The sequence below is a fragment of the Streptomyces sp. NPDC058674 genome, assembly GCF_042716505.1.
GTDB lineage: Bacteria > Actinomycetota > Actinomycetes > Streptomycetales > Streptomycetaceae > Streptomyces.
Window position 1 is genome coordinate 1 of record NZ_JBHXSC010000015.1, and the last position, 55,524, is coordinate 55,524.

51 protein-coding genes and 3 pseudogenes (1 of these 54 only partly in view) are annotated in these 55,524 nt (G+C 73.2%); 24 read left to right on the plus strand and 30 right to left on the minus strand.

Annotated elements, in window-relative coordinates:
- The 4 genes and pseudogenes from ACFWU6_RS10585 to ACFWU6_RS10600 all read left to right on the plus strand — a co-directional run.
- A pseudogene (locus tag ACFWU6_RS10585) lies at positions 1 to 205 on the plus strand (urease accessory protein UreF); the annotation flags it as partial.
- A gap of 43 nt (positions 206 to 248) precedes the next feature.
- Entirely contained in the window at positions 249 to 935 is a 687-nt protein-coding gene (ureG, locus tag ACFWU6_RS10590; RefSeq protein ID WP_383799329.1) for an urease accessory protein UreG, read from the plus strand.
- Positions 932 to 1,717 (plus strand): urease accessory protein UreD, encoded by a 786-nt coding sequence (locus tag ACFWU6_RS10595; protein ID WP_383980355.1) that lies wholly within the window; start codon positions 932 to 934, stop codon positions 1,715 to 1,717. Before ureG ends, ACFWU6_RS10595 begins: the two co-directional genes overlap by 4 nt.
- Before the next feature lie 183 nt (positions 1,718 to 1,900).
- Complete coding sequence (locus ACFWU6_RS10600) at positions 1,901 to 3,571, plus strand: alpha/beta hydrolase (RefSeq protein WP_383799335.1); 1,671 nt, start codon at positions 1,901 to 1,903, stop codon at positions 3,569 to 3,571.
- Positions 3,572 to 3,632: 61 nt separating this feature from the next.
- Here the strand turns inward: ACFWU6_RS10600 and ACFWU6_RS10605 are convergent, their stop codons facing one another.
- From ACFWU6_RS10605 to ACFWU6_RS10630, 6 genes are all read right to left on the minus strand, one after another.
- A complete protein-coding gene (locus ACFWU6_RS10605; RefSeq protein ID WP_383980358.1) occupies positions 3,633 to 4,343 on the minus strand; it encodes a lysophospholipid acyltransferase family protein in 711 nt (236 codons plus the stop codon).
- A gap of 387 nt (positions 4,344 to 4,730) precedes the next feature.
- Entirely contained in the window at positions 4,731 to 4,889 is a 159-nt protein-coding gene (locus ACFWU6_RS10610; RefSeq protein WP_383799340.1) for a hypothetical protein, read from the minus strand.
- A 32-nt stretch (positions 4,890 to 4,921) separates the two neighbouring features.
- A complete protein-coding gene (locus ACFWU6_RS10615; protein WP_383980362.1) occupies positions 4,922 to 5,878 on the minus strand; it encodes a cytochrome c oxidase assembly protein in 957 nt (318 codons plus the stop codon).
- An 89-nt stretch (positions 5,879 to 5,967) separates the two neighbouring features.
- On the minus strand, positions 5,968 to 6,993 hold the full coding sequence (locus ACFWU6_RS10620) for a 6-phosphofructokinase (protein ID WP_383799346.1): 1,026 nt from the start codon (positions 6,991 to 6,993) through the stop codon (positions 5,968 to 5,970).
- A gap of 203 nt (positions 6,994 to 7,196) precedes the next feature.
- A complete protein-coding gene (locus ACFWU6_RS10625; RefSeq protein WP_383799349.1) occupies positions 7,197 to 7,925 on the minus strand; it encodes a type 1 glutamine amidotransferase in 729 nt (242 codons plus the stop codon).
- 20 nt (positions 7,926 to 7,945) lie between these two features.
- A complete protein-coding gene (locus ACFWU6_RS10630; RefSeq protein WP_356405733.1) occupies positions 7,946 to 9,184 on the minus strand; it encodes a MurT ligase domain-containing protein in 1,239 nt (412 codons plus the stop codon).
- Between the two features lie 123 nt (positions 9,185 to 9,307).
- On the opposite strand from ACFWU6_RS10630, the gene def reads away from it, so the two are divergent.
- A complete protein-coding gene (def, locus tag ACFWU6_RS10635; RefSeq protein WP_383799352.1) occupies positions 9,308 to 9,862 on the plus strand; it encodes a peptide deformylase in 555 nt (184 codons plus the stop codon).
- Between the two features lie 217 nt (positions 9,863 to 10,079).
- Here the strand turns inward: def and ACFWU6_RS10640 are convergent, their stop codons facing one another.
- Positions 10,080 to 10,724, minus strand: a complete 645-nt coding sequence (locus tag ACFWU6_RS10640) for a TetR family transcriptional regulator (RefSeq protein ID WP_383799355.1) — start codon at positions 10,722 to 10,724, stop codon at positions 10,080 to 10,082.
- A 217-nt stretch (positions 10,725 to 10,941) separates the two neighbouring features.
- On the opposite strand from ACFWU6_RS10640, the gene ACFWU6_RS10645 reads away from it, so the two are divergent.
- On the plus strand, positions 10,942 to 12,174 hold the full coding sequence (locus ACFWU6_RS10645) for an acyl-CoA dehydrogenase family protein (RefSeq protein ID WP_383799358.1): 1,233 nt from the start codon (positions 10,942 to 10,944) through the stop codon (positions 12,172 to 12,174).
- A gap of 173 nt (positions 12,175 to 12,347) precedes the next feature.
- Here ACFWU6_RS10645 and ACFWU6_RS10650 read toward each other — a convergent pair whose 3' ends face one another.
- Both ACFWU6_RS10650 and ACFWU6_RS10655 read right to left on the minus strand, forming a co-directional pair.
- Positions 12,348 to 13,163 carry a hypothetical protein gene (locus ACFWU6_RS10650; RefSeq protein WP_383799360.1) on the minus strand — a complete coding sequence of 272 codons (816 nt, stop codon included), beginning with the start codon at positions 13,161 to 13,163 and terminating at the stop codon, positions 12,348 to 12,350.
- Between the two features lie 87 nt (positions 13,164 to 13,250).
- Positions 13,251 to 13,688, minus strand: coding sequence for an SRPBCC family protein (locus tag ACFWU6_RS10655; RefSeq protein WP_383799363.1), 438 nt, complete (start codon positions 13,686 to 13,688; stop codon positions 13,251 to 13,253).
- A gap of 155 nt (positions 13,689 to 13,843) precedes the next feature.
- On the opposite strand from ACFWU6_RS10655, the gene ACFWU6_RS10660 reads away from it, so the two are divergent.
- Positions 13,844 to 14,029 carry a DUF5999 family protein gene (locus tag ACFWU6_RS10660; RefSeq protein WP_383799366.1) on the plus strand — a complete coding sequence of 62 codons (186 nt, stop codon included), beginning with the start codon at positions 13,844 to 13,846 and terminating at the stop codon, positions 14,027 to 14,029.
- Between the two features lie 143 nt (positions 14,030 to 14,172).
- Here the strand turns inward: ACFWU6_RS10660 and ACFWU6_RS10665 are convergent, their stop codons facing one another.
- Both ACFWU6_RS10665 and ACFWU6_RS10670 read right to left on the minus strand, forming a co-directional pair.
- Positions 14,173 to 16,197 (minus strand): ATP-binding protein, encoded by a 2,025-nt coding sequence (locus ACFWU6_RS10665; RefSeq protein ID WP_383799369.1) that lies wholly within the window; start codon positions 16,195 to 16,197, stop codon positions 14,173 to 14,175.
- Positions 16,198 to 16,334: 137 nt separating this feature from the next.
- Positions 16,335 to 17,282 (minus strand): fibronectin type III domain-containing protein, encoded by a 948-nt coding sequence (locus ACFWU6_RS10670; protein ID WP_383980366.1) that lies wholly within the window; start codon positions 17,280 to 17,282, stop codon positions 16,335 to 16,337.
- 200 nt (positions 17,283 to 17,482) lie between these two features.
- On the opposite strand from ACFWU6_RS10670, the gene ACFWU6_RS10675 reads away from it, so the two are divergent.
- From ACFWU6_RS10675 to ACFWU6_RS10705, 7 genes and pseudogenes are all read left to right on the plus strand, one after another.
- Positions 17,483 to 19,099 carry an ABC transporter substrate-binding protein gene (locus ACFWU6_RS10675; protein ID WP_383980368.1) on the plus strand — a complete coding sequence of 539 codons (1,617 nt, stop codon included), beginning with the start codon at positions 17,483 to 17,485 and terminating at the stop codon, positions 19,097 to 19,099.
- 46 nt (positions 19,100 to 19,145) lie between these two features.
- Positions 19,146 to 20,111, plus strand: a complete 966-nt coding sequence (locus ACFWU6_RS10680) for an ABC transporter permease (protein WP_383799478.1) — start codon at positions 19,146 to 19,148, stop codon at positions 20,109 to 20,111.
- On the plus strand, positions 20,104 to 21,090 hold the full coding sequence (locus tag ACFWU6_RS10685) for an ABC transporter permease (protein ID WP_383980371.1): 987 nt from the start codon (positions 20,104 to 20,106) through the stop codon (positions 21,088 to 21,090). The genes ACFWU6_RS10680 and ACFWU6_RS10685 overlap by 8 nt, the downstream gene beginning before the upstream one ends.
- Before the next feature lie 221 nt (positions 21,091 to 21,311).
- Positions 21,312 to 22,364: an oligopeptide/dipeptide ABC transporter ATP-binding protein gene (locus ACFWU6_RS10690; protein ID WP_383980493.1), complete on the plus strand. Its 1,053-nt coding sequence runs from the start codon at positions 21,312 to 21,314 to the stop codon at positions 22,362 to 22,364.
- Positions 22,357 to 23,016: an ABC transporter ATP-binding protein gene (locus ACFWU6_RS10695; protein ID WP_383799381.1), complete on the plus strand. Its 660-nt coding sequence runs from the start codon at positions 22,357 to 22,359 to the stop codon at positions 23,014 to 23,016. Before ACFWU6_RS10690 ends, ACFWU6_RS10695 begins: the two co-directional genes overlap by 8 nt.
- Positions 23,017 to 23,120: 104 nt before the next feature.
- Positions 23,121 to 23,315 carry a hypothetical protein gene (locus ACFWU6_RS10700; RefSeq protein WP_383799384.1) on the plus strand — a complete coding sequence of 65 codons (195 nt, stop codon included), beginning with the start codon at positions 23,121 to 23,123 and terminating at the stop codon, positions 23,313 to 23,315.
- Between the two features lie 135 nt (positions 23,316 to 23,450).
- Positions 23,451 to 23,810: pseudogene (locus ACFWU6_RS10705) on the plus strand (hypothetical protein); the annotation flags it as partial.
- A gap of 300 nt (positions 23,811 to 24,110) precedes the next feature.
- On the opposite strand, the gene ACFWU6_RS10710 reads toward ACFWU6_RS10705, so the two are convergent.
- Positions 24,111 to 24,305 (minus strand): hypothetical protein, encoded by a 195-nt coding sequence (locus ACFWU6_RS10710; RefSeq protein WP_383799387.1) that lies wholly within the window; start codon positions 24,303 to 24,305, stop codon positions 24,111 to 24,113.
- 894 nt (positions 24,306 to 25,199) lie between these two features.
- On the opposite strand from ACFWU6_RS10710, the gene ACFWU6_RS10715 reads away from it, so the two are divergent.
- Complete coding sequence (locus ACFWU6_RS10715; protein ID WP_383980374.1) at positions 25,200 to 25,850, plus strand: hypothetical protein; 651 nt, start codon at positions 25,200 to 25,202, stop codon at positions 25,848 to 25,850.
- A 148-nt stretch (positions 25,851 to 25,998) separates the two neighbouring features.
- On the opposite strand, the pseudogene ACFWU6_RS10720 reads toward ACFWU6_RS10715, so the two are convergent.
- The 3 genes and pseudogenes from ACFWU6_RS10720 to ACFWU6_RS10730 form a co-directional block, all read right to left on the minus strand.
- A pseudogene (locus ACFWU6_RS10720) lies at positions 25,999 to 26,685 on the minus strand (SDR family NAD(P)-dependent oxidoreductase).
- A gap of 73 nt (positions 26,686 to 26,758) precedes the next feature.
- On the minus strand, positions 26,759 to 27,268 hold the full coding sequence (locus ACFWU6_RS10725; protein WP_383980377.1) for a cyclophilin-like fold protein: 510 nt from the start codon (positions 27,266 to 27,268) through the stop codon (positions 26,759 to 26,761).
- Positions 27,269 to 27,390: 122 nt separating this feature from the next.
- Positions 27,391 to 28,407, minus strand: coding sequence for a zinc-dependent alcohol dehydrogenase family protein (locus tag ACFWU6_RS10730; RefSeq protein WP_383980381.1), 1,017 nt, complete (start codon positions 28,405 to 28,407; stop codon positions 27,391 to 27,393).
- Between the two features lie 263 nt (positions 28,408 to 28,670).
- Here ACFWU6_RS10730 and ACFWU6_RS10735 point away from each other — a divergent pair, with 263 nt between their 5' ends.
- Positions 28,671 to 29,561 (plus strand): helix-turn-helix transcriptional regulator, encoded by an 891-nt coding sequence (locus ACFWU6_RS10735; protein WP_383980384.1) that lies wholly within the window; start codon positions 28,671 to 28,673, stop codon positions 29,559 to 29,561.
- A 61-nt stretch (positions 29,562 to 29,622) separates the two neighbouring features.
- Here the strand turns inward: ACFWU6_RS10735 and ACFWU6_RS10740 are convergent, their stop codons facing one another.
- Positions 29,623 to 32,499, minus strand: coding sequence for a BTAD domain-containing putative transcriptional regulator (locus ACFWU6_RS10740; RefSeq protein WP_383980389.1), 2,877 nt, complete (start codon positions 32,497 to 32,499; stop codon positions 29,623 to 29,625).
- A 249-nt stretch (positions 32,500 to 32,748) separates the two neighbouring features.
- Between ACFWU6_RS10740 and ACFWU6_RS10745 the strand changes: the two genes are divergently transcribed.
- A complete protein-coding gene (locus ACFWU6_RS10745; RefSeq protein ID WP_383980393.1) occupies positions 32,749 to 33,222 on the plus strand; it encodes a ricin-type beta-trefoil lectin domain protein in 474 nt (157 codons plus the stop codon).
- A gap of 85 nt (positions 33,223 to 33,307) precedes the next feature.
- On the opposite strand, the gene ACFWU6_RS10750 is transcribed toward ACFWU6_RS10745, so the two are convergent.
- From ACFWU6_RS10750 to ACFWU6_RS10800, 11 genes are all read right to left on the minus strand, one after another.
- Complete coding sequence (locus ACFWU6_RS10750; protein WP_383980398.1) at positions 33,308 to 33,931, minus strand: cytochrome b/b6 domain-containing protein; 624 nt, start codon at positions 33,929 to 33,931, stop codon at positions 33,308 to 33,310.
- Positions 33,915 to 34,568 (minus strand): molybdopterin-dependent oxidoreductase, encoded by a 654-nt coding sequence (locus ACFWU6_RS10755; protein WP_383980495.1) that lies wholly within the window; start codon positions 34,566 to 34,568, stop codon positions 33,915 to 33,917. Before ACFWU6_RS10755 ends, ACFWU6_RS10750 begins: the two co-directional genes overlap by 17 nt.
- Positions 34,569 to 34,826: 258 nt before the next feature.
- Complete coding sequence (locus ACFWU6_RS10760) at positions 34,827 to 35,954, minus strand: LLM class flavin-dependent oxidoreductase (RefSeq protein WP_383980402.1); 1,128 nt, start codon at positions 35,952 to 35,954, stop codon at positions 34,827 to 34,829.
- Positions 35,955 to 35,965: 11 nt separating this feature from the next.
- Positions 35,966 to 37,039: an LLM class flavin-dependent oxidoreductase gene (locus ACFWU6_RS10765; protein WP_383980407.1), complete on the minus strand. Its 1,074-nt coding sequence runs from the start codon at positions 37,037 to 37,039 to the stop codon at positions 35,966 to 35,968.
- A complete protein-coding gene (locus ACFWU6_RS10770) occupies positions 37,036 to 38,433 on the minus strand; it encodes an NtaA/DmoA family FMN-dependent monooxygenase (protein WP_383980411.1) in 1,398 nt (465 codons plus the stop codon). The genes ACFWU6_RS10765 and ACFWU6_RS10770 overlap by 4 nt, the downstream gene beginning before the upstream one ends.
- Positions 38,434 to 38,458: 25 nt before the next feature.
- On the minus strand, positions 38,459 to 39,682 hold the full coding sequence (locus tag ACFWU6_RS10775; protein ID WP_383980414.1) for an LLM class flavin-dependent oxidoreductase: 1,224 nt from the start codon (positions 39,680 to 39,682) through the stop codon (positions 38,459 to 38,461).
- Positions 39,683 to 39,792: 110 nt separating this feature from the next.
- Entirely contained in the window at positions 39,793 to 40,605 is an 813-nt protein-coding gene (locus ACFWU6_RS10780; protein WP_383980418.1) for a GNAT family N-acetyltransferase, read from the minus strand.
- 55 nt (positions 40,606 to 40,660) lie between these two features.
- Positions 40,661 to 41,677 carry a transporter substrate-binding domain-containing protein gene (locus ACFWU6_RS10785; RefSeq protein ID WP_383799411.1) on the minus strand — a complete coding sequence of 339 codons (1,017 nt, stop codon included), beginning with the start codon at positions 41,675 to 41,677 and terminating at the stop codon, positions 40,661 to 40,663.
- A gap of 83 nt (positions 41,678 to 41,760) precedes the next feature.
- Positions 41,761 to 42,594: an amino acid ABC transporter ATP-binding protein gene (locus ACFWU6_RS10790; protein WP_383980421.1), complete on the minus strand. Its 834-nt coding sequence runs from the start codon at positions 42,592 to 42,594 to the stop codon at positions 41,761 to 41,763.
- Positions 42,591 to 43,571 carry an amino acid ABC transporter permease gene (locus tag ACFWU6_RS10795; protein ID WP_383980423.1) on the minus strand — a complete coding sequence of 327 codons (981 nt, stop codon included), beginning with the start codon at positions 43,569 to 43,571 and terminating at the stop codon, positions 42,591 to 42,593. The genes ACFWU6_RS10790 and ACFWU6_RS10795 overlap by 4 nt, the downstream gene beginning before the upstream one ends.
- A gap of 209 nt (positions 43,572 to 43,780) precedes the next feature.
- Entirely contained in the window at positions 43,781 to 44,266 is a 486-nt protein-coding gene (locus ACFWU6_RS10800) for an aryl-sulfate sulfotransferase (protein WP_383980426.1), read from the minus strand.
- A gap of 56 nt (positions 44,267 to 44,322) precedes the next feature.
- Here ACFWU6_RS10800 and ACFWU6_RS10805 point away from each other — a divergent pair, with 56 nt between their 5' ends.
- Entirely contained in the window at positions 44,323 to 44,478 is a 156-nt protein-coding gene (locus tag ACFWU6_RS10805) for a cupin domain-containing protein (protein WP_383799425.1), read from the plus strand.
- A gap of 126 nt (positions 44,479 to 44,604) precedes the next feature.
- On the opposite strand, the gene ACFWU6_RS10810 is transcribed toward ACFWU6_RS10805, so the two are convergent.
- Positions 44,605 to 48,483 (minus strand): helix-turn-helix domain-containing protein, encoded by a 3,879-nt coding sequence (locus ACFWU6_RS10810; RefSeq protein WP_383980428.1) that lies wholly within the window; start codon positions 48,481 to 48,483, stop codon positions 44,605 to 44,607.
- A gap of 248 nt (positions 48,484 to 48,731) precedes the next feature.
- Here ACFWU6_RS10810 and ACFWU6_RS10815 point away from each other — a divergent pair, with 248 nt between their 5' ends.
- Positions 48,732 to 49,796, plus strand: a complete 1,065-nt coding sequence (locus ACFWU6_RS10815) for a nitrous oxide reductase family maturation protein NosD (RefSeq protein WP_383980430.1) — start codon at positions 48,732 to 48,734, stop codon at positions 49,794 to 49,796.
- A 34-nt stretch (positions 49,797 to 49,830) separates the two neighbouring features.
- Positions 49,831 to 50,940, plus strand: a complete 1,110-nt coding sequence (locus ACFWU6_RS10820) for a methyltransferase (RefSeq protein WP_383799433.1) — start codon at positions 49,831 to 49,833, stop codon at positions 50,938 to 50,940.
- 115 nt (positions 50,941 to 51,055) lie between these two features.
- Here ACFWU6_RS10820 and ACFWU6_RS10825 read toward each other — a convergent pair whose 3' ends face one another.
- Together ACFWU6_RS10825 and ACFWU6_RS10830 are read right to left on the minus strand one after the other, a co-directional pair.
- The gene (locus tag ACFWU6_RS10825) at positions 51,056 to 51,313 is read right to left on the minus strand and encodes an acyl carrier protein (protein WP_383799436.1); all 258 of its coding nucleotides are present in this window, start codon (positions 51,311 to 51,313) and stop codon (positions 51,056 to 51,058) included.
- Positions 51,314 to 51,323: 10 nt separating this feature from the next.
- Positions 51,324 to 52,502 carry a SchA/CurD-like domain-containing protein gene (locus tag ACFWU6_RS10830; protein ID WP_383980432.1) on the minus strand — a complete coding sequence of 393 codons (1,179 nt, stop codon included), beginning with the start codon at positions 52,500 to 52,502 and terminating at the stop codon, positions 51,324 to 51,326.
- 230 nt (positions 52,503 to 52,732) lie between these two features.
- On the opposite strand from ACFWU6_RS10830, the gene ACFWU6_RS10835 reads away from it, so the two are divergent.
- The 4 genes from ACFWU6_RS10835 to ACFWU6_RS10850 form a co-directional block, all read left to right on the plus strand.
- A complete protein-coding gene (locus tag ACFWU6_RS10835) occupies positions 52,733 to 54,364 on the plus strand; it encodes an FAD-dependent oxidoreductase (RefSeq protein WP_383980434.1) in 1,632 nt (543 codons plus the stop codon).
- Between the two features lie 144 nt (positions 54,365 to 54,508).
- The gene (locus ACFWU6_RS10840) at positions 54,509 to 54,937 is read left to right on the plus strand and encodes a hypothetical protein (RefSeq protein WP_383799444.1); all 429 of its coding nucleotides are present in this window, start codon (positions 54,509 to 54,511) and stop codon (positions 54,935 to 54,937) included.
- Positions 54,931 to 55,164 (plus strand): helix-turn-helix transcriptional regulator, encoded by a 234-nt coding sequence (locus ACFWU6_RS10845; protein WP_383799447.1) that lies wholly within the window; start codon positions 54,931 to 54,933, stop codon positions 55,162 to 55,164. Before ACFWU6_RS10840 ends, ACFWU6_RS10845 begins: the two co-directional genes overlap by 7 nt.
- On the plus strand, positions 55,161 to 55,524 hold the 5' portion of the coding sequence (locus tag ACFWU6_RS10850; protein ID WP_383980436.1) for an NAD(P)-dependent alcohol dehydrogenase. It continues 608 nt past the right edge of the window; 364 of the gene's 972 nt are visible here — the first part of the coding sequence; its start codon is at positions 55,161 to 55,163; the stop codon falls past the right edge of the window. The genes ACFWU6_RS10845 and ACFWU6_RS10850 overlap by 4 nt, the downstream gene beginning before the upstream one ends.

Below are 55,524 nucleotides of genomic sequence, written 5' to 3' on the forward strand. Positions count from 1 at the left end.
GCTGCTGGGCCTGGACCCCTTCCAGGCCAGCGGGGTCCTGGCCCGCCTCGCCCCCGAGCTCGACGCCGTCGCGGCCCGGGCCGCCGAAGCCGCCCGCAGGGCGCGCACGGAGGGCGCGGACGCCCTTCCCGCGGCCTCCTCGCCCCTGCTGGACATCTCGGCCGAGGTCCATGCCGCCTGGCCGGTACGCCTCTTCGCCTCCTGAGCACCCGAGCGGCCCTCCGACCCCCGTTCCCCAAGGAGAAACCATGCACCTCGACCACGGCGTGGCCTACCCCCGCCGGCACACCCACGGCGCCGACCCGGTCCGCGCCGACGGCACCCGCCGGGCCCTGCGCATCGGACTCGGCGGCCCCGTCGGCTCCGGCAAGACCGCCACCGTCGCGGCGCTGTGCCGGGCGCTGCGCGCCGAGCTGTCCATGGCGGTGGTCACCAACGACATCTACACCCGCGAGGACGCCGAGTTCCTGCTCCGCGAGGCCGTCCTGCCGCCCGAGCGGATCGCCGCCGTCGAGACCGGAGCCTGCCCGCACACCGCCATCCGCGACGACATCTCCGCCAACCTGGAGGCCGTCGAGGAGCTGGAGGAGAACGTCGGCCCGCTCGACCTGATCCTCGTCGAATCCGGCGGGGACAACCTCACCGCCACCTTCTCCCGAGGGCTCGTCGACGCCCAGATCTTCGTCATCGACGTGGCCGGCGGCGACGACATCCCGCGCAAGGGCGGACCCGGGGTGACCACCGCGGACCTGCTCGTCGTCAACAAGACCGACCTCGCCCCCCATGTCGGCTCCGACCTGGCCCGGATGGCCCGCGACGCCGCCGAACAGCGCGGTGAACTGCCCGTCGCCTTCCAGTCGCTGCGCGGCCCCGAGGGCGTCGCCCCGGTCGCCGCGTGGGTGCGCGAGCGGATCGCCGCCTGGATCGTACGGTGACCAGCGCGCCCCCCGCTCCCGCCCCGGCGGCGGGCCTGCGGGCCACCGCCCGGATCCGGGCGGCCGCCGACGGGCGGGGCGGCACCGCCCTGCCCCTGCTGACCGGAGAGGGGCCGCTCGCACTGCGCCGCACCCGGGGGGCGGGCGCCGGGGCCGGGGTGATGCTCGTCGGCGCGATGAGCGCACCGCTGGGCGGGGACCACCTCACCATCGAGGCCGTGGCCGGCCCCGGGGCGCGGCTCACCCTCGGATCGGCGGCGGCCACCCTCGCCCTGCCCGGCCGCGGCGGCGAACCGGCCCGGTACGACGTGCACCTCACCGTGGAGGACGGGGCGTCCGTGCGGTGGCTTCCGGAGCCGCTGGTCTCCGTGCGCGGCAGCGACCTGCGCGTGCGCACACGGGTCCGACTGGCGCCCACGGCCCGGCTGGTGTTCCGCGAGGAGCAGGTGCTGGGCCGCAGCGGCGAGGAACCAGGACTGCTGCGCAGCCGGCTCGGCGTCACCCGGGACGGCCGTCCGCTGCTCGACCAGGAGCTGGCCTGCGGACCGGGGGCGCCCGGCGGGTGGGACGGTCCGGCCGGCCTGGCGGGCCACCGGGCGCTCGGCCAACTCCTCGTCGTGGAGCCGGCCTTCGCGAAGGCCCCGCCGGCGGCCCGGGTGCTGGGGGAGTTCGCCGCGGCGACCCCGCTGGCCGGTCCGGCGGTGCTCGTCACGGCCCTGGCGCCGGACGCCCTGAGGCTGCGGGAGCTGCTGGACGCGGCCTGCGACACGTACGGCCGGTGACGCGGCGACGCACCGGACACCGCTCAGCGGTACACGCCTTTCCGGTTATCGGGTTGGCAAAGATCCGGCCCCCGGTCTGTCGCCGGGTCCCGGTCAGAGGACAGGATCGCCCTGCACGCCGATGACCGAACCCGACCGAAACCGGCCGCCCACGGCGGCACTTGACGCAGGGGGAACAACCACGTGATACGCAACGCGGCGCTGGGCAGCGCCGCCACTCTGATCACCGGCACGCTGGCGGCGGGCCTGCTGCTGGCACCGCCCGCCGCGGCGGCGTCCGCAGGCCGCGACAACGGGACCGCCGAGGCGGTCGGCGTACAGATAGCCGCGGCCCGCGCCGCCCGCGCCGGGATCGAGTGGAAGGACTGCCCCGCGGACTGGGGCTTCGAGAAGCCCATCCAGTGCGGCTGGGTCAAGGTCCCGCTCGACTACACCAAGCCGTTCGGCAAGACCATCGAGCTCGCCGTCGACCGGATCGGCAGCACCGGCACCAAGGAGGAGCGCCAGGGCGCGCTCGTCTACAACCCGGGCGGCCCCGGCGGCTCCGGCATGCGCTTCCCGCGCCGGGTCACCACCAAGAGCCCGCTGTGGGTCAACGCCTCCAAGGCGTACGACTTCGTGGGCTTCGACCCCCGCGGAGTCGGCCACTCGGCGCCGATCTCCTGCATCGACCCGCAGGAGTTCGTCAAGGCCCCCAAGGCCGACCCGGTCCCGTCCAACGAGGCCGACAAGCGCGCCCAGCGCAAGCTCGCCGCCGAGTACGCGGACGGCTGCAAGGAGCGCAGCGGCGAGATGCTGCCGCACATGACCACGCCGAACACCGCGCGGGACCTGGACGTCATCCGGGCCGCCCTCGGCGAGAAGAAGCTGAACTACCTCGGCGTCTCCTACGGCACCTACCTCGGCGGGGTCTACGCGACCCTCTTCCCGAGCCACGTGCGCCGCATGATCGTCGACAGCGTGGTCGACCCGGACCAGGACAACATCTGGTACGAGGCCAACCTCGGCCAGGACGTCGCCTTCCAGACGCGCTGGAACGACTGGCAGGACTGGGTCGCGAAGAACGACGCGTCCTTCCACCTCGGCGACACCCGCGCCGAGGTCGAGGCCCGCTACCAGGAGCTGCGCGCCAAGGCCAAGGCCGACCCCATCGGCGGTGTCGTCGGACCGGCCGAGCTCATCGGCTTCTTCCAGGGCGCCCCGTACTACGACTCCTCGTGGGTGCCCGTCGCGCAGACGTTCGCCGCCTACGCGGCCGGCGACGAGCAGGCGCTGGTCGACGCGATCGCCCCGGACATGTCCGACACGGCCGGCAACGCCGCCGCCGAGAACGGCAACGCCGTCTACACCGCGGTCGAGTGCGCCGACGCCAAGTGGCCCACCAGCTGGGCCGAGTGGGACCGCGACAACACCCGGCTGCACCAGAAGTACCCGTTCCTGACCTGGTCCAACGCGTGGATGAACCTGCCCTGCGCGACCTGGAGGTCGAAGCAGAGCACCCCGATCGAGGTCGGCGCCAGCGCCCGGCGCGGCCTGCCCCCGGTCCTGATCGTCCAGTCCGAGCGTGACGCGGCCACCCCGTACGAGGGCGCGGTCTCGCTGCACCGCCGTCTCGGCGGCTCGCGCCTGATCACCGAGAAGAACGCCGGCTCGCACGGGGTCACCAGCCTGGTGAACCCCTGCATCAACACCCGCGTCGACGCCTACCTGCTGACCGGCAGGGTCGACGCGAAGGACGTGACGTGCGCCCCGCACGCCACGCCCGTCGCCCCGGCCCCCGCCGCCGCGAAGTCCCTCGGCCAGGCGCCGGGCTCGGACCTTCCGGCCCGTGAGGAGCTCCCGGCCGTCCGCTAGTGCGGTGACCGGCACGTCCACCGGGCACTGCACCGGCGGCCCGCCGGCAGGGGGAGGAGGCTCAGCGCGACCTGCGCCGGGCCTTCTTCCGTTCCTCCTCCTGCTCGGCCTTGACCTCGGCCGCGTACCGGTCGACGTACTCCTGGCCCGAGAGGGCGAGGATCTCGTACATGATCTCGTCGGTGACGGCGCGCAGGACGGTCCGCTCGCCCTCCAGTCCGTCGTACCGGGAGAAGTCCATCGGCGTGCCGAAGCGGATCGTGACCCGCCGGATCTTCGGGATCTTCCGACCGGGCGGCTGGATCTCGAAGGTGCCGATCATCGCGCAGGGGATGACCGGCACTCCGGCGCCGAGTGCCATCGCGGCGACCCCCACCTTGCCCTTGTACAGCCGGCCGTCGTGCGAGCGGGTGCCCTCCGGGTAGATGCCCAGCAGCTCGTCCTTGGCCAGGACCCCCAGCCCCTCGCGCAGGGCCGCCTGCCCGGCGTTCTTCCCGGAGCGGTCCACGGGGATCTGCCCGGCGCTGCGGAAGAACGCGGCGGTCAGGCGCCCCTTGACCCCGGGGCCCGTGAAGTACTCGGCCTTCGCGAGGAAGGTGATCCGCCGCGCGAGGATCGCCGGCATCAGGAAGTGGTCGGAGAACGAGAGGTGGTTGCCCGCGATGATGGCGGCCCCCTCCGCCGGGATGTTCTCCAGGCCCTCGATCCTCGGCCGGAACAGCAGCCGCAGCAGAGGACCGAGGAGTACGTGCTTGAGCAAGTGGTAGAACACCAGGTCGCTCCTGTCGCCGGCCGGAGCCGGACATGCGGGAAACACGGGAAAGATCCAGTCTAGGGGCCACCCGACACGCCGTCACGAGGTGGTACGGACCGGTCGCGGAGGGAGTTCGCCCGGCGGGGGCGCGCCGCTCGGGACCACGGGTCTCCGTGACCGCGGCGGGCGGGAAGCCCGCCGGACGCGGGGCCGGGCGCAGCGGTCCGCGGAAGGGCCGGGCGGGAGGGTCGGGCGGCCGGCGCGAGGGTGTGCTGCGGGTGCGCCGCCGCGGAGCGGGTGACGCCCCGGCGTGCGGGAGCGTCGGGCGGGGGCGGGTCCGCGGGAGGTGCGCGCGCGGGAGCCGGCGGGCGGGGCGCGCAGGCGGGGCCGGCAGGGCCCCGGGTCTCAGGCGCCGCCGGACGCGGCCATCCCGGCGGTCAGGAGCCCCAGCACCACCCAGCCGAACCACAGCCAGCCGTTGCTGCCGAGGACCACGGAGTACGCGGCGACGGCCACCAGTGCGGCGAAGGTCGTCACGGCCATCGCCTTAACGGATCCGGTCATGCCCCATGGTGGCGCGCGGAGGGGGTCCGGCGCTACTGGCCACGCGCTTGGAGCGAAGCCAGATACGAGTTGTAGGCCGCCAGCTCCTGGTCGCCGTCGCGGTCCGCGGCACGGTCGGAGCGCTTCGCCGCCCGCTGCTCGGAGTGGTACCACTGGTAGACCAGCGCGATCAGCACCAGCACCGAGGGGATCTCGCTGAAGGCCCAGGCGATGCCGCCGCCCCACTGCTGGTCGAGGAGCGCGTCGATGCCGAGGGAGCCCGGCGGGTCCGCGTACGTCTTGATCATCGGCTCGCTCGCCATCATCAGGGCGATGCCGAAGAAGGCGTGGAAGGGCATGCCGGCGAAGAGCTCCAGCATCCGCATCACATAGCCGGGGCGGTGCGGACCGGGGTCCACCCCCATGATCGGCCAGAAGAAGATCACGCCGACGGCGAGGAAGTGGACCATCATCGCGATGTGCCCGGTCCGGCTCTCCATCAGGAAGTCGAAGATCGGGGTGAAGTACAGCCCGTAGAGGCTGGCGATGAACATCGGGATGGTGAAGGCGGGGTGGGTGATGACCTTCATGTACCGGCTGTGCAGGAGCATCAGCAGCAGCTCGCGGGGCCCCTTGCGGCCGCGCGCGGCGGGCGGCAGGGCGCGCAGCGCCAGTGTCATCGGTGCGCCGAGCAGGAGCAGGATCGGGGTGATCATGCTGATCACCATGTGCTGGACCATGTGCACGCTGAACATGACCATGCCGTAGTCGTTCAGCTTGGTGCACATCATCAGGACCACGCTCAGCACGCCGATGGTGAAGGCGGTGGTCCGGCCGGGCGACCAGGAGTCCCCGCGGCGGCGCAGCCGCAGCACGCCCCACCCGTACAGGGCCAGGGCCAGCAGCGAGCCGAACAGGAAGAAGCCGTCGAAGGAGAACTCCAGCCCCCTGCCGAGAGTGAACGGCGGCAGGTCCATGTCCATGTCCATGCCGTGCCCGCTGTGGTCCATCTGTTCACTCCCTTGACTGTGGCGCCCCACCACAGTAGTGCCGCCCCCGTACGCTCCTGCGCGCGGGGGCGGCGGTAACGGGCATACGGTCACAGAACCGTCTGGGCCTCGTCGTACCGGTCGGCCGGGACCGTCTTGAGCGTGGAGGTGGCCTCGGCGAGCGGCACCATCACGATGTCCGTGCCGCGCAGCGCGGTCAGCATGCCGAACTCGCCCCGGTGCGCCGCCTCCACCGCATGCCAGCCGAAGCGGGTGGCGAGCACCCGGTCGTACGCGGTAGGCGTGCCGCCGCGCTGGACGTGGCCCAGGATCACCGGCCGGGCCTCCTTGCCCAGGCGGTGCTCCAGCTCCACGGCGAGCCGGTTGCCGATGCCGGCGAACCGCTCGTGCCCGTACATGTCGGTGCCGCCCTGCTCGAACTCCATCGAACCGGCCCGCGGCTTGGCGCCCTCGGCGACCACGACGATCGCGAACCGCTTGCCCGCGGAGAAGCGCTCGCCGACGATCGCGGTGAGCTCGTCTATGTCGAAGGGGCGCTCCGGCACCACGATCGCGTGCGCGCCGGCCGCCATGCCCGAGTGCAGGGCGATCCACCCGGTGTGGCGGCCCATGACCTCCACGACCATCACCCGCTGGTGGGACTCGGCGGTGGTCTTCAGCCGGTCCAGCGCCTCGGTGGCCACGCCGACGGCGGTGTCGAAGCCGAAGGTGACGTCCGTGGAGGCGATGTCGTTGTCGATGGTCTTGGGGACTCCGACGATCGGCAGCCCGGCCTGCGCGAGCAGGTGCGCGGCCTTCAGGGTGCCCTCCCCGCCGATGGGGATGACGGCGTCGAGGCCGAGGTCGGCGACGTGGCCGCGGGCCCGCTCCACGCCGTCGCGCAGGTGGGCGGGCTGGACCCGGGAGGAGCCGAGGATGGTGCCCCCGCGGGCGAGGATGCCGCCCACCGCGTCGAGGTCGAGCTTGCAGTAGTCGGCCTCCAGCAGGCCCTTCCAGCCGTCGAGGAAACCGATCACCTCGTCGCCGTGGTCGACGACGGCGCGGTGCACGACGGAGCGGATGACGGCATTGAGGCCGGGGCAGTCGCCACCGGAAGTGAGCACACCTATGCGCATGGCAGGAAGAGACCTTTGCAACGTGGGCCGACGACCGGACCACGTCGTCCGGTGGGAACTACGGCCACCCTACAAGCGGAAGCCGGGTCGGCTGAACCATCCTCCACATGGCGGACCGGACGGTCGTGCGAACGCACGTCGGCCCGGCTCCCACCAGGGGGAGCCGGGCCGGCGAAGGGGGCGCCCAGCGGCGCCGCGGAGCCTCAGGCGGGCTGCGTGGCGGCCGCGATGCGCTCGCTGCGCAGGGCCTCGTACCAGCGGTCGTCGAGACCCGGCAGCGCGTTCACGTCGAGGGCCAGTTTCAGCAGCAGGTCCGCGATGTGCGGGTTGCGGGCCATCACGGGACCGTGCATGTAGGTGCCGAACACCGTGTCGTTGTACGCGCCCTCGGTGCCGTCGCCGGTGCCGTTCCCGCGGCCCATGGTCACCCGGGCGAACGGGCGTGCCGTGGGGCCGAGGTGCGTGACGCCCTGGTGGTTCTCGAAGCCCGTCAGCTGGGGCAGGCCCAGGCGAGGGTCGATGTCCCCGAGGACGTCGCCGACGCACCGCTCGCCCTCGCCGCGCACGGTCACCACGTCCAGCAGGCCGAGGCCCTCCTGGCGCCGGCCCTGGTCGTTGACGAACTCCTTGCCGAGGATCTGGTAACCGGCGCAGACGGAGAAGACGATCGCCCCGTTCGAGACGGCCCGCTCCAGCCCGCCGTCGCGCACCAGGCGCTCCGCGGCGAGCCGCTGCGGCCGGTCCTCGCCGCCGCCGATCAGGTAGATGTCGCCCGAGGTGGGGATCGGCTGGTCGCTGCGGACGTCCACCCGGTGGACGTCCAGGCCGCGCTGGCGCGCCCGGCGCTCCACCACGAGGGCATTGCCCTGGTCTCCGTACGTGCTGAGCAGGTCGGGGTAGACCCACACCAGACGCAGGCTGTTGTCGCTCATGCTCTTGTCCTTTATGGGTGCTAGTTGCCGACGCGGCGGCGCACGTCCTGGAAGGCGGTGTAGTTGGCGATCAGCTCGATCTGTCCGGGCGGGGCCAGCTGTACGGCCTCGTCGAGGGTCTCGCACACGCGGAAGTCCAGCCCCGCGACCTCAAGGCGGACCGCGAGGTCGAGCTTCCGGTCGCCGATCACGAAGATCGGGTGGCCGGCGAGCCGCGGGTAGTCGACGTCCCACAGCCAGGAGGTGTCGGTGCCGTCCGCGCCGCGGGCGTTCACCGACAGGACCACCGGGGTCGGCGGCGGATCGATCAGCGAGAACGTCTCCAGCCAGCCGGCCGGGTTCTTCGCGAGCAGCAGCCGCAGCTCGCGCCCCTGGAAGCTGACCACGTCGTAGCGGCCGGCGACGGCCTGCACCTGGTACATCCGCTCCAGCGCGACCTGCGGCGGGACGCCGAAGACCGCGGCCACGGCGGCCGAGGTGGCGGCGTTGGCCTTGTTGGCGCGGCCGGGGAGCTGGAGGTGGATCGGCCAGGCCGAGCCGTGCGGGTCCAGTACGTGGTCGCCGGAGAGCACCCAGGTCGGCGTCGGGCGCCGGAAACCGCACTCGCCGCAGAACCAGTCGTCGCCCGGGCGCTGCATGACACCGCCGCAGGAGGGGCACGACCAGGCGTCGTCCTTCCACTCCTGGCCGGCCGCGACCCACACCACGTTCTGCGAGGAGGAGGCGGACCAGACGATCAGCGGGTCGTCGCAGTTCGCGACGATGACCGCCTTGGAGCCGGAAAGGCCCTCGCGCCACTTCTCCGCGAGCATGCGGGTCTCGGCGGCGCGGTCCAGCTGGTCGCGGGAGAGGTTCAGCAGGGCGATCACCTTGGGGGTGACGTCCCGGGCCACACCCGCCAGGTATTTCTCGTCCACCTCGATGACGCCGTACTTGGCGTCCGAGCCGCCCGCCAGGGCCGAGGTGATGCCGGCGGGCATGTTGGCGCCGAGGGCGTTGGAGACGACCGGTCCGCTGGCCCGCAGGGCCTCCGCGATCAGTCGGGTCGTCGTGGTCTTGCCGTTCGTCGCGGAGACGAGGACGACGTCGAGATGTTGCGCGAGCGCTCCGAGGAGATCGGGGTCGAGCCGTAGCGCGACCTTGCCCCCGATCACCGATCCGCTTCCGCGTCCCGCGGCCCGCGACACCGCCGCCGCGGCCTTGCCCGCCGTCACGGCCAGCTTGGCCCGCGGCGAAAGCGGCTCTGTGTTGCCTGCCATCGTCCCTTGTCCTCCTTGCGTCGGTCGGCCCCAGCCTATCCAGTACCTGCCGGAGCCTTGACCGCGGCGCCCCCGAGCCGCTGCGGATCTCCTCATATAGTCGCCCGTCGTAGGCTTGTGGCCATGCGACAGCGCCCCATCCCCGGTACCACCGGACTCGTCCGCACCATGAGCCTGCTGGGCGACCCGGTGCTCCACTCGGCCTGCGCGGAGGTCACCGATTTCGGCCCCGGCCTCGACCGCCTCGTCGAGGACATGTTCGCCACCATGTACGCGGCCGAGGGCGTCGGCCTCGCGGCGAACCAGATCGGCGTCGGGCAGCGGGTGTTCGTGTACGACTGCCCCGACGACGAGGACGTCCGCCATGTCGGGCACGTCGTCAACCCGCGTCTGGTGGCGGCGGACGGGGACGAGTTCACCGGCCCCGAGGGGTGCCTGTCCCTGCCGGGACTGGAGGCGGGTACGGCCCGCTTCGACCGGGCGGTCGTCGAGGGCGTCACCTCGGACGGGGCGCCGGTGCGGATCGAGGGGACCGGCTTCTTCGCGCGCTGCCTGCAGCACGAGTGCGACCACCTGGAGGGCACGGTGTACGCGGACCGGGTGACGGGGCTGCGGGCCAGGCGGCTGCGCCGGGCGATCCGGAAGGCCCCTTGGGGCGCAGGCGCGGTGCGGGGCTGAGCGGGGCGGTGCGGGGGCCGGCTTGACCGGGTCCGCGGGACGGGGTGAGCGGCGGCTGAGCGGCGCCGGTCGATCGGGCCGAACGGGCTGGTTGAGTGGCGCCGGTCGAGCGGGCCGCGCCGTCGGGCCCTGCCGCGCCGGGACCCGGGGCTCCGCCCGGCCCCCGCGCCCCGGGCGCCGGCCGCTCAGGCCGGTACGCCGGCGGACGCGGCCCGTGTCAGAAGCCGGGGCCGTCCGCGCGGTTGCCCGCCGTCGCCAGGCGTCCCCACAGGAGGTCGGTGAGGCCCGCGACCAGCTCGGCGCGCTCGCACGGGCGCTCGCCGAGCCACCAGTCCCCGGCGGCGTGCATCATGCCGACGATGCCGTGGCCCCAGATCCGGGCGAGGCGTTCGCCGTCGGGGCCGAGGTCCACGCGCTCGCCGACGACCTGGGCCAGTTCCTCGCCGAGGCGGCGCAGCAGCGGGGCAGAGTGCAGGCCCACGTCGAAGCCGCGCTCGGGGGCCTGCGGGTCCTCGGCCGGGTGCATCAGGAAGCGGTACACCTGGGGGCGGGCCTCGATGGCCGCGAGATAGGTGTCCAGGGTGGCCTCGACCCGGCGGCGCCGCTCGGCCGGGGCGTCGAGCGCCGCCCGCAGCGAGTCGAGCAGGGCGTCGGTGTGCCGGACGGCCAGGGCCTGGTAGAGGCCCGCCTTGTCGCCGAAGTGGCGGTAGAGGATCGGCTTGGTGATGCCCGCCTCCGCCGCGATCGCGTTCATGGAGGCCTTGGGGCCGTCCCTGAGCACGACCCGGTCGGCGGCTTCGAGCAGTTCGCGCCGCCGGCGCTCGGCCGCCCCGGGCTCGCCTGCCTGCTGCGTGGTCTCCATGGTGTGTTTCTCTCCCCGCCCTTGCGATGTGCGTGACGCCCACGCAACGTAACACCCCGCACACCCTGGCGATCGAATCGGCGGACGTCCCGACGGGGGCGGCGTCCTCGGAGGGCCGCTGCTTGACAGTGCTTACCGGCCGGTAACAGACTGTCGTCACCGTGCTGGTTACCGTTAGTAACCATCACTTGGGCGAGAACAGACAGCTGGAGGGGACATGGCGGAGTTCACCATGGAGCTCAACGACGACCAGATCCAGGTGCGGGACTGGATCCACGGCTTCGCGGCCGACGTGATCCGGCCCGCGGCCGCGGAATGGGACGAGCGCGAGGAGACTCCCTGGCCCGTCATCCAGGAAGCCGCCAAGGTCGGCATCTACTCCCTGGACTTCTATGCCCAGCAGTTCTTCGACCCCACCGGCCTCGGCATCCCGATGGCCATGGAGGAGCTCTTCTGGGGCGACGCGGGCATCGCGCTGTCCATCGTCGGCACCGGACTCGCGGCCATCGGCGTCGTCGCCAACGGCACCGAGGAGCAGATCGGCACCTGGATCCCGCAGATGTACGGCGACGCCAACGACGTGAAGGTCGCCGCCTTCTGCTCCTCCGAGCCGGACGCCGGCTCCGACGTGGGCTCGATGCGCACCCGCGCCGTGTACGACCAGGCCAAGGACGAATGGGTGCTCAACGGCACCAAGACCTGGGCGACCAACGGGGGCATCGCCAACGTCCACATCGTCGTGGCCGTCGTCGACCCCGAGCTGGGCACCAAGGGCCACGCCTCCTTCATCGTGCCGCCCGGCACGCCGGGCCTGTCCCAGGGCCAGAAGTTCAAGAAGCACGGCATCCGCGCCTCGCACACCGCCGAGGTGGTGCTGGAGGACGTGCGCGTGCCCGGCTCCTGCCTGCTCGGCGGCAAGGAGAAGCTGGACGAGCGGCTGGCCCGCGCCCGGGAGCGGGCCCGCAGCGGCGGCGCCGGCGAGCGCGTGAAGAACGCGGCCATGGCCACCTTCGAGGCCTCGCGGCCCGCGGTCGGCGCCATGGCGGTCGGCACCGCCCGCGCGGCGTACGAGGTCGCCCTCGACTACGCCAAGACGCGTACGCAGTTCGGCCGCCCGATCATCGACAACCAGGGCGTGGCCTTCCAACTCGCCGACATGCGGACGCAGATCGACGCGGCCCGGCTGCTGGTGTGGCGGGCGTCGTGGATGGCGGTCGCGGGGCGGCCCTTCACTTCGGCGGAGGGCTCGATGTCGAAGCTCTTCGCGAGCGAGGTCGCGAAGAAGGTCACCGCCCAGGCGGTCCAGATCCTCGGCGGCAACGGCTTCACCCGCGAGTACCCGGTGGAGCGGATGCACCGGGACAGTGCGATCTACACCATCTTCGAGGGGACCAGCGAGATCCAGCGCCTGGTCATCGCGCGGACCATCTCCGACATGCCGATCCGCTAGGACGCGTCCGGCCGCCGGGACCCCTCCCGGAGGGGAGCGGGCCCGGCGGCGGCTCCCCGGCGCGACCGGGGGGTCCGGCCGGCCGGCCGGGCCGGGCTGGTGAGGACCACCACGTGCCGGACCTTCGTGCTGTCCCCCTCCCGGACTCCCCCCGAACTCCCCTGCGCCGCGCGCTAGCGCAGCGGCCTGAGGCAGCTCGCTGTGCGCCGGTCCGGGCCGTATGCGAGGTCCCCGATGTACTCTCCGGCGGCGCAGGCCGCCCCGGGCGCGTCCAGCATCCTCGTCACCTCGAACTCGGCGCTGACCGAGCCGCATTCCGTGACCTGGAGGTCCTGGTCGCTCCAGTCGCCCTTGTTGCGCACGCACTGCCCGACGCTCAGGGGGTCCGGGTCGCCGCCCCCCACCACGGCGGTCAGCACGAGCACCGGGACCGCGAGGGCTGCCAACAGCAGCGGGACCAGCACGGCGACCGCGGCCGGACGCCGCCACAGCGGCCTGCCCGGGTCCAGCGGGGCCAGGACCCCGCCCGTCGGCGGCCCCAGCCTGCGCAGCCGCCCCCACGGGGCGAGGTTCGTCAGCAGGGTGACCGGCGTGACGAACAGGGACAGCGGGCCCCACCAGCCCTGCCACAGGGTCCTCGCGGACATCTCGCGGACGGTGGCGAGCCCGCAGTCGCGGCAGAACGGCCCCTTGCGGCTGAGGAACCGCATCACCACGACGACGCCCTGGTGTCCGTACACGGTGGTGTCCGCGACGGGCAGCGATCCGCACACCCGGCAGCCGTACGCCCCCTGCTCCGCTCCGCCGGCCGCCGGCGCGCGGTGGTCCTGCCGGGGCGCGTACGGTCCGTACGGGGCGTAGGGGCCGGTGTCGCGCGCGTACGGGGCGGTGTGACGGACGTACGGGCCCTGCGGCGACGGCGGGGTCCGGTCCGGACGGAGCCCTGGACGCGGGCCGGTGCCCTGCTGCGGCGGTGGCGGGGTGGCCACGGAGATCCCCCTCGGTTCTCGCGGTGATCACCGGACCCGGTGACCGCTGGAACCCTAACCCCGGCGGCCGAGGCTGCGGGACGGCCCTCAGGCGCGCAGCATGCGGTGCAGCGCCCGGGAGAAGACGAGCCGGCCGGCCGCGTCGACCAACGGACCGAGCGCGCGGGGGAGGCCGCGCAGGCGGAGTTCCTCGCGCCAGTGGACCTCGGCGCCGCCCCCCGGGAGCGGGCGCACCTCGATCTCGGCCACGCCGGTCACCGCCCGACCGCGCTTCTCCAGCCGGACCAGCCCTGGCGCCGCCCCCGCCGGGGGGCGCCAGAGGGTCACCTCCATCCGGTCGTCGAAGGTGACGCGGCCCACGCCCGTGCGCGCCGTGAAGACCGTCCCGACGCGGGTCGGCGGGGGCGTTTCGACGGTCGTCCGGGTGAAGGGGACCTGAGCCCCGTGGCGCTCCCAGTCCGTCAGCCGCCGCCACGTCTCGGAGGGGGGAAGGACTGTGTGGTGAATGATCCGGATACCGGGCATGAGCGCATGGTAATCGGGCATACACACCCTGAACTGAACGGCCGAAATGGGTTCCGTCCGAGGGTGGCGATCAGCAATACTCACCGCCACCGTGGATCGCGGATTCGACCGGGTGACCACCGGCCCTCCCGCCCCACTCTGCGAGGAGGTGCGCCATGTGCTCCCACCAGCCCCCCTGCCCTGCCGTAGACAGCGCCGACCACGACGCGGCCCGCACCGTGGCCTTCCGCCCCGAACAGGGCTGGAGTCTGCTCTGCAACGGCGCCGTGGTCTTCGACGACACCGGTGAACTGCTCCCCGACGGCCGCACGGTGGAACCACGCCGCCCGGCCCTGGTCTGAGCGAGGAGGCAGCATGCGCCAGCAGCTGATCCGCAAGCCCGTCCCCAAGCCCGCCCCCCGAGACCTGGATCTGCGCACCCCGTCGGGCAGACCCCTCCCGTACTGACGGGAGCCCCCGGGCCGCGCCGCCCACCGCCTGGTCGTCAGCCGGTGGGCGCCGTCGCGCCGCCCAGGAACGCCGTCTCGTACGCGGCGTCGCCGATCGCCGCGCGGGCCCGCCGCTCGCCCCGGTCCCGCAGGGCCGTCAGCGAGGGCGAGCCGCCCATCTGCGGCCTGCCCACCGTCCTCCACCAGGCGTGCCCGGTGCCCAGCAGGCGCGCCGCCAGCTCGCCGTCGCCCAGCTCGGCCACCGCCGCGGCCAGCACGTCCAGGCCGAGGGCGATGCCGAACCGGTCGCCCAGCAGCCGCTTCCCGGACAGCATGGCCCGCACGTGCCGGGCCGCCTCCCCGTGGTCTCCCAGGCCCAGCGCGGCCACCGCCAGGATGTAGTCCGCGTACGCCCGCAGCCAGCGCTCGCCCAGTTCCGCGCACGTCTCCCGCAGGGCCCGTGCCTCCTGTGCCGCCTCCTCGAACCGGCGCAGGTCGCACAGGGCGTAGCCGGTGGCCAGTCTGCACAGCAGCCAGCCCGTGGCGCTGGAGGCCCCGCCGCGGGCCGCCCTGGCCCGTGGCCCGGCCAGCGCCAGGGCGCGTACGGGGTCGCCGGGCATCAGCACCGACACCGCCTCCAGGTACGCGGCGCGCAACTCCCGCTCGGGGTCCGCGAGGCGGGCCGCTCCCCGGGTGCACTCGGCGGCGATCTGCCGGGCCCGCGCCATGTCGCCCTGGAGCATCATGGTGAGTCCGAGCGCCCACAGGGCCTGGTTGTGCGCGGCCCCCGTATGCGGGGCCGCCCGCAGGGACCGTTCGAGGAAGCCCCGGCCCTCGTGGGCGTGGCCGCACGCGAACCAGTGGAACCACAGGGCCCCGGCCATCTCCAGCGCGGCCGTCGGGTCGGAGCCCAGCAGGTGCTCCAGGGCCGTGCGCAGCTGAGCGTGCTCGGCGGTCATCCTGCGGTACCAGTCGACCTGTCCGGGGCCCAGCCAGCCGCGGTCGGCGGCCTGCGCGAGCGCCGCGTACCAGTGGGCGTGCCGGTCGGCGACGACCTGGGACTCGCCGAGCTCGTCCAGCCAGCCGGCCCCGTACTCGCGGATCGTGTCCAGCAGCCGGTACCGGGCCCCCGCGCCGCGCTCCTCGGTGCGCCGGACCACCGACTTGGCGACCAGGCCCGCCAGGGCCCGCTCGACCCGGGAGGCGGGCAGCGGGCCGCCCGCGCACACGGCGCGGGCGGCCGCGGCGTCGAAGTCGCCGGTGAAGACCGACAGCCTCGCCCACAGCAGCCGTTCGACCGGCTCGCACAGTTCGTGGCTCCAGCCGATCGCGGTCCGCATGGTCCGGTGCCGGGGGAGCCGGGCGGCGCGGACGTCGGTGAGGACGTCGAAGCGGGCGTCGAGCCGCTCGGCCGTCTGCTCCAGCGTCCACAACCGCATCCGGGCCCCCGCCAGTTCGAGGGCGAGCGGGATGCCGTCCAGCCGGCGGCACACCTCGGCCGCGATCGCGCGCCGCCCCGGGTCGGCGAAGGCGGCGGCCGCCTGCGGGGCGGCGGCGAGGGCGCGGGCGCGGAAGAGGGCGAGGGCGTCGCTGTCGGGGCCCCCGCAGGGCAGCGGGCGGACGTCGACGACCCGCTCGCCGGGCGAGCCGAGCGGCTGCCTGGAGGTGACCAGGACCGTCAGCCCCGGTGCGGACTGCAGGAGTTCGCCCACGAGGTGCCGGCAGTCGGCGACCAGGTGCTCGCAGGTGTCCAGGACGAGCAGCAGGGTCTTGTCCGCCATCCAGGCGCACAGTTCCTCGTCGAGGGGGGCCGAGGAGTGGCCGGCGAGGCCGACGGCGCGGGCGACCGTCGCCGTGAGCAGGCTGGGGTCGCGCAGGGGTGACAGCTCCACCCACCAGACGCCGTCGGGGCGCGCCGCACGGGCGCCGGCTGCGGCGCGCAGGGCGAGCCGGGACTTGCCGACCCCGCCCACCCCCGTCAGGGTGATCAGCCGTCGCTGGCGCAAAAGGCTGTCCAACAGGCCGAGTTCTGTCTCCCGGCCGACGAAGCTCGCCGATTCCGGCGGCAGGTTTCCCGGCACGGCGCCAGATTCTGGCCCAGTGGCGTCGGTTGCCGAGTCTGCCTGATTGTTGTTGACCGAGTACTCACCGAACACGGAAGCATTGTGCGCGATCTTCGCGTCCGAAAGCGCCGTTCAGGCCGAATCGTCGCCGTATCTCATGCGGTGAGCGTGACCTCGCGCTCCGCGGAGAAGGCCCCCCAATTGCCGTCGGGGAGCCGGGCCCGCAGCTTGATCCGCCACACCGTGCCGGTCGGCTCGGCCACCGTCAGCCGGTGCTCCACCCGGCCGCTGGGCACGGCGCCCGCGCCGAACTGCACGGTGGTGGTGAGCCGTCCGTTGACGTGGAGCTCGTATTCGGTGGTGGCGCGGCCCGTGTCCGGAGCGGTCCAGGAGAGGGTGACGGCGCCGGGCGAGGCGGTGGCGGTGAGGTCGGCGGGCGCCGTACCCGCGCCCCGGCCGGAGGCGGGCGGGGTGGCCACCTCCGCCGCGGGACCGTCGGGGGAGGAGTTGTCCGCTCCGTCGCGGGCCCGGACGGTGAAGGAGTACGCGGTGTCCGGCTGGAGGCCGGCGAGGACGGTCGAGGTCTCGCCGGGGCCGGCGGTGTGGATGCGGGCGTCTCCCTGGTAGACGTCGTAGGCGGTCACGCCGGTGTCGTCCGTCGCCGGGCTCCAGGACAGCCGCGCCGCGCGGGGGCCGGCGGCCGAGCCCGTGGTGGTGGCCGGGGCGGTGGGGGCGGCGCGGTCCTCGGCCGTCGCCGCCGGGGTGGTCGCGGTGACGGCCGGCCCCGCGCCGGAGCGGTTCCCGGCGGCGTCCTTGGCCCGGACCGTGAAGGAGTAGGCGGTCTGCGGGGCGAGGCCGGCCACGTCCACCATGGTCTTCTCCGCGGGGAGTTCCCGGACGAGCCTGCCGGCCTGGAAGACCTGGTAGCCGGTCACCCCGTCCCGGTCCGCAGCGGCGTCCCACATGACGTGCACGCTGGTGGCGCTGCCCGCCTGGGCGGTCAGCCCGGCCGGGGCGGGCGGGGGGTCGGTGTCGGCGGCGGTGCAGGCGGCGAGGCCGCCCAGGGCAAGGCAGAGGACGAGCGTGGGGGCGCTGGGTCGCACGGGAGCCTTCCTCGGCTTGCTCGGTTCTCTCGGCGCTGTTCTAAAGGTCTAGACATATATGGCACGAGCAGCTCGGGCCGGGCAAGCCCCCTGCCGTGCCCGGCCGCCGGTGTGGACCGGTTCGTGTTCCTCTGGCCTCATCTGGCACTATTGCCATCTCTTTGCAATAACAGATGATCACAAACAGGGATGTGCGCAGCATGACGGCCCGGACAGCACGGGGAGCGGCCGCTACGACGCTGGCCGCCGCACTCATCACGGGTGTGGCGGCCTGTTCGAACCCCACGGGGGGCACCACCGCGCGGTCCGCGGGAGGGGACTCCGCGGTGGTGGGCATCGCCACCGAGCCGGAGAGCCTCAGCCCGCTCCTCGGGTACGGCAAGGACGGCAACTCGAAGATCTTCGACGGACTGCTCACGCACGACGCCGACATGAAGCTGAAGCCCGCACTGGCCACGGCCCTCCCCGAGGTCTCAGCGGACGGGCTCACCTACACGTACGCGCTGCGCCGGGGCGTGAAGTTCAGCGACGGGGCGCCCTTCTCCGCCAAGGACGTCGTCTTCACCTACAAAGCGATCCTCGACCCGCGGACGAACAACGCCTCCAAGACCGAGCTGGACGCCATCGCGGGCGTCGAGGCGCGCGGAGACGACACGGTCGTCTTCACCCTGAAGTACCCCTACGCGCCGTTCGCCGAACGGACCGTGCTGCCGATCGCCCCCGAGCACATCGCCGGCCGCCAGGACGTCAACAGCGGCGACTTCGCCAGCCGGCCCGTCGGCACCGGCCCGTACCTGCTCACCGGCTGGTTCAAGGGCGAGAAGCTCAGCTTCAGGTCCAACCCCGGCTACTGGGGCGGCGAGCCCGCGGTGAAGAAGTTCACCATGGCCGTGATCAAGGATGACGACGTACGCGCGACCCGGCTGCGCTCCGGCGAGCTGGACGCGGCGGTCCTGCCGCCGAACCTGGCCGCGGCCCTCGGCGCGAAGGGCGGCGCCGCGCCGCGCACCGTCCTCGCCGCCAAGACCTTCGACTACCGCACCGTGACGCTCCCCACCCACCACGAGGTCACCGGCGACGTGGCGGTGCGGCGGGCGCTGGACATCGCGGTGGACCGCAGGGCCATGGTCGACCGGCTCCTGGAGGGCGCGGGCAAGCCCGCCTACGGCCCGGTCCCCACCGACAGCCCCTGGTTCACCGCCGGCACGGAGCGCGCCCACGACCTCGACGGGGCGAAGAACATCCTCGACGACGCGGGGTGGAAGCCCGGAGCGGACGGGGTCCGGGTCAAGGACGGGGTCCGCGCCGCCTTCCCGCTCTGGTACACCTCCGGAGACAAGATCCGCCAGGACCACGCGCTGGCCTTCGCCTCCGACGCCAAGAAGGCCGGTATCGAGGTCACGACCGAGGCCGGGACCTGGGAGGTCATCGAACCCCGGATGAAGACCGACGCCGTCCTCGCCGGCGGCGGCTCCCCGGCCGACCCCGACTTCGACCAGTACCAGCTGCTGACCTCCTCGCTCGGCGGCGACGGCTTCAACAACATGGGCCGGTACGACAATCCGGTCGTCGACCGGGCGCTGACCGAGGCCCGCGAGAGCGGCGACCGGGCCGTGCGCAAGGCCGCGTACGACACCGTGCAGCGGGAGCTCGTCAAGAACCCGGGCTACGTCTTCCTCACCCACATCGACCACCTGTACGTCGTGAACGACACGTGGGAGGGCCTGACCACGCAGGTCGAGCCGCACGACCACGGACTCGGCTCCGGCCCCTGGTGGAACGTCGAGACCTGGAAGCCGAAGCAGAAGCAGAAGTGAGCCGAGCCCAGTGACCGCCCGCACCGCCCGCCTCCCCTGGGGGCCGATGGCGCGCATGGCCGGGCGGCGGACCCTCTTCGCCGCCCCCGTCCTGCTCGCCGTCACCTTCGGGGCCTTCGCCATCGCCGCGCTGTCCCCCTTCGACCCCGTCAAGGCCTATGCCGGGACGGCGGGGCTGACCGCCTCCCAGACCGAACTCGACCAGCTGCGCGTCAACCTCGGCGTCGACCGGCCCCTCGTCGGGCGGTGGTGGGACTGGCTCACCTCGGCGCTCACCGGCGACCTCGGCACCTCCGCCGTCATGCGGCAGCCGGTGGCCGACGTCATCGGGGAGCGGGTCGGCTGGTCCGCGCTCCTCGCCGGGTGCGCCTTCGCGGTGGCCGTCCTGCTCGGGACCGGGCTGGGCGTGCCGGCCGCGCGCCGCCAAGGCGGCCTCCTGGACCGGTGCGCCGGCTCCCTCGCATACACGCTGGAGGCCGCACCGGCCTTCTGGCTGGCGCTGCTGGCCGTCTGGTTCTTCTCGGTGCACCTCGGCGTGCTGCCGTCGGGAGGCCTGACGGACGCGGGCAGCGACGAGGTCACCTTCGGCCAGGTCGCCTCCCACCTGGTCCTGCCCGCCCTGGTGCTGGGCGTCTCCCAAGTCCCCTGGTTCTTCCTGTACGTCCGCCAGGGCGTGGCCGACGCGCTGGAGGAGGACCCCGTACGGGGAGCCCGCGCGCGCGGCCTGGCCGAGCGGCGCGTGCTGCTCGGGCACGCGCTGCGCTCCGGCACGCTGCCCGTGCTGACGCTGGTCGGCTCCCGGGTACCGGAGCTGATCACCGGTGCGCTGCTGGTGGAGACCGTCTTCAGCTGGCCGGGCATCGCGGCGGCGACCGTACAGGCGGCCACCTCGGTGGACTTCCCGCTGCTGGCCGCGCTGACGGTGCTGGCCACGGCCGCGGTGCTCGCCGGAAACCTGCTGTCCGACCTGCTGTACGGGCTGGCCGATCCGAGGGTGGGCTTCGATGGCTGAGCCGATGACCGGGGGCGCGGCCGGCTCCCCCGGCGGGCCCTCCGGCGGGCCCTCCGGCGGGCCTTCCGCCGGGCCCTCTGCCCGGCCCTTCGCCGGGGCCGTGGACCGCACGGGGGAGCGGACGGTGTGGAAGTCCGCCGGGACGGCGCGCAGTTCTTCGCGGACCCTGCGGGTGCGGACCGCCGCGGTCGTCATGGTGGTGATCGCACTGGCGGTCCTGCTGGTCCCGCCGCTGGCGCAGTTGGACCAGCAGGCAGTCGACCTGTCGGCCCGGCTCCGTCCGCCCTCGTGGGACCACCCCTTCGGGACGGACGACGTCGGACGCGACCTGCTGCTCCGCTGCGTCTACGGACTGCGGGTCTCGCTGCTGGTGGGCCTGGTGGCGGCGCTCGTCGCCACGGTCGTCGGCACGGCGGTGGGCGCGGCGGCGGGAGCGCTGGGCGGGTGGACGGACCGCCTGGTGATGCGGGCCGTCGACGCGCTCTCCTCGATCCCGCACCTGCTGCTGGGCATCTTCATCGTCGCGATGTTCCGCCCCGGCGTCTGGCCGGTGATCGTCTCCGTCGCCGTCACCCACTGGCTGTCGACCGCACGCATCGTCCGCGCCGAGGTGCTCTCGCTGCGCGGCCGCCCGTACGTGGACGCGGCGGTCTCGGGCGGTGCCTCGCGGTGGCGCGTCACCGTACGGCACCTGGTGCCGGGCGTGCTGCCGCAGGCGGGGCTGGCCGCCGTACTGATGGTCCCGCACGCCATGTGGCACGAGTCGGCCCTGTCCTTCCTGGGACTCGGACTGCCCGCCCACCAGGCGAGCCTGGGCGGCCTGGTGCAGAGCGCCCGCGGTTCGCTGCTCGCCGGGCACTGGTGGCCCACCCTCTTCCCCGGCCTCCTCATGATCGTCCCGACGCTGGCCGTCGCCGGCCTCGCCGGCGCCTGGCGCGACCGCCTCAACCCCCGCCGCCGCTCGGAGCTGACGCTGTGACCCGCCAAGACCCCGCAGACCGCTCCCCGACGAACCCCGGGGAACGCCGGGAGAGCCGCGTAGGCCCCGGCTCGGTCCGCCCTGCGCCCGCCCGCCCCGCGGCGCCCGACGGCCCTGCCGCGCCCGGCCCGGGGTCCGGCCCCGGGTCCGGCCCGGGGTCCGGTCCGGGTGTGCCCGGCAGGGACGTGCTCGGCGTCGACGGGCTCTGCGTGCGGTTCCGGATGCGGGGCGGCCGGTACGTCGAAGCGGTCACGGGGGTCTCCTTCCGGCTCGCCCCGGGGGAGTGCCTCGCCCTCGTCGGCGAGAGCGGCTGCGGCAAGTCCGTGCTCGCCTCGGCGCTGCTCGGACTGCTCCCCGGCAACGCCGAGACCGCCGGATCGGCCCGCCTCGCCGACGGCCTGGACGTGCTCGCCGCCGACGAGGAGACCCTCGCCCGGTCCGTACGGGGCCGCCGCATCGGCCTGGTCCCGCAGAGCCCGGCCGCACACCTCACCCCGGTCCGCACCATCCGGGCCCACCTGGAGGAAACCCTCCGCGAACTGGGCCGCCCCGCCTGCCCGGTGGCCCGCGCGGGAGCCCCCGCGCCCGGCCCGCGCCTCCTCGCGGCCCTGCGACGCGGCCCGTACGCGGTCCCGTCGCCCCGGCCCCGGCCCGCGGGCGGTCCGGGCGCCGTACCCGGCGGGGCCGCGGGTTACGGCTGGCGGGGCCGGGCCGGCAGGGGTGCGCTGCGCGCCGCCGCCGAGGCCGCCGCCGAGCGGGCCGCCTTCCCCGCGAGCCACCTCGACCGCTACCCCCACGAGCTCTCCGGCGGCCTCGCCCAGCGCGCCGCCACCGCACTCGCGCTCATCGGCGACGCCCCCCTCCTGCTCGCCGACGAGCCCACCACGGGCCTCGACCGCGACCTCGTCCACCGCACCGTCGACGAACTGCGCGCCCACACCACGGACACCGGCCGGGCACTGCTGATGATCACCCACGACCTCGCCGCCGCCGAGCGCATCGCCGACACCGTCGCCGTCATGTATGCCGGACGGATCGTCGAAACGGCCCCCGCCGCACGCTTCTTCGGCAGGCCCGGTCCCCGCCACCCCTACGCCGCGGGCCTGCTCGACGCCCTTCCCGAACGGGCCTTCGCCCCGATCCCCGGCGCCCCGCCCGAGCTCGGCGCGCTCCCGGCCGGCTGCGCCTTCGCCGCCCGCTGCGCCCGCGCCGACGGCCTCTGCCGCGCCGAGCGGCCCGCGCTCACCGAAGGGGTGGCCTGCCACCATGCTTGAGCTCGACGACATCACCGCCGGCTACGACCGCCGCGCCCCCGCCGTCCGCGGCGCGCACCTCACCCTGCGACCCGGCGAGTCCCTGGGGCTCCTCGGACCCAGCGGCTGCGGCAAGTCCACCCTGGCCCGCGTCGCCGCCCTGCTGCACCGCCCCGACCACGGGACCGTCCGCCTCGACGGCCACACCGTCACCGGCTACCGGCACCGCGCCCCGCGCGCCCTGCGCACCGCCGTCGGCGTCGTCTTCCAGCAGCCCCGCCTCGCCGCGGACCCCCGCCTGCGGCTGCGCGACCTCGTCGCGGAGCCGCTGCGGGCCACAGGACGCCGTACGGAAGTGGGGCACGTGGTGGCCGAGTTGACGGAGCGCGTCGGGCTGGGCCCCGATCTGCTCACCCGGCGTGCCCATGAGGTCAGCGACGGCCAGCTGCAACGCGCCTGCCTGGCACGCGCCCTGGTGCTGCGCCCCCGCTGGCTGGTCTGCGACGAGATGACGGCGATGCTGGACGCCTCGACCACGGCCGCCCTGGTCGGAGTGGTCGAGGAGTACCGGGCCGACACCGGCGCCGGCCTCCTCGCGGTCGGCCACGACCCCGTGCTGCTGCGGCGCTGGTGCGACCGTACGACCCACTGGAGCGAGATCGTCAAGGACTGACCGGTCGTCACGGACGGTCAACACCCGGACGGCCGACACGACTTTCGCGCGAAGACACCCCCTCCTGCGCCACCATGACGCCGCGTAAGCGTAAGGAGGCATCGATGGTGATTTCCCTCTCCGTGGTCGTCCTGCTCCTCTTCCTCGCGTTCGTCCTCGTCCGCGGCGGCGGGCTCAAGTGCTCCCACGCGCTCGTCTGCGTCCTGCTCGGCTTCCAGCTCGCGAGCAGCAGCCTGGCCGCGACCATCCACGATGGATTCACGGCCGCCGCGCACGTCGTCTCCGGCCTCGACCCCTGACCTCCCGGACGTGTTGCGCCTTCGTGAAGCATCCGGCTCTCCCATGGACTCCTGCGGCACCGCGACCTAGCGTCTGGCGGCGGCGCGGTGTCAGACGCGACGTCAACAGAACGAAGAGAGACGGAGGGCCTCCGGATGCTCCGAAGAGCGCTGAACTGCGCTGTGGTCCCGGTCGTCGTCGCCTTCACGGCGATGTACGGCATCACGCCGGCTCGGGCCGAGGAGATACCCAAGGCCCCCGGCCACCGCCTGGTCAGCCACTACGAGGGCGGCCCCGCGGCCGCCGCCCCGCTGCCCGGAGAAGCACCGCCGCAGCACCCCTTCCTCGCGCCCAACGGCCGCAGCGGCATGCACTCCGACGCGGCCGGCAGCGCCACCTCCCCCTGGTCCGGCCCTCTCGGCAGGAACCCGCAGGTCACCAGCGAGAAGATCGCCGCACTGGGCGGTGAATGCGCCACCGCCACCTTCGACTCCGGTGGGCGGCTCATCACCGTCTACGAGAAGGAGCCCCACCCCTGGGGCACCGACGCCTGGTACCTCACCGCGGTGGACTTCCGCACCGGCGAACGCCGCTGGCGCCGACTGACGGGCACCGGCGCGCTGTACGACAACAACTGGGCCCCGATCACGCTCGGCCCGGACGGCACGGCCTACGTCGGCGTCTTCTACGGCATCGTCGCCGTACGCGACGGCGACTGACCCTCCCGCGATCGAGGGTGCGGCCCGGCACACACCGTGCCGGGCCGCGCCCGCACCGCACCGCCGTCAGCGGTCAGTCGCGAGGGTGTCTACCGTCTAGTGGTTCTGAATCCACCACACGATGAAGCCCACGCCGCCGGCGCCGGCTCCGTAGGCTGCGCCGCGGGCGAAATGGAACGCGAGCGTCTTGCGTCGGCGCAAGAACCAGCGGCCCGTCCGCCGGCTGCGGGACGGCTGGGTCAGGGCCGGTTCGGTGCTTTCGGCCGGGGTCAGGTCTGCCCTATCCTGCATGGTGTGCTCCGTGATAGTGACGGGGCCTTGGAAGGGAGCCCTTCCGACGGTGGCCTCGGAACCGCGTCGGAGTTACGAGGGCTCCCTTCGCACGAGTGCAGGGTGTTGGTGGCACGAGCTGGCTGCGCGGCTCCTGCTGCTCCTCGTTCACCCAATGTTGCCGTGAGGTGTGCGTGCAGCGGATGGACGCAAGTCTCCAATTCCGGAAGGCGTATCTGTGGGAACGCCACAACTGGCGTGACAATGGCGTAACGCATCTTGGTGCTTCGCACAAAAGCAGACCCCTATTGACGGCAAGTCAGTTCGGGTGTTCGTCTCCGTCAATGACGGCTTGTCGACGACGATCCCGGGATCCGCGCCGAACCGGGTGGCGGACGAAGGGGTCATCGAGACCCGCAGCGCATGGCCGCAGCCGTCAGGACAACGACCGTCGAATCCGGCTCCGCCCCAAGACCATCGCGGAGTACTTCCAAGCCGAACACCCGCTGCCGGTACCTGACCTGACGAGGTCTTCCAGACGGTGTTCGTCTTCTCGGTGCGGGTGGACCGCTGCGGGCAGGTCTGCCCCAGGGAAGTGGCCCGCCACGAGCGGCGGTCGTCGAGGGCGGATCACGGCTGGACCTGGACCACTACCTCGAGGCCCTGGTACGCGGGCCCGGCGCCAGTGCCCTCGAGCACATCCGCTCGGCGGGCAAGCTCACCCCAGTCCGGTGTGCTCTGGTGGGTCGGCGGCGCCTTCACCGTCATGTGGGCCTTGCTCCTCCTCCTGCCCGAACACGCAAACAGCCCGGTCGACTGAGAGAGCGAGCGCAGGGCCACCAGTCACGCCCACACCGGTGCAGTACTAGGCTGTGCGCCGGTCGGCCCCAGGCGCGGGGTCAAGGGGGGAGCAGGATGTCCGTCGAGCGTCACATAGCGGGGATGCTCCAGCAGATCGCCCGTCAGCAGGACATCGTCGAGATCGCCCCCCAGGGCTCCTCGCCGAAGGCGGCAGCCTTGGCGCACGTGGCGGAGCAGTACGGCTACACGTACGGCACGGCGTACAGGACCGGGTTCAAGAACTCGCTCGTCCAGGTCCGGATGTACCGGGACCCGCGGCCCGACGCGCGCGTTCGCGAGGCGGCCACCATCACCGCCCATCCGCGGGCGGGCAACGGCGGGACGGTGCCGGGGCTGCAGCAGGGTTCGCTGAAGCCGCTCCCCGGAGCGGCCGGGGCCGTGGCCGTCCTGAAGGACCTCATCACCTTCGACGTCATGGCCCTGTACGTCGCCGACCGGAGCCAGAAGGTGAAGTGCTACCTCGCCTGCGCGGTCCTGACCGGCCTCCTGCTCATCGACAAATCACCGGTCGAAGCGGTCGCCTCCGGCGGGGCGGTCGCGCTGCTCTCCACCGTGGCGTTCAAGGTGGGCGCGGTCCGCCGAGCAAGGATCACACAGCGGCTGACGGACGCCGGGTTCCTCGCGGTGCGCGACGAAGAGGGCGGCCAGCGGTTCCTGCGCCCGGGGCAGCAGTTGCCCGGCCACGCCAACCCGTTCGCCGCCTGAGTCCCCGAGACGGGTACGTACGGCGCAGTGGAAGACCTGGTCCGCACCGCAACGCGTGGACCGAACAAGGTGGTCACGCGCTGGCCGGACATGCTGGAGGCCGCCGGTTCCCCGGCCACCCGCCAGGTCCGCGTCCAGACCTGGGCTGTCATTGCGCGGTATAGCCGCCGTCGACGGGGAGCGCGATCCCGGTGACGTAGCCGGCGCCGGGACTGCACAGCCACAGGACTGCTTGGGCGATCTCCTCGGCGGTGCCGAGCCGGTCGATGGCCTGGCCTCCTTCGGCCTAGTGGCGGTCGAGCTCTCCGCCTTCGACCATGGCGTCGACCATGGGGGTGCTGATGGTGCCGGGGCACACGGCGTTGATGCGGATGCCGCGGGAGCCGTATTCGAGGGCTGCGCTCTTGGTCAGGCCGATCACACCGTGCTTGGAGGCGTGGTATGCGGCGCGGCCGGGGTTGCCGACGAGGCCGCCGAGGGAGGAGCAGTTGACGATGGCGCCGCTGCCCTGGTTCCGCATGTGGCGCAGTTCGTGCTTCAGGCTCGCCCAGATGCCGCGCAGGTTGACGGCCTGGACGCGGTCGAAGGATTCCACCGTGCGGTCGACGGCGGCGGCGACCTGGGCCTCGTCGGTGACGTCGCAGACCAGGGCGAGGGCCCGGTGGCCGGCGTCGGTGAGATCCTTCGCCGCCTGGTTGACGGCCGTCCCGTCGATGTCGGCGAGGCCGACGGCCGCACCGGCTTCGGCGAAGGCGCGGGCGGCGGCCAGGCCCATGCCGGAGGAGGCGCCGGTGACGAAGGCGACCTGGCCGGTGAAGTCGTAGGCGGGGTTCATGGGAATGCTCCTCACGCGGGGTTTCGATGGGGTGGCGCTCGGGCGGGCGCCTACTCCGACGGAGTAGCCGGGGTCAGGGGGCTGTTTCGATGGTGATGCGCTCGGCCCGGGCGAGCTGGTCGGCGCTGGCGTCGAGGTGGCCGAGGATGAGCAGGTCGGCGGAGGCGGCGGGCCCGTCCCGGTAGAAGAGGGCCAGGTTGCCCCACAGGGCGTAGTAGGCGATGTCGCCGGCCCTGGCCGTGTCCGGTTCGGAGGCGCCGGAGGTGTCGAGCTTGCGCGGCAGGTCGGCGACCCGCTCCGTATCGTGGAAGTCCTCCAGGGCCAAGGTGAGCGGGAGCAGTGCGGCAAAGTCGCGGGCGGCGGGGCTGTCGTTCAAGGCGGCCTCGACGGGGCGCCCGTCGAGGGTGACGTGGAGGTCCATGTGAGTGCTCCTGCCGGAGGCGGACGGCGAGGCGGACGGCGAGGCGGAAGACGTGGAGGCTGGGGTGGCCTCCGGTGGGTCGCCGGAGCAGGCGCTCGCGGCCAGCAGCAGGGCGGCTGCGGGAGCGGCGCGGACCAGACCCCGGCGGAGTGCGGAGTTCATGAGGGGGCTGCGGCCACGGGGCCGATGGAGACGTCGCCGGTGAACCAGTCGGCAGGCCCCTTGGCGGTATCAATCGCGCTGCGGGTGATCTGCACGGTTGCTTCTCGTCCGGTAGCAGCAGGTCAGGGCTTGAGGAGGGTCTTGATGGCGCGCCGCTCATCCATGGCCTTGTAGCCCTCGGCGACCTGCTCCAGGGGCAGGGAGAGGTCGAAGACCCTGCCCGGGTCGATCGCCCCGGTGAGGACGCGGTCGATGAGGTCGGGCAGGTAGCGGCGTACGGGGGCGGGGCCGCCGCGCAGGCCGACGTGGGAGAAGAACAGCTCCTGTCCGTCGACGGCAACCTCGTGGGGGACGCCGACGAAGCCGACGTTGCCGCCGGGCCGGGCGGAGTGCAGCGCCTGGCTCATGGCCTGGGCGGTGCCGACGCACTCCAGGACGGAGTCGGCGCCGATTCCGCCGGTGAGCTCCTTGATCCGGGCGACGCCCTCGTCTCCGCGCTCGGTGACGATGTCGGTGGCGCCGAACTCGCGTGCGAGCTTCTGCCGGGATGCGTGGCGGCTCATCGCGATGATCCGCTCCGCGCCCATCTCCTTGGCCGCGATCACCCCGCACAGGCCGACAGCGCCGTCCCCGACCACCACGGCGGTCGAACCCGGCTGGACCTCGGCGGCGTCGGCAGCCCACCAACCGGTCCCCATCACGTCGGACACGGCCAGCAGACCCGGCCAGAGCTCCTCCGCCGGCGTCTCGTCGGTGGCGACCAGGGTGCCGTGGGCGTTGGGGATGCGGACGTACTCGGCCTGGCAGGTCGACATGAACTCGCGGTTCAGGCAGTTCGACTGGAAACCGTTGCGGCAGTTGGCGCAGGTGTTGTCCGAGGTGGCGAACGAGCCGACGACGAACTGGCCCGGCCGGACCGAGGTGACCTCGGACCCGACCTCCTCCACGAAGCCGACGTACTCGTGGCCCATGGGGTGTGCGTGCTCCGTCGGCTCCGCACCGCGATAGGGCCACAGGTCGGAACCGCACACGCAGGTGACGGCCGTCCGGATGACGGCGTCAGTCGGCTTGACGATCCTGGCGTCCTCCACGGTCTCGAAGCGGATGTCGCCGGGGGCGTGAATCACTGCTCCGCGCATGGGAAAGGCTCCTTGCCTGCTGAGGCCTGCCGGCGCCGGGAAGGTTGCGGCAAGCCGCCGAATCGGTGACGGGACCCGGCGCGGGCAGCGAATCCGCCGCCCGCGGGCCCGGGGCCCGGCGCCCGGTCCGCCCGCCATGACCGGCGGACGGCGAGCGCCACGTCATCCAGGTAACCCCCGTCCCGCGCGGACAGCGAGTCATTGACGAGGGGTGTACCGGCAGTACACCCCTGCGCCGCCGCGCACGCCGTACCGTCGAAGGCATGGACAACCGTGAGGAGGTCCGCGAGTTCCTCACCTCGCGGCGAGCGAAGATCACCCCCGAGCAAGCCGGACTGCCCGCAGGTCCCCGGCGACGCGTTCCCGGTCTGCGCAGGAGCGAGGTCGCCGCCCTGGCCGACACGAGCGTGGAGTACTACGCCAAACTCGAGCGCGGCAACCTCGCCGGTGTCTCCCCGTCCGTCCTCGAAGCCCTCGCCCGCGCCCTCCGGCTCGACGACGCCGAACGTGCCCACCTGCTGAACCTGGCCCGGGCCGCCGACGGGTCCGACGCCCTCACCCGGCCCCGCCGACGGCGTACGAGGGACCAGTGGCGGCCGCACCGCAGCCTGCAGTGGACCCTGGACGCCGTCACCGCGGGTCCCGCGTTCGTCCGCAACGGCCGCATGGACATCCTCGCCGCCAACCCGCTCGCCCGTGCCTTCTACACCGACGTCTACGCCTCACCCGGCAACCAGGCGAACCTGGCCCGGTTCAACTTCCTCGACCCCGCCTCGCGCCGCTTCTACCCCGACTGGGACCTCTTCGCCGACGTGGCCGTCGCCATCCTGCGCACCGAAGCCGGACGCAACCCACACGACAAGGACCTGCACGACCTGGTCGGCGAGCTCTCCACCCGAAGCGACGACTTCCGCACCCGCTGGGGTACCCACAACGTCCGCCACCACGGAACCGGCACCAAGCGCTTCCACCACCACGCCGTCGGCGACCTCACCCTCGCCTTCGAGGGCCTGGAGATGGCCGCCGAACCCGGCCTCACCCTCACCATCTACACGGCCGAACCCGGCTCGTCCTCCGAAGAGGGCCTGCGCCTCCTGGCCTCCTGGGCCGCCACACCCCAGGCCGCCACGCCCGCACCGCACTCCAGCGACTGAAGGTCCCCAGCCGGCTGCTGCTGTCCCGCGCCCTGCCGGAAGCCCGACGGCGGCGCGGGCCTCACCCCGGACGGCCTCGACGCGGTGCGCTGCCGCCGGCGGGATGCGTCTCGGTGAGCAGATCGTCTGCCGTCCGGATGTGGTGGTGCATCGTGGCGGCATCGGTGTCCAGTCCTCGGTCGGTGTAGATCGCGGCAGCTTCCTGCCAGCAGGCGATGGCCTCGTTCACGCGTCCGAGGCGGTTCAGCGATGCGGCAAGGACGGCGAGGGGCCAGGCGAGTGTCTCGTCGTGGCTGCCGAGAGACGCGCGGCCGAGTGCGATCGCACGTCGGCAGTAGACGATCGCCGTGTCGTGGTCGCCGATGCCCTGCCAGCCCCTGGCGATGGCCGCGAGTGCGCATGCCTCGCCGTCGGTATCGCCGAGTTCGTTGCGCAGCCACGCGCTGCGTGTGCCGTGGTCGACGGCTTGCCGGTGGTTGCCGAGATCAGCGTGGAGTTCGGAGATGTTGCCTTCCGCCACCGCTTCCCACCGTCCGGTGTCGAATCCTCGGCTGAGCACGCGCACCTCCTCGAAGTGGTGCAGTGCTTCGGCCAACCGGGTCTGTCGGCGCAGGAGTCGGCCGAGTTCGGTGCGGGCGCCGATCTGGATGTGGATGTTGCCCGCGTCCTGGGCGAGCTTCGAGGCGCGGGTGAGGTCCGGCTCGGCGTCGGGATGTTGCAGGTGCGCCAGTGCTTCTCCGCGAGCGAGCAGGACGTTGGCTTCGTGCTCGGTCTGGCCGGCCCGTTGCGCCGCGTGCAGGCCGGCGGTGGCGGTGTCGATGCGTTCCTCCCAGCCGCCCATGAGCACGAGGAAGCCGAGAGCGTCGACGAGGTGCAGGGCGTGCCGGTCCATGGCCAGGTCGACGGCGTGGTGCAGGGCGGCGACCAGGTTGGCCCGTTCGGCGGTGAACCATGCCCAGGCCTGGTCACGGTCGGCTATGGGGTAGGGGTGGGCGGGCTCAGCGAGGTCTGCCACCAGGCGCGTGCAGGTCGGGTAGAGCCGGCGGTCGGCGGTGTGCGCGGTGTGGCTGTACCACGTGAGCACCGCGTCGAGGGCGTGGCGGCGCTCGTCCTCGGTGTCGTGTTCACAGGCCAACTCGTCCGCATAGGCGCGCAGGAGGTCGTGGAAGCGGTACCGGTCGTGCGTGACCGGTTCGATGAGGTGCGCGTCGGCCAGCGCGTTGAGCAGCTGCCGTGTCTCGCGTGGCGGCAGGCGCACGAGGGCCGCCGCGGCGGGTGTCGAGATGTCCGGACCGGGGTGCAGGCCGAGGCGCCGGAACAGATTCGCCCGCGGCGCGGTCAGCTGTTCGTAGGACCAGTCGAGTACGTTGCGGACCGCAGCGTAGGGATCTTGGCCCCAGCTCAGTGCGTCGAGTTTGGAGTCCTCGTCGGCGAGCTCGGCGACGATGTCGGCGACGGAGACGTCCCTGGACGCGGCCGCGCGCCCGGCGGCGATCCGCAGCGCCAGCGGCAGCCGCGCGCAGAGCCGGATGAGGTTCTCCACCGCAGCTGGTTCTGCCCGGGCTCGGGCGGGGCCGATGATGCCCACGACCAGGCTCAAGGCCTCGGCTGGGGACAGCACGTCGAGCGTGAGCCGGTGCGCGGCTTCGGTGACCACCAGCCCGGTCAGGCTGTCGCGGCTGGTCACCAGCACCATGCACCCGGGTGCTCCCGGCAGCAGCGGTCGGACTTGCTCGGCGCTGTTGGCGTTGTCCAGCACGATCAACATGCGTCGCCCCGCCGCCAGCGTACGGAAGAGTCCCGAGCGGGCGCCGGTCCCGGCGGGCACCGCCGCCGGATGTACGCCGAGCGCTACCAGGAAGTCGTCGAGTACCTCGTCCGGGCCCGCGGGCTTGCCGGGGCCGTAGCCGCGCAAGTTGGTGTGCAGCGTGCCGTCCGGGAACCGGTCCTGGACGCGGTGAGCCCAGTGCACTGCGAGCGTCGTCTTGCCTACTCCGCCCGATCCGTCGAGTGCGGAGATCACCACGGCCTGCCCGCCGGCGGGCGGTAACAGGGCGTCGAGCGCGGCCAGGTGATCGGCGCGGCCGGTGAAGTCGCGGATCGTCTGTGGCAGCTGCCGAGGCACCGGGGATTCGAGGGGCCAGGGCGACCTCGGGGCAGGCAGGGCGCTGGCGGCCGGGATGCGGCTGTCCCGGCGGGGTCGGGGTTCACCGCGCAGGATCCGCTCGTGCAGCCGCTGTACATCGGCTCCGGGGCCGACTCCGAGTTCTTCGGCGAGGCAGGTTCGGAGGCGGTGGAAGACGTGCAGCGCCTCCGCGCGTCGGCCACAGTGGTCCAGCGCCGTCATCAGCTGCGCGTGCAGCCCTTCACGCAGTGGATGGTCGTGCACGAGATCCGCGAGATCATCGACGACCTCGTGGTGCTCGCCGAGTTCCAGCCGCCACCTGGCATACAGCTCCAGGGCGCTGAGCCGCTGCTCGTCCCACCGTGCGGCGGACCTGTTCAACGCCGCAGTGCCCAGACCGTCGAGCGTTGGCCCCCGCCAGAGGCTCAGCGCCGGCCGGATCACCCGGACTGCCCGATCCAGCCTCCCCTCAGCAGCGTGGCGGCGGCTGTCGGCGACTCCGGCGGCGAACCGGAGCGAATCGAGCCGCTCCTGCCCGACGCAGATCCGGTAGCCGGGTTCCTCAGTGAGGATGAGTCGCTGGTCGATGTCGCCCAAGCGTTCCCGCAGTGCCGAGACGGAGTTCTGCAGCTGCTTGATGGCGGTGGCGGGTGGCTCGTCATCCCAGGTCGTCTCAACGAGCCTGGACAGCGTCACCACCGAGTTCGGTGCCAGCAACAAGGCCGCCAACACCCGCTGACGACGCGCTCCGGGCACGAGCACCCGCTCACCGCCTGCCCAGACCTCGAGCGCGCCGAGTACTCGGAAGTCCATCCTCCCGGCCTCTCCCCTTGCCGACAGTAATTGGATCAGAGCATAGCGTTCACATGGATGTTCGCCCGGCGGCCGATGGTGACGTGGTGATGACGCCGTGGGGACGGCGCGCGAGACGGTGGTCGTCGTCCCAACCAATCCTCACAAGCCGGTCGCCGAAGGCATCCGCGCCCTCGTCGCATCTCAGCGAACCTGAACGACCGGGCGGCGCCACGGGCGCCGAAAATCCGAACTCCGAGGGGATCAATCATGGACCGCAAGGGAATCTTCATCCGACTCGCCGGCGCAGGCGCGGCGATCGCGTTCGGCTCGACACTGTTGGTCGCAGCCCCGGCCTCGGCGCAGGCGGCGCCGGTGTACTACCAGGTCATCAACGCCAACAGCCGCAACTCCTGCCTCCAGTTGGCGATCGACCCGACCGGCAAGGGAAACCTCGTCCTCGGGACCTGTGACCGCAGCGCGAAGCAGGTGTGGACGATCACCGGCGGCATCTTCAGGAACCCGCAATCAGGCCACTGCCTCGACGGAAACGGGGCGGACGTCTACACGTTCCCGTGCAACGGCGGCGCGTACCAGAAGTGGACGACCACGTCCGGCACCAAGAAGTCCATCAAGCACGACTGGAGCGGCAAGTACCTGGACGCGAACGGACGCGTCGGGGCCTCGGTCGTCTTCCAGCCCACCATCGGGACGGCGTCCCGATGGGTGTTCGACCAGGTGTGACCGGCTGACCCCGTCGTGAGCGCGGCGGGCCGTCCCCACTGGCGGCCCGCCGTCCCGGAACGCGGCCATGACCGACGGCTGACCATCACGGATCGGTCACGTCGTGCTCCCACAGCGGGTGCTCCCGCGCCGCCCACCCCCGGTCCACGGAGCCCGTGCGCATGCCGCGCCGGGCCTCCGGGTCGGCCAGGGCCTTGCCGATGTGCCCCGCGAGCACCACCGCCAGAGCCAGGGCCAGCCAGTCGTGCACGAAGGTGGCCCCGGTCCGCCAGACGAGCGGGGCGAGACCGGTGAACCACATCAGCAGCCCGGTACCGAGCATCACGAGCACGGCGCCGGCCAGCCAGGCCGCGTACACCTTCTGCCCGGCGTTGAACTTCCCGGCCGGCCGCGGTCCCCGCTCGCGGCGCAGCGCGGAGCGCAGCCACTGCCGGTCGTGCGGGCCGAAGCGGTCGAGGCGGCGCAGGTCGGCCCGGAAGCCCGGCGAGGCCAGGCCCAGCAGGAAGGGCAGCGGCAGCAGCAGACCGGACCACTCGTGCACGGTCACCACCAGGCGGCGGCGGCCCACCAGCTCGGCCAGCGGCGACAGGTACAGGCAGGCGGCAGCGGCGACGCAGACGAGGGCCAGCCAGGCCGTCGTCCGGTGGACCCAGCGCTGCGCGGGGCCGAACCGCTGCACACGCGGCGGGAGTTCAGGCCGTGGGGGCATCGTCGCGTCCGTTCGACCGGCCGACCCAGGCGTCGACGTCGTAGCCGAGGCGCTCCCAGTAGCCCGGTTCGACCCGCTCGGTGAGGGTGATCCGGGAGAGCCACTTGGCCGACTTGTAGAAGTACATCGGGGCGACGTACAGCCGGACCGGCCCGCCGTGGCGGTGGCTCACCGGCCGGTCCTGCATCCGCAGCGCCACCAGGACGTCGTCCCGCCGGGCCTGGGCGAGCGTGAGGCTCTCGGTGTACGCGCCGTCGAAGCACTCGAAGCGGACGGCCCGGGCTTCGGGACGGACCCCGGCGGCATCGAGCAGCCGGGACAGCGGCACCCCCTCGAAGGGCGTCGCGGGGACCCTCCAGCCGGTCACGCACTGGACGTCGCGGACCAGTCGGCTCTGCGGGAGTCCGCGCAGGGCGTCGAGGGTGTACGCCGCCGGGCGCTCGACCAGGCCGTCCACGGTGAGCCGGTAGTCCCCGGGGCCGCGCTCGGGGACCGAGGAGGCCACCGAGTAGTAGCGGAACCCGCCGCCGTTCGGCAGCAGCCCGGTGAGGCCGGTGGGATCGTTCCCGGTGACCGCCTCGAAGCCGCGCTGCAGGTAGGGGGCGGTGACCAGCCCGGCGGCGCCGAGGCCGAGCATCCCCAGGACCACCCGCCGCCCGACCGGGGCGCCCCGGCCGTCCGGGCCCGTGCGTTCGTCTGTGCTCACCTGCCGATTCGACCACCACGGGCCGCCGGACGCCAGGCCCGGCGGCGTGCCGTCAGACTTCCGTCACATCCGTCACATCCGTCGCTCCGGCTGCGCGCCCCGCCCGCCCGGCGCGGCAGAGGTGACGGGCAGAGGTGACGGACAGAGGTGACGGACCGGACGGGCGGCCCGCCGAGTTCCTGCCCCGCGTCAGCGGCGCGCCCACTCCTCGGCCAGCAGGCGGTAGGAGCGGACGCGGTCCGCGTGGTCGTGCGTGATCGTGGTGATCAGCAGCTCGTCGGCCCCCGTGGCCTCCTGGAGCCGCTCCAGGTGGTCGGCCACGGTCCCCGCGGAGCCCACGAACTGGGTCTCCACCCGGTCGGCGACCAGCTCCCGGTCCGCGTCCGTCCACGGCAGCCGCGCCGCCTCCCGCGGACTCGGGTAGGGGATGGCGCCCTGGGCCGTACGGATGCTGCGGACCCAGGGGGCGTATCCGGCGGCCAGGGTGCGGGCCGTCGCGTCGTCCTCGGCCACCACCACGTCGGCGGACACCGTCAGGTACGGCCGGTCCAGCTCGTCGGACGGCTTGAAGGCGGCCCGGTAGCCCTCCGCCGCCTCCAGCACCGAAGCCGGGCTGACGTGGTAGTTCGCCGCGAAGCGGAGCCCGTTGCGGCCCGCCGTGTCCGCGCTCACCCCGCCGCTGCTGCCCAGGATCCACACCTGTACGTCCGCTCCCTCGCCGGGGACAGCGTGCGCCTCCACCCCCTCCGGGGAGCGGTACTGGCCCCGCAGCAGCGCGAGGAGGTCGTCGACCTGCTCGCCGTACTCCTGCGGCTCGGCGCCGGGCAGGTTCAGCAGCTTCTGCTGGAGTGCGACCCGGGGATGGCCCAGCAGGTGGGCGAAGGAGAACCGGGCCGGGATGCGCAGCCCGTTCGGCGTGTACCCGTCCACCACCGGGGTGGCGGACGCCGCGGTGGCGGACGGGCGCTGCGGCGGGCGGCCCGCCGAGCGGCCCAGCCCCAGGTCCAGCCGGCCGGGGTGGAGCGCGTCGATCAGGCCGAACTCCTCGACCGTCGACAGGGCGGTGCGGTGCCCGAGCTGCACGGCGCCGGAGCCGATCCTGATCGTGGTGGTGGCGGAGGCGGTCAGTGCGAGGACGACCGCGGGGGACGCCCCGGCGACGCCGGGGTTCAGGTGGTGCTCGGCGAACCAGTAGCGGGCGTAGCCGAAGCGCTCCGTCTGCCGGGCGAGGTCGATGCTGCGGTGCAGCGCCTCCGCGGCGGTGGAACCGGACGTGATCGGGATGAGGTCGAGGACCCCCAGGGGGATGCCGGACATGGCCGGGCTCCTTACAGGTCGGCGGAGGGGACAGGGACGGGGAAGGGGGGAAAGACCGGGTCGGGGATCGCACGGCGCAGCACCGGTGCGACCTGCGACTGGAACAGTTCGAGGGAGGCGCGGTGCTCCGCGTCGGTGAGTCCGCCGGACTCGGCCTGCAGGTGGAGCACGGTGTGGCCGAACTCCTCGTGGTAGCGGTGCACCTTCTCCACCACCTGCTGCGGGCTGCCGATCAGCGCCGAGCTCCGCTCGACGAAGTCCTCCAGCGTCGTGAAGACCGGCTCCACGCCCTGCGCCGCGTGGAGCGCGAGGTAGCGCAGGAAGACCGGCCGGTACGCGGCGACCGCCCGCTGCGAGGTGGGCGCCGTGTGGAAACCGGCCGTGCCGGCGCCCACCACCGCGTGCGCCGGGTCGTGCCCGTAGTGCTCCCACCGTTCCCGGTAGTGGCGGATGAGCTCGGCGTACGGGCCGATCGGATGGGTGACGTTCGCCGAGAACAGCGGGTCGCCGTGGCGCGCCGCGAGATCGACGGACTCCCGGCTGGTCGCACTGCCGTGCCAGACCCGGAGGTCGCGCTGGTACGGCCGGGGCAGCGCCTCGGCGCCCGTCAGCGCCGGCCGGAAGCGCGGGCGCGCGGTCACCTTGTCCTCGCGCCAGAGCCTGCGGAACAGCTCGTAGCCCTCGGCGTTGCGCTCCCACTGGTCCTCGGGACCCACGTCGAACAGCTCGCGCTGGGCCGTGCCGTTCCCCTTTCCGATCATCAGCTCGAGCCGGCCGTCCGACAGGTGGTCGAGCGTCGCGTAGTCCTCGTACGCCCGGACCGGATCCAGCAGGCTCAGCGTGGTCACGGCCGTGTACAGGCGGATGCCGCGGGTCAGGGCGGCGACGTGGCCCAGGACCACGGGCGGCGAGGACGACAGGAACGGCCGCTCGTGGCGCTCGCCCACGCCGAAGCCGTCGAAGCCGAGCTCCTCCGCCAGCAGCGCGGCCGAGACCACCTGGCGGAAGCGCTCGCGGGTGGGGACGGGGGCGCCCGTGGCCGGGTCTCGGGCGTCCGTGATCAGGGTGATGGCGAGGAACTTCACGAAGCCGCTGCCCGCCGGCCGGCCGCCCGGTCCGCCGTCCGGTCCGGGGCGGGCACGGAGATCCCGAGGTGGTCGCGCAGGGTGGCGCCCTCATACTCGGACCGGAAGACCCCGCGCTCCTGGAGCAGGGGCACCACCGTGTCGGCGAAGGCGTCCAGCCCGCCCGGCGTGATGTGCGGGACGAGGATGAACCCGTCGGCGGCGTCTGCCTGCACCAGCGAGTCGATCGACTCGGCCACCGTGGCCGCACTGCCGACGAACGTCTGGCGGGCCGTGGTGGCGATGACGAGCTCGCGGATCGAGAGGTTCTTGGCTTCGGCGAGCTCGCGCCACTGGCGGGCGGTGGCCAGGGGGTCGCCGAACTGCCGTGCGCTCGCCCGCCCCTGGGCGATGGTGTGCTCGCCGGTGTCCGGGTCGACGTCCGGGAGCGGGCCGTCCGGGTCGTAGCCGGACAGGTCCCGGTTCCAGACGTGCTCCAGGTGCTTGATCGCGGTCTGTCCGCTGACCTGGAGGCGGCGCACCTCGTGGGCGGCCTCGTGGGCTTCGGCGTCGGTGTCGCCGAGTACGAAGGTGGCCGCGGGCAGGATCTTCAGCTGGTCGTGGGTGCGGCCGTACGCGGCGAGACGGCCCTTGACGTCGGCGTAGAACGCCCGGCCCTCGCCCAGGGTCCCGTACCGGCTGAAGATCGCGTCCGCCGCGGAGGCCGCGAACTCCCGGCCCTCGTCGGAGTCGCCCGCCTGGAAGACGACCGGCCGGCCCTGCGGACTGCGCGGCACGTTGAACCGGCCCTCGATGTCGAAGTGCGGGCCCCGGTGGGCGAAGGTCCCGGCCCGCGCGTCCCGCAGGAAGGTGCCCGAACCGGCGTCGGCGGCCACCTCGGAGCCGTCCCAGGAATCGAAGAGCTCGATGGCGGTGGACAGGAACTCCCGGGCCCGCGCGTAGCGGTCCCCGCGGGGCAGGAACCCGCCGCGGCGGAAGTTCTCCCCGGTGAAGGCGTCCCAGGAGGTGACGACGTTCCAGGCGGCGCGGCCCTCGGAGAGGTGGTCGAGCGAGGCGAACTGGCGGGCCACCTCGTAGGGCTCGTTGAAGGTGGTGTTGATGGTGCCGGTCAGGCCGAGCCGCTCGGTGACGCCCGCCAGGGCGGCGAGGACCGTGAAGGTGTCCGGGCGGCCCACCACGTCCAAGTCGTAGATCAGCCCGCCCTGTTCGCGCAGACGCAGGCCCTCGGCCAGGAACAGGAAGTCGAACTTGGCGCGCTCGGCGGTCTGCGCGAGATGGACGAACGAGTCGAAGTCGATGTGGCTGCCCGCCGCCGGATCGCTCCACACGGTGGTGTTGTTGACGCCCGGAAAGTGGGCCGCGAGATGGATCTGCTTGAGCGGCTTGGTGCTCATGGTTCGTCCTTCCGGATCGTCCGGGTCAGGCGGCGGGGCTTGCGGAGGGCCGCGCGGCGTAGCGGTTGGCCGGGCGTTCCAGGCCGAGCAGTCCGCGCAGGGTCCCCGCCCCGTACGCACGGCGGAACAGACCGCGGCGCTGGAGCTCCGGCACCAGCCCGCGGGTGACGGCGGGCAGGTCGTGGGCGGTGGCGCCCGGCCGCAGCCGGAAGCCCGACAGGCCCGCCTCCTGCCGTTCCGCGAGCAGGTCGGCCAGGTGGGCGGGCGTTCCGGTGAAGACCTCGGTGTCGTCTTCGAACGGGTGCCCCGCCAGGGCGTCGAGCCGGCCCTTGCGGTCGGCGGCCGCAGCCGCGTCCCGGTCGAGGAAGACGGTCAGGTCGCCGAAGAGGTGCAGCGGCTCCGGCCCGGGGCCGGCGCCCTCCCGCAGCCGCCGGATCGCGGCGGCGGCCGTGCGGAAGCCCTCGGCGCCGCGGGCGGCGACGTAACCGATGTCGGCGGACCGGGCGACGAGCCGGTGGGAGGCCTCGGCGCCGGCGGCGACACCGCCGGCGCTCACGAGGGGCTGTCCCTGCGGCGGCCGCGGGGTGATGGAGGGACCCCTGACACTGAAGTGCCGTCCCTCGAAGTCGATGTAGTGCAGCTTGTCGCGGTCGACGAAGCGGCCGGTGGCCACGTCCCGGATCTCCGCGCCGTCCTCCCAGCTGTCCCACAGCCGCCGGACCACCTCGATGTGGTCGGCGGCCTCGTCGTACAGCTCCGCGGCGGGGAGCGGGGGCGTGCGACGTCCGAAGTGGGCGGCCTCGTGCGGCAGTCCGGAGATCTGGACGTGCAGCCCGGCGCGACCGCGGCTGACGTGGTCGAGGGTGGCGATCGCCTTGGAGACGTGGAAGGGCTCGGTGTGCGTGGCGGTCACGCTCGGGACCAGCCCGATGTGCCGGGTCAGCGGTGCGACCCGGGCGGCCGTGAGCACGGCGTCCAGCCGCCCCCGCACCCGGTCGGTCCGTCCGTCGGGTCCCTCGGGCGAGGAGGACTGGAGGCAGAGGCCGTCCTCGAAGGTGACGAAGTCGAGCAGTCCTGCCTCGGCCTCTGCGACGGCGTCGGCCCAGTACCGGGCGGTGAAGAGCGCCTCGGGCCTGCCGCCCGGCTCACGCCAGGCGGCAGGGTGCCGGCCGGCTCCGTCAAGGGCCACGGCGAGGTGCAGCGGAGCGGACGACGGGGCGGCAGCGGACGATGACGGGGAATCGGACACGTCGGAATACGCCTTCCTGATCGGCGTGCGGAAGAGAAATCTGCGCGGGGTGGCGAATTCGTCCCGTCAGCCATTTCTTTCCAAGACGCTACGCCCGAAGGCAGGCCCGTTCAATGACGGGCATATGAAGAGAACTTGGCAGCGGTGTAACCCGGGTCGCACGGCGTCCGGAGTGCCAGGAAGAAAGGCCGGCGCCGCAGGGTGAAGCCCATCGACTCGTACAGCCGGATCGCGGTCGTGTTGCGCGCGGCGGCGTGCAGGAACGGCACGTCGCCCCGGTCCCGGATGCCCGCGGCGACCGCGCGGACCAACCGCGTCGCCAGACCGCCGCCGCGGTGGTCGGGGTGGGTGCACACCGCGCTGATCTCGGTCCAGCCGGGCGGGCGCAGCCGCTCCCCGGCCATCGCCACCAGCCGCCCCTGGTGGCGGATGCCGAGGTACGTGCCCAGTTCGACGGTGCGGTGCAGGAACGGGCCCGGCTTCGTGAGCTCGATGAGCGCGAGGATCTCCGGCACGTCGTCCGGCCCGAGCCGGACCGCCCCGGGGGCCGGCTCGGCGCGCAGCGCGGTGTCGACGAGCTGCACGGCCTCGATCGCGTCCACGGTCTCCCACCCCTCGGGCGGGGTCGGCAGCCCGGTGAGGGACACGACCTCGCCGGGTCCGACGAGCTCGTGCAGCGCCGCCCAGGACCGCGGGTCCGACGGGTCCGCGAGCGCCGCGAACGGAGCGACGTCCGGGGCGTAGCGGGCGGCGTGGACGGAGCGGCCGGGGCGGCCCGGGCGAAGGGGGTGGCCCGAGCGGCCGGAGCGGCTGCCCGGCTGCTCGGCGAAGGCCGCGTGCGGGCCCGACAGCGAGGCCCAGGCGGGGTTGTCGAGGATGTGCGGGGAGAGCGGGGTGAGCGGGGTGCGGGCGGCGGTGCTCATGGGACGAGACCCTCCTCGGGCGGCGCGAGCCGGGGCCGGGGGGCGGCCCGCAGGCTCAGGAGTTGGTCGCGGGCAGGCCGGGAGGGTTGACCTCCGAGACGGGTACGGCTTCGTTGGAGAGGTTCCAGGCGCTGAGCAGCTGCGCGTACTGGCCGTTGCGGATCAGGTGGTTGATCGCGTCCGCCACCGGCTTGGCGAGACCGCTGTCCTTCTTGGCGGTCGCCGCGATGAGCCCCTGGAGCGTCTCACCGGCCCCGGAGTACGATCCGGCGTTGCGGGTGGCGGCGTTGCCGCCCGCGGTCTGGGTGATGTGGTAGGCGATGGACGGGTTCGGTCCGAAGTACAGGTCGATCTTCTTGCCGCTCAACGCCAGGTTGGTGCTGTTGGCGTCGGGAAAGTACTTGACCGTGAGGTCCGCGCCCTCGGCCCGGAGCTTCCTCTGCCACTCCAGCAGGATCTTCTCCTGGTTGGTCCCCGAGCTGACCGCCACCGTCTTGCCCGCGAGGCTGCGGTGGTCGCCGCCGAAGTTCCAGGGGTTCTCCTTCAGTGCCTCGAAGGCCAGGTTGTCCTTCCGGTAGGAGGCGAATTCGTACTTCTTCTTGCGCTCCTCGGTCACCGTCACGTTGGTGAAGGCCACGTCGACCTTGCCGCTGTCGATGCCGACGAAGAGGTTCTCCCAGGTGGAGTTCTTCACGACGGGCTTGAGCCCCAGGGTCGCGGCGACCAGCCGGCCGAGGTCGGGCTCCGCGCCCGTGAAGGTCTTCTGGTCCGTACCGACGTACGCCAGGGGCGGGAAGCCTGCGGGCAGGGCGCCGACCCCGATGACGAGCTCGCCGCGCTTGCGGACGGCTTCGGGCAGGCCGGCGCGCAGGGACTCCACGACCGGTGCGTCCAGCTCGGCCTGCCGCGCGGCGCCGTTGGAGACGGCGCCGACGGTGACCCTGCCCGCAGCGGTGTCGGTGGCCTCGGCCTCGCCTCCGCACGCGGTGAGTGCGGAGGCGAGGGCCATGGTGGCGGTCGCCGCGCCGAGGCCGCGGACGAGTCTGGTGCGCAGGGCGGTTCGGTGTCGCATGGTGTTCCTTTTCGCAGAGGAGCGCAGCGGGTACGCGGGGTGGTGGGCGTGCGCGGGCGCAACAGGGGGGTGGGTGCGGGGAGTCACAGCACCTTGCCGAGGAACTCCCGGGTGCGGGGGTGCGCGGGCCGGTCCAGGACCTCGCCGGGCGGGCCCTGCTCGACGACGCGGCCCTCGTGGAGGAAGACGATCCGGTCGGCCACCTCGCGGGCGAAGCCGATCTCGTGGGTCACCACGACGAGGGTGGTGCCACCGGTGGCCAGGTCCTTGATCACGGAGAGCACTTCGCCGACGAGCTCGGGGTCCAGGGCGGAGGTGGGCTCGTCGAAGAGGATGACCCCGGGCCGCAGCGCGAGCGCGCGGGCGATGGCCACCCGCTGCTGCTGGCCGCCGGACAGCTGCCGCGGGTAGGCGTCGGCCCGGTCCCCGAGCCCGACCCGCTCCAGCAGTTCGCGGGCCAGTGCGTCGGCCTCGGCCCGGGGCAGCCTGCCGGTGGCCGCGGGGGCCGCGGCCACGTTCTCCAGCACGGTCAGGTGCGGGAAGAGGTTGAAGCTCTGGAAGACGAAGCCGATCCGGCTGCGCTGGGCGAGGATCGCCCGCTCTCCCAGCTCCTTGAGCCGGTCTCCGTGGCGTTGGACGCCGATCGGCTCGCCGCCGACGCTGACGTACCCGGCGTCCGGCTTCTCCAGGTGGTTGAGGACCCGCAGCAGCGTGGACTTGCCGGAGCCGGAACGGCCCAGGATCACGGTGACGGTACCCGGGGCGAGGGTCAGGTCGATCCCGTCCAGGACCCGGTGGGCGCCGTACCACTTGTGCACGGCGTGCACCTCGACGGCGGCGGGCCGCCCGTCCGCGTCGTGCGCGGCGGGGGCGGTACCGCGGGACGGGGTGGCGGCGGTGGTGGTGGCGGTGGTCATCGGGCCGTCTCCTTCCGGAAGCGGATCCGCAGGTCGCGCAGGCCCGTTCGGGCCCGCTGGACGGGGGTGGGCGGCAGGGTGCGCAGCGCGCCGCGGGCGTAGTGGCGCTCCACGTAGAACTGCACGGCGGACACCAGGCTGGTGAGGATCACGTACCAGACGGTGGCCACCAGCAGCAGCGGCACCACGTCGCCCGGATACGTGCTGGCCAGGCTCTGCACGGAGCCGAACAGATCGAGCAGGGACACGTAGAAGACCAGCGAGGTGGCCTTGAGGAGGCCGATCAGCTGGTTCACGTAGGAGGGGACGATCGAGCGGAGCGCCTGCGGGAAGACGATCCGGGCGAACTGGTACCGCTTGGGCAGGCCCAGCGCGGCCGCCGCCTCGTGCTGGCCCTGGTCGACGGAGAGCACGCCGGCCCGGACGATCTCGGCCGCGTACGCCGCCTCGCTCAGGCTCAGCCCCACGACCGCCACGACGATGTCGGTGGCGAGCCGCGACTCGTCGAAGGTGAAGAACGCGGGCCCGAACGGCACCCCGATGCTCAGGGTGGGGTAGAGCGCGCCGAGGTTGTAGAGGAAGAGCAGGATCACGATCAGCGGCACGGAGCGGAAGAGCCAGATGTACGTCCAGCTCACCGACCGCAGCACCGGGTTGCCGGAGAGCCTGCCCAGCGCCAGCAGGACGCCGCCGGCCAGGCCCAGGACCGCGCTGTACGCGGCCACCTGGAGGGTGATGAGCAGCCCCTCCAGGATGACCGGCCGGAGGAACCAGTACGCGAAGCGGTCCCATTGGTAGAAGGGGTTGGAGAGGAGCCCGTGGGCCGCCTGGGAGACCAGCACCAGGACGATGGCGGCGGCGGCCCACCGGCCGGGCCGGCGGAGCGGGAGGACCCGCTCGGCGGGACCCGGCGGGCCGGTCGGACCGGGGGGTCCGGGAGGGCCGACGGGGGCGGAGACGAGCAGTGGTTCGGTCACGGACACTCCAGCAGCCTCGATATGCGGGGGAATCGAAAAGCAGCCGTCATGCCGGACGGGAGAGGCCGCTGATGTCGTTTGTCTGCGGCGTAAGCTAGGCAGCCCGGAGAAGGGGTGTCAACGGTCTCGATATCGGCACGCGCAAAGGCGCGTGCCGATTTCATACCCCGTACACACAACGCCCTCGGAGGAAATGATTCCGGGTCGGATCAAAGCCAGGGAAGCTGCTCGGCGGAGTAGCGATAGGCGCGGAAAACGGAGTTCTGGGCACCGTCCGAGGACTCCAGTCCGACCCCTTTGCCGAAGGACCGGAACTGCGGTACCACGAACTCCCACACCACGTCCCCGCCGGGGGTCACCTCGAAGAGCCGTCCGAAGGACCCCTCGGCGATGAAGGTGTTCCCGTTGGGCAGCCGCTGGGCGCTGGACATGTAGGGGCTGAAGAAGGTCTGCGGCGGGTTGTCCTCGTAGGACCACACCTCCTCGCCGGTGTGCGGATCGAGCTCCAGCACCCGCGAGTACGGCACCGAGGTGGTGTCGCGGTAGGTGCCGTTGTCGAAGACGAGGACGGTGCCGCCGGGCAGCTCGTGCGGGTGGTGCTGCTGCGCCAGTACGTCGGGGCCGATGCGCCAGCGCACGGACCCGTCGGCGCGGTCGACGGCCACCGTCGTGGAGGCGCTGCGGAAGCCCACCACGAGCCGGGCCGGGGGAGCGCGGCTGGTTCGAGCACCCGGGCGAGGACCTCCTGTACGTGCTGGAGGGCGAGATCGTCCTGGAGGTCGAGGGCGAGGAGCCGCTGCACCTGCGCGCCGGCCAGAGCGCCCACCACCGGGGCGAGGTCCCGCACCGCTGCCGGCTGGCCGGACCGGCTCCGGCCCGCACGCTCCTCGTCATCGCCGGCGCCTGAGGACGGCCGCCGGACCACCACGTGGTGCGGGTGCCGTGCGGCACCCGGACCGGCCGGTGCTCCGGGGGCAGCGGGGCCGGGCCCGCCGGCCGGCATCAGAGCCGGGGCCGGGCCCGCCGGCCGGCGTCAGCGGCGCGGGCAGCCCCGGTCCGGCGGGACCGACACTCCGGGGACCGGCACCGGCCCCGCCTCCGGGTCGGTGTCCGCCCGCAGCCGGCACAACTCGGCCAGCCGGGCACCGACGTCCAGGTCCCACAGCCGCACGGTGCCGTCGGTGCTGCTGCTGGCCACCGTCCGCCCGCCGGGGGAGAAGGCCACCCCCCACACGGCGTTCGCGTGCCCGGCCAGCGCCGCCACCGCACGGCGGCCGGGCACGTCCCAGAGCCGTACCGTACGGTCGTTCCCGCTGCTCGCCAGCGTCCGGCCGTCGGGGGAGAAGGCGATGCCCCGGGCGGAGCCGGTGTGACCGGCGAGGGCCGCCTCGAAACGCCGGCTCCCGGCGTCCCACAGGCGGACCGTACCGTCGTTGCCGCTGCTCGCCAGGGTCCGCCCGTCCGGGCTGAAGGCCACGGCCCGCACCGCTCCCGTATGCCCCGTCAGGCTGGCCAGCGGGCTGCGCGCCGCCACGTCCCACAGCCGGACCGTCAGGTCGTCCCCGGCGCTCGCCAGGGTGCGCCCGTCGGGGCTGAACACCACGTCGTTGGCGAAGTCCGTGTGCCCGGCGAGGAGGGCCAGCGGCCGGCGGGCCGCCACGTCCCACAGCCGGACGGCGCCGTCCGAACCGGCCGAGGCCAGCGTCCGCCCGTCCGGGGAGAAGGCCACCGAGAACACGGTCCCGCCCAGGCTGGTGAGGGTGGCTGCCGGACCGCGCGCGGCCACGTCCCACAGCCGGACGGTGCCGTCCGAACCGGCCGAGGCCAGCGTCCGCCCGTCCGGCGAGAAGGCCACCGAGAACACCGTCTCGCTGTGCCCGGTGAAGGTGGTCAGGACGCGCCGGCCCGCCACGTCCCACAGCCGCACGGTGTGGTCGGCCTGCGCGGTCGCCAGCAGCCTGCCGTCCGGGCTGTACGCCGCGTGCCAGATCTCGGTGAACGGGCGCGGCGCCAGCACCGGCCCCCGCAGGTCCCACAGCACCACCGACTGGTCGAATCCGGCGGTGGCCAGCAGCGCCCCGCCCTCGTCCACGGCCACGCCCAGCACGTAGTCGGTGTGCCCGGCGAGCGTCGCCGTCAGCCGGCCGCTGGACACGTCCCACAGCCGGGTCGTCCCGTCGCCGCCCGCGCTGACGACCGTCGTGCCGTCCGGGGTGTGGGCGACCCCGTTCACGTCGTCGCTGTGCCCGCTCAGCGTCGCGGTCGTCCGCCGCCCGGCCACGTCCCACAGCCGTACGGTCCGGTCCACGCCCCCGGTGGCGAGCGCCGTCCCGTCCGGCGAGAACGACACCCCCAGCACCTCGTCGGAGTGCCCGGAGAGCACGGCGAGCGGACGGGCGTCCTGCGGGTCCGGATTCCACAGCCGTACGGTCCGGTCGGCGCCCGCCGACACCAGCGTCCGGCCGTCCGGGGCGAAGGCCAGCGCGTTGACCCGCCCGGTGTGGCCGGGGAGCGCCGCCAGGACCCGGTGCTCCCCGCCGGTCTCCCACAGCAGGACCGTCCCGTCGGCGGCCGCGACGGCCAGCGTCCGCCCGTCGGGGGCGAAGGCCAGCGCCCGGGCGCCCGCGGTACGCCCCGGGAGGACCACGGCCGCCCCCCGTCCGGACGTGTCCCACACCCGGGCCGGCGCGTCCGGGGACGCGGCCGCGAGCGTGCGGCCGTCGGGGCCGAAGGCGACCGCACGCACCCGGCCGGGCATCCGGAAGGTGGCCGTCGTACGGCGGTCGGAGAGCCGGCGCAGCGTCACCGTCCCGTCGGAACTGGCCGCCGCCAGCGCGGAGTCGTCGGGGGAGAAGGCCACCGCGTTGACGGGCCCGCCGTGCCCGGAGAGCCGGGCCACGAAGGGCTGGGCCTGCGTGCTCAGCAGCGCCCCGCGGGCCTCGGCCGTCTGCTCGGTCCGGTACGCCAGACCGGCCAGCAGCATCGATCCCTCCGGCTGTCCGGCGGCGAGCGCGGCCGACTGCAGGGCCAGCGCCCGGGAACGGGCCTCGCGTTCCTGCCCGAGGGCGGCCGTGCGCTGCTGGTAGGCCAGGCCGCCCGCGCCCAGTGCGAGGAGCAGCAGGACCAGCAGGGTGGCCAGCATCCGCTGCCGCAGCCGGACCTGACGCCGCGCCTGCCGCTCCCGACCGTCCTCACCGGCCTGGCAGGCCCGCAGGAAGTCCTCCTCCAGGGGGCCGAGCCGGCTGCGGCCGTCGAGCTCGTCGGCCCAGGACCGGACCGTGTCCAGCCGGGTCCCGCGGTAGAGGGCCGACGGATCGCGCCCCTCGCGCTCCCACTCGGCGGCGGCGTGGGCCAGCTGCTGGTGGATCAGGAGCCCGGCCCGGTCCGCGCGGATCCACCCGCGCAACCGCGGCCAGGCGTGCAGCAGCGCCTCGTGGGTGATCTCCACGGTGTCCCGGTCCATGGTGACGAGCCGGGCCCGGACGAAGCGGTCCAGCGCCGCGGCGGCGCCCTCCGCGCCGTCCGACGACCCCAGCAGGGCGGTCCGGGCCGCCCGGCGGCGGGTGGCGCCGGCGCCCTCGGCGATCTGCACCAGCCGTACCAGGATGCGGCGGATCGCCCTCTGCTCGGCCGGGTACAGGCCGGCGAACACCGTCTCCGCCGTGCGCGCGACCGCCCCCTGGATGCCGCCGGTGCGCTCGTACCCGGCGACGGTCAGCGCGTCCCCCTCCCGCTCCTGCCAGGTGGCCATCAGCGCGTGGGAGACCAGCGGCAGCGCCCCGGCGGGGACCCGGCCGGACGCGTCGTCGCGCAGTCCGGCGTCCCGCAGCAGCACGGGGACCAGGCCCGGTTCGAGGGTGGCGCCGGCGAGCTCCGCCGGGCGCGTGACGGACTCCCGCAGCTCCGCCACGGACATCGGGGGAAGCACGAACAACCCCGCGGTGAACGCCGGGGCGAGCTCCGGGAGGTCCATGCAGTCGCCGGAGAAGTCGGCCCGTACCCCCAGGACCACCACGGCGGGTTCCTGTCCGGCCGCCGCGGCCCGCGGTGCGCTCGCCACGGTGGTGAGCACCCGCACGAAAGCGCGCCGCTCGTCCTCGTCGGCGCAGAGGGTGAACAGCTCCTCGAACTGGTCGACGAGCAGCACCGGCCTGACCGGCTGCGCCGGGGACTCACCCGTACGGGTGTGGTCCGAAAGCCGGCTGACGGCTTCGAGGAGCGCCTCGGGCCGCTCCCGCAGTTCCTGTACGGAGAGGCCGGGATCGCTGCCCAGCACCTTCGCGGCGCAGTCCAGCAGCTCCTCCAGCGGCCGGGCGGTGGGGGTGAAGCGCACCACCGGCCAGGTGTCGGCCCCCGGCATCGGGAAGCCTCCGACGCGCCCGAGGGCGGGTACGAGACCGGCGTTGAGCAGGGAGGACTTGCCGGCGCCGGAGGGCGCGACCAGCAGCAGCGGTCCGTCGCCGATGCGCTCGAAGACCCGCTCGACCAGCTCTGCCGTCGCCCGCGCCCGGCCGAAGTACCGCCCGGCGTCCCGCGCGGTGAAGGCCGGCAGCCCCGGATAGGGGCACGCACCGGAGGGCCGGTGGCCGGCGGTGGCGGGACGCGGGCCGGGGACGGAGCCGGCCGGGCCCGTCTCCCGGACCAGCCGCAGCAGTTCGCCTTCGGCGCGCAGGACCTCGTCGCAGCGGCGCGCGACGTCCGGGGTGGCGGGTTTGGCACCCGTCTCGATCTTGCTCAGGTAGCCCTTGCTGTAGTGCGTCTGCCGGGCCAGGTCGGCCAGCGACAGGCCGCGGTCCCGGCGCAGCCGTCTCAGCCGCGCGGGGAACGACGCCGTGGCGTCGCCGGGTGAACCGTGCTGGTGATCGGTGTTCCGTCGGCGGTCCGGATCGCCCAAAACATCCCCCATGGCCATGCGTGCCCAGGCTGCGAGACGGCAGGGCCCAGGCTACAGCGGGGCGTGACGGACAGACGGCGCTCGCGCCCGGTATGACGAGAACAGGAACCTCCGGAGCCGCGCGATCCCGGCGGTGGACGCGCCGGCCTGACGGGGTGTGGGGTCGCCACTCCTGCGGGCCCAAAATGCCGCCGTTTGCCCACGACATGTATCCATCCGCTTACCCGGTGTGGCGGGCGGAGGTGATCGCCCCTAACTTCGGCATCGTGACGAACCGACAGTTCCACTCCCTCGCATGCATCTCGGTCGTGATGGCCGCAGGCCTCGGCGCCCTCGCGCCGACCGCTGCCGCCGCCGGCCACACGGTGCGTCCGGGCGAGTCGATCCAGGAAGCGGTGGACGCCGCACGGCCGGGAGACAGCGTCTTCGTGCTGCCCGGCACCTATCACGAGAGCGTGAACATCACCAAGCCCCTGACCCTGCGGGGATCGGGCTCGAAGACGGTGATCATGCCGCCGGCCCCGGCCGCCGTGCGCGCGGACAACGCCTGCGCCGTGGCCGGCAACGGCATCTGCGTCATAGGGACGGTCGAGAAGCCCGTCGCCCGGGTCAGCATCCGATCGCTGACCCTGACGGGATTCAGGAAGAGCGGCATCTGGGCCTCCCGCACCGACCGGATGAGGGTCGAGCAGGTCACCGCGGAGAAGAGCGGTACCTGGGGCATCGCCCAGGAGAGGTCCACCCGCGGAGTCTTCCGCGCCAACGTGGCCCGGAACAACGCCGAGTCCGGGATCTTCCTCGCGAACACCATCGACCGTGAGGGCGGCGCCACCGACACCCTGGGCGCCCGGGTCCACGGCAACACGCTGACCGGGAACCGGATCGGGGTGACGGTCAGGCGGGTCCGGAACCTCAGCGTGCACGACAACACCCTCACCGGGAACTGCGGCGGCGTGTTCGTCGTCGGCGACGAGGGCGATCCCGGCGCCGGCGACATGACCATCCGCGGCAACCGGATCCACGAGAACAACAAGTTCTGCCGCGGCAACAGCCGCCTCCCGGACATCCAGGGGGCGGGCATCGTGCTCACCGGAGCCGAGAAGACGACCATCCGGGGGAACTCCGTCCGCGGCAACGTGGGCTCCGCCCCGCTGTCCGGCGGAATCCTGCTGTTCAAGAGCTTCGTGGGCGCGCAGAACACCGACAACGTCATCAAGGACAACGAAGTGACGGGCAACAAGCCGGCCGACCTCGCCAACCAGGGGACCGGGAGCGGCAACACATTCCTGCGCAACAGGTGCCGGATCTCCACGCCCGCAGGGATGTGCTGACCGTGTTTCCCGTCGACAGGAGGAGCGAAGCCGTATGACCACGACCAGCACCACACCAGCCACCCCGCCCCCGTCCGCCACCATCCCCGCCACCATCCCCGCCGCCACCCCGCACGTACCCGTCCCCGCCCACACCCCGCAGCCCGCCATGCGCCTGCGGGAGCTCGTCTTCGGCGCGGCGTGCGCCGCCGCCGTCCGCGCCGCGGCCCGCCTCGGGGTGGCCGACGCCCTTGGCGAGACGCCCGCCACCGCGGCCGGGCTGGCGGCGGCCCTGGACTGCGAACCGCAGCCCCTGGAGCGCCTGCTCCGCGCCCTGACCTGCTACGGCGTCTTCGCGGAGACGGAGGACGGCCGCTTCGTCCACACGGAGATGTCGAGGCTGCTGCGCGAGGACGACCCGCACAGCCTGCGCTACATCTCCTTGTGGTGCACCGAGCCCTGGACCTGGCAGGTCTGGCCGCGGCTCGACGACGCGGTCCGCTCCGGCGGGAGCGTCTTCCCCGACCTCTACGGCAAGGGGTTCTTCGACTACCTGCACGAGGACGCGCCGGAGTCGGCCCACGTCTTCAACCGGGCGATGACCACGTCCAGCAGGCAGTCGGCGCTGGACGTCGCGGAACTCCTCGACCTCACCGGGGTCTGCGTGGTCGCGGACATCGGCGGCGGCCAGGGCCACGTGCTGGCCGGCCTGCTGGAGAAGCACCCGGAGGTCCGGGGGGTCCTGCTGGACCTCCCGGGAGTGGTGGCCAAGGCGGACCCGCGGCTGCGGGACGGCGGGCCGCTCGCCGACCGGGCCGCCATCGTCGCCGGCGACTGCCGCGAGGAGGTCCCGGTCGAGGCGGACCTCTACATCATCAAGAACATCCTGGAATGGGACGACGAGAGCACGCGCAGGACCCTGCGCAACGTCCTCGACGCCGCCCGCCCCGGGGCCAGGGTCGTCGTCATCGAGAACCTCGTGGACGACAGTCCGTCGATGAAGTTCACCACGGCCATGGACCTGCTGCTGCTGCTCAACGTGGGCGGCGCCAAGCACACCAGGGAGAGCCTCGTGACCCGGATGGCGGACGCCGGCCTGCTGGTCGGCGAGGTCCGTCCGGTCAACGCCTACCTCCACGCCTTCGAGTGCACCGTGCCCGGTTAGGAGCCGGGGCCGTCGGCCGCCGCCCCTGCCGGGGCACCCCGCATGCCCCGAGACCGGCGCGACGCCGGTCTCGGGGCACGGGCACGGGCACGTGTGCCGGGCGGTGGCCGGCCGGTCAGCTCCCGGCCAGGAGGGAGGTGTTGACCAGCTCGATGAACTCCCGCGGCGATCTGCAGCGGTCCGCGTCGGCAGGCAGGGGCCGGCTGTGCCGGTTCTCCAGCTCGCCGACGATGCCGAGGAGGCCGAGGGAGTCGAGGCCCCACTCGTCGAAGCCCGAGTCGGGGCGGTCGGCCATGGCGACGGGGTCGACGGTGACTCCCGCGCCCTTCTTCATCAGCGCGGCCAGGTCTTCCATCGTCAGCTGAACGGTCATGGGACCCTCCTCAGGACTGCGCCGGCGCGCGCCGGTCGGTGATGAGGCGCATCTCGGAGCGCGCCAGGAAGCGGGAGAGCTCCTCGTCCGTGGTCGGGACCCCGTCCTTGGCGCTGTCGAGCAGGCGGGCGAGCACCCCCGCCTTGTGGCCGGCCCGGACGCCGAGCGCGAGCTCGGGCCGGGCGTCGAGCGGGCCGCTCAGGTCCAGGAGCCGTACGACGACGTCGTCGCGCTGGAAGACCGTGCTGGCCTCGACGGGGCTGTCGGGGTCGTCCACGGCCGCCTCGTCCTGCTCGGCGAGCAGCCGGGCCAGGGCCGCGCCGCAGCCGTCCTTGGCGGGGTAGAACAGCGCGTGCCGCCGCAGCGGGGCGGCCGGCTGCCCGCCGTGTGCCACGTGGTGGACCGCCGGGAGGGCGGCGCGGGTGAAGAAGACCCGGGCGGACGCCGGATCGGTGAGGTCCCGGTCCTGCTCCAGGTACGGGTTGACGGCCTCCTCCACCGCCCGGACCTCGGGCTGGCCGGACACGTGCCGCAGCGCCGCGAGCAGGTCCCCCTCCACCTCGACCGTCCGCACGACGCGGTTGCCGTGCATGTACAGCGAGGTGCGGCGGAGCCGGGTGTTCTCGTCGACCCGGGCCTGCGGCGAGGCGTACCCGGCCAGCAGCTCCGCGACCACGGCCTCACTGCCCGGTTTGACGGTGAAGGTCAGGGCGTGGCGCATCACGCCGTCGCCGCGCCGGGGGGCGGTTAGGAGGCGTTCCCGGCCGCGTTCGCGCACGGGTGCGCCGCCGTACCCGGGTCCGGCGGTGAAGTCGAACCCCGCCACGGAGGGTGTGGGCGGAGCAGTCCTGCCGGTCTCCCGCAGCACGCTGAACCGCAGGGAGCGGGTGTCGCGCACGCATCCGTGGAGCGGCTGCACGGTCTCGACGTGCGCCTCGCTGTTGATCCAGGCGAGGAAGGGCTGCGCGCTCTCCCACTCGCTGGTGATGAGCCATTGGGACGGGTTCTCGATCGACTGGCACAGTTCGTCGCTGATGTGCCCGGGTACGGACGACACCTGCTTGCGCAGATGCTCGTACACCTCCAGGAATTCGTTCTGGGCCCCGTCGTACAGGTCCAGCAGCAGCACGACCCGCAGCCTGGAGTCGTCGAAGGCGGACTGGGATATCCGTTCCGACATAGTCGTCATCGTTCACACTCCTTCGAGACCGGGCGGTCGCCGCATGCCATGGGGCGTCGTCGGTCTTCGGTGGCATCCGCCTGGGTGATCCGCCTGCGGATGCGGTCGGTCAGCCCCCCGTAACGCGGGTGGCGCCACCCGACCCGATCGTTGTCCCTTAGTGCGATCGGCGCGAGAGGGGAGAACCATGCGGGTGAACGGGCGAGGCAAGAGCCCCCGGACAGGGCATGAAGGAACCCATGAAGGAAAACGTCGACCACCACGTGCCCGTCCTCATCGTGGGCGGCTCCCTGGTGGGTCTGTGCACCTCGCTGTTCCTGGGCCGCCACGGCATCAGGCACATGCTGGTCGAGAAGCACGCGGGCACCTCCCTGCACCCGCGCGGCCGCGGCATCAACGTCCGGACGATGGAGCTGTTCCGGGTCGCCGGAGTCGAGGCGCGGATCCGCGAGGCCGCCTCGGCCCTGGCGGACAACCACGGCATCCTGCAGGGCGGATCCCTGACCGGTGACGACCAGGAGTGGCTGTTCGAGGAGATCGACCCGGGGGGCGCGCTCGCGCGCTTCAGCCCCTCGGCGTGGTGCCTGTGCAGCCAGAACGACATCGAGCCGGTCCTGATGTCCGTGACCCCCGCGCTCGGGGCCGACCTGCGGTACTCCACCGAGCTCCAGTCCTTCGAACCGGACGCCTCCGGGGTGACCGCGCGGCTGAAGAGCCGGGACACCGGTGAGCACACCACCGTGCGCGCGGACTACATGGTCGCCGCCGACGGACCGCGCAGCCCCGTGCGGGAGCAGCTCCGCATCGGGCAGAGCGGACCCGGAGAGCTGTTCCACAACGTGAGCATCACCTTCCGCTCCCGGGGCCTCGCGGGCATCGTCGGCGACCGCCGCTTCATCGTCTGCTACCTGACGAAGCCGGATGCGGACGGGGCCCTGCTGCCGGTCGACAACCGGGAGCGGTGGGTCTTCCACGCCCCCTGGCACCCGGACCGGGGCGAGATGCTGGAGGACTTCACCGAGGAGCGCTGCATCGAGCACATCCGCCGCGCCGTCGGCGACCCCGGCCTCGACGTCGAGATCACGGGGAAGGCCCCCTGGCACGCCGCCGAGCGGGTCGCGCAGCGGTACTCGGTCGGCCGGGTCTTCCTCGCCGGCGACTCCGCCCACGAGATGTCCCCGACGGGGGCGTTCGGCTCCAACACCGGCATCCAGGACGCCCACAACCTGGCCTGGAAGCTCGCCGCGGTCCTGGGCGGATCTGCGGGCCAGGGGCTGCTGGACTCGTACGAGGCCGAGCGGCTGCCGGTGGCCCGCGCGACGAGCGAGCGCGCCTCGGCCCGCTCGGCGGAGCACAGCCATCCCGGGTACGAGCCGGCGGCGGACGCACGCGGAGGCCGGCCGGGCGGGGTCCTGAAGGTGGCCATGGGCTACCGCTACACCCGGGGCGCCGTCCTGGGGACCGACCCCTCCCTGCCGGTGGTGCCCGACCGGTTGCAGCTCTCGGGCGAACCGGGCACCCGGGCCCCGCACATGTGGCTGGACGGGCCCGACGGCCGGAAGTCCACCGTGGACCTCTACGAGCGGACGTTCGTCCTGCTGGCATCCGAGGACACGCCCTGGTGCGAGGCGGCCCGCCGGGTCGCCGCGAAGACCGGCGCGGGCCTGGTCGCCTACGCGATCGGCGCCGGGCCGCAGGCCGATCTGGCGCCGGGGGACGGAGCCGGCTGGGCCGAGGTGCACGGCACGACACCGGCCGGGGCAGTCCTCGTCCGCCCGGACGGTTTCGTGGCCTGGCGGGTGCCGGAGGCGGTGGCGGATCCGGAGGCCGTCCTCCACGAGGTCCTGCACGGGCTGCTGCACCGGGCCTGACCCCGCGCCTCCGTGCCTTCCGCGGGTCGGCCGACCTCTCGGCCGACCGGCGGAGCCACCCTCCACGTGTACAGAAAACTTGACACGCTGTCGCCCCTGCTTGACACTCCTGAGTGTCAAGCATTCTTTACATGGGGAGCCGGAGTGGCAGTCGAAGAGAAACGCGCCTGGACGATGCTGGTGGTCGCGGTCACCGCGTACGCGGTCTATCTGGCGCTGGTCCTCGCACGGCCCGCGGGTCTGCCGCTGGCGCAGGCGCCCTACGTCTCCGCGCTGTGCTGGACGGTCGGCGCGGCGATCACCGCCCAGATCGTGCTCCACATCGCCGTGGCCGCCTCCACGCCCCGCGAGGACAACGTCAAGGACCTGCGCGACCGGGAGATCCACCGCTTCGGCGAGTACGTGGGGCAGTCCTTCGTCGTGATCGGCGGGGTGGCCGGACTGCTGCTGGCCATGGCCGAGGTCGACCAGTTCTGGATCGCCAACGCCATCTACCTGGCGTTCGTCCTGTCGTCCGTCCTCTCCTCGGTGGCCAAGCTCGTCTCCTACCGGCTCGGATTCCACCCGTGGTGAGGTCGACCAGGGTCACCAACTCGATCCGGGCGCTGCGGTTCGCCCACGGCGAGATGACCCAGGCCGAACTCGCCCGCCGAATCGGTGTCAGCCGCCAGACCGTCATCGCCATCGAGCAGGGGCGCTACTCGCCCTCGCTGGAGATGGCCTTCCAGATCGCCCGCGTGTTCAGCGCTCCGCTCGACGGCGTGTTCCAGTACCCCGACACCGAAGGAGACACCCCGTGAAGGCCATCGTCCACGACGTCTACGGACCGCCCGAGGTCCTGAGACCGGCCGAGATACCCCAGCCCGTGCCCGGGAGGGGCGAGGTGCTCGTACGGGTCCGCGCCGCGGGTGTCGACCAAGGGGTCTGGCACCTCACCGCCGGCCGGCCCTACCTGATCCGCGCCGCCGGTTTCGGACTCCGGGCGCCCGCGAACCGGGTCCGGGGCATCGACGTCGCAGGGCGCGTGGCGGCCGTCGGGCCGGACGTGACCCGGCTGCGGGCGGGCGACGAGGTCTACGGCGGCTGCGGCGGCTCGTTCGCCGAGTACGCCTGCGCCAAGGAGGACCAGCTCGCCCCCAAGCCCCGCACGCTCGGTTTCG

Bases quoted from the DNA above. Each gene is read 5' to 3' on its own strand.
- ACFWU6_RS10755 (WP_383980495.1), bottom strand. From the start codon at position 34,568: ATGCTCGGCCTCGGCGCCGCCGGGCTGGTCACCGCCCCCTACCTGCAG.
- ACFWU6_RS10810 (WP_383980428.1), bottom strand. From the start codon at position 48,483: ATGGCCATGGGGGATGTTTTGGGCGATCCGGACCGCCGACGGAACACC.
- ACFWU6_RS10645 (WP_383799358.1), top strand. From the start codon at position 10,942: ATGGCGGAGTTCACCATGGAGCTCAACGACGACCAGATCCAGGTGCGG.
- ureG (WP_383799329.1), top strand. From the start codon at position 249: ATGCACCTCGACCACGGCGTGGCCTACCCCCGCCGGCACACCCACGGC.
- ACFWU6_RS10830 (WP_383980432.1), bottom strand. From the start codon at position 52,502: ATGACGACTATGTCGGAACGGATATCCCAGTCCGCCTTCGACGACTCC.
- ACFWU6_RS10620 (WP_383799346.1), bottom strand. From the start codon at position 6,993: ATGCGCATAGGTGTGCTCACTTCCGGTGGCGACTGCCCCGGCCTCAAT.
- ACFWU6_RS10710 (WP_383799387.1), bottom strand. From the start codon at position 24,305: ATGCAGGATAGGGCAGACCTGACCCCGGCCGAAAGCACCGAACCGGCC.
- ACFWU6_RS10700 (WP_383799384.1), top strand. From the start codon at position 23,121: ATGGTGATTTCCCTCTCCGTGGTCGTCCTGCTCCTCTTCCTCGCGTTC.
- ACFWU6_RS10730 (WP_383980381.1), bottom strand. From the start codon at position 28,407: ATGCGCGGAGCAGTGATTCACGCCCCCGGCGACATCCGCTTCGAGACC.
- ACFWU6_RS10750 (WP_383980398.1), bottom strand. From the start codon at position 33,931: ATGCCCCCACGGCCTGAACTCCCGCCGCGTGTGCAGCGGTTCGGCCCC.
- ACFWU6_RS10825 (WP_383799436.1), bottom strand. From the start codon at position 51,313: ATGACCGTTCAGCTGACGATGGAAGACCTGGCCGCGCTGATGAAGAAG.
- ACFWU6_RS10640 (WP_383799355.1), bottom strand. From the start codon at position 10,724: ATGGAGACCACGCAGCAGGCAGGCGAGCCCGGGGCGGCCGAGCGCCGG.
- ACFWU6_RS10690 (WP_383980493.1), top strand. From the start codon at position 21,312: ATGCGGGGCGGCCGGTACGTCGAAGCGGTCACGGGGGTCTCCTTCCGG.
- ACFWU6_RS10770 (WP_383980411.1), bottom strand. From the start codon at position 38,433: ATGAGCACCAAGCCGCTCAAGCAGATCCATCTCGCGGCCCACTTTCCG.
- ACFWU6_RS10695 (WP_383799381.1), top strand. From the start codon at position 22,357: ATGCTTGAGCTCGACGACATCACCGCCGGCTACGACCGCCGCGCCCCC.
- ACFWU6_RS10685 (WP_383980371.1), top strand. From the start codon at position 20,104: ATGGCTGAGCCGATGACCGGGGGCGCGGCCGGCTCCCCCGGCGGGCCC.
- ACFWU6_RS10725 (WP_383980377.1), bottom strand. From the start codon at position 27,268: ATGAACTCCGCACTCCGCCGGGGTCTGGTCCGCGCCGCTCCCGCAGCC.
- ACFWU6_RS10715 (WP_383980374.1), top strand. From the start codon at position 25,200: ATGTCCGTCGAGCGTCACATAGCGGGGATGCTCCAGCAGATCGCCCGT.
- ACFWU6_RS10760 (WP_383980402.1), bottom strand. From the start codon at position 35,954: ATGTCCGGCATCCCCCTGGGGGTCCTCGACCTCATCCCGATCACGTCC.
- ACFWU6_RS10740 (WP_383980389.1), bottom strand. From the start codon at position 32,499: ATGGACTTCCGAGTACTCGGCGCGCTCGAGGTCTGGGCAGGCGGTGAG.
- ACFWU6_RS10835 (WP_383980434.1), top strand. From the start codon at position 52,733: ATGAAGGAAAACGTCGACCACCACGTGCCCGTCCTCATCGTGGGCGGC.
- ACFWU6_RS10630 (WP_356405733.1), bottom strand. From the start codon at position 9,184: ATGGCAGGCAACACAGAGCCGCTTTCGCCGCGGGCCAAGCTGGCCGTG.
- ACFWU6_RS10680 (WP_383799478.1), top strand. From the start codon at position 19,146: ATGGCGCGCATGGCCGGGCGGCGGACCCTCTTCGCCGCCCCCGTCCTG.
- ACFWU6_RS10780 (WP_383980418.1), bottom strand. From the start codon at position 40,605: ATGAGCACCGCCGCCCGCACCCCGCTCACCCCGCTCTCCCCGCACATC.
- ACFWU6_RS10660 (WP_383799366.1), top strand. From the start codon at position 13,844: ATGTGCTCCCACCAGCCCCCCTGCCCTGCCGTAGACAGCGCCGACCAC.
- ACFWU6_RS10610 (WP_383799340.1), bottom strand. From the start codon at position 4,889: ATGACCGGATCCGTTAAGGCGATGGCCGTGACGACCTTCGCCGCACTG.
- ACFWU6_RS10625 (WP_383799349.1), bottom strand. From the start codon at position 7,925: ATGAGCGACAACAGCCTGCGTCTGGTGTGGGTCTACCCCGACCTGCTC.
- ACFWU6_RS10785 (WP_383799411.1), bottom strand. From the start codon at position 41,677: ATGCGACACCGAACCGCCCTGCGCACCAGACTCGTCCGCGGCCTCGGC.
- ACFWU6_RS10790 (WP_383980421.1), bottom strand. From the start codon at position 42,594: ATGACCACCGCCACCACCACCGCCGCCACCCCGTCCCGCGGTACCGCC.
- ACFWU6_RS10655 (WP_383799363.1), bottom strand. From the start codon at position 13,688: ATGCCCGGTATCCGGATCATTCACCACACAGTCCTTCCCCCCTCCGAG.
- ACFWU6_RS10735 (WP_383980384.1), top strand. From the start codon at position 28,671: ATGGACAACCGTGAGGAGGTCCGCGAGTTCCTCACCTCGCGGCGAGCG.
- ACFWU6_RS10675 (WP_383980368.1), top strand. From the start codon at position 17,483: ATGACGGCCCGGACAGCACGGGGAGCGGCCGCTACGACGCTGGCCGCC.
- def (WP_383799352.1), top strand. From the start codon at position 9,308: ATGCGACAGCGCCCCATCCCCGGTACCACCGGACTCGTCCGCACCATG.
- ACFWU6_RS10615 (WP_383980362.1), bottom strand. From the start codon at position 5,878: ATGGACCACAGCGGGCACGGCATGGACATGGACATGGACCTGCCGCCG.
- ACFWU6_RS10745 (WP_383980393.1), top strand. From the start codon at position 32,749: ATGGACCGCAAGGGAATCTTCATCCGACTCGCCGGCGCAGGCGCGGCG.
- ACFWU6_RS10820 (WP_383799433.1), top strand. From the start codon at position 49,831: ATGACCACGACCAGCACCACACCAGCCACCCCGCCCCCGTCCGCCACC.